Below are 57,671 nucleotides of genomic sequence, written 5' to 3' on the forward strand. Positions count from 1 at the left end.
CACGTCGCCAAGCTGTATTAATGCGTTGCTCAAACTCACTTTTTTCTTTAAATTCGGTGATATAACCACCATCGTTGTGAGCTGTGTCCATTTGTGCGGGAGTATCCAAAGTATTCATACTAAATTCCAATAACAATCTCTAGAACATATTGAGTAGAGAGGTTTAGATAATTTATGATTACAGAATAAAACCCGAGTAACTCACTATATTTAGTCCATTTTTTAGAGGAAAATTCAGTTGAATGGCCCTATTTCTACATTAGATCGAACAGATCTAAAAATTCTGGATATTCTTCAAACAGATGGAAGAATTTCTAACAGCAAATTAGCTGAATTAGTGAACCTATCTCCTACAGCCGTCATGGCTCGTGTGCAGAAGCTTACAAAGGATGAATTTATTCTAGGCTATGAAGCAAAGCTTAATCCAGCGAAGCTTAATGCGAATTTTTTAGTGTTTGTTGAGGTACTGTTGGATAAAACGACTCCAAACGTACTTGATGATTTTATTGATGCAGTAACGCAATACCCTGAAATCGTGGAATGCCATATGGTGAGTGGAGGCTTTGATTTTCTAATCAAATTGCGCAGTGCCGGGATGGAGGAGTTTCGTCGCATTGCAGGGCAGATTTTGTGGCAGTTACCTGGTGTCAAAGAAACACGGAGTTATCCCGTGATGCAGGTTGTGAAGGATAGCTCGAAGATAAAAATCAAATCGAGGACAAAATTTTGAATCAAAAAAAGGGGCTTTAAAGCCCCTTAAATTTTTGAAGAATTATTTCATGTCTCTAGCATAGATTTCTTCAGCTTGTTCAAAGCGGCTAGTAACATTTGCATTTGGTGCTTTACCAAGCAAACTTACAACCACGATGCTGACAAATGCGAATGCGAAACCTGGAATAATCTCGTAGATGCCTGTTTCACCAAAGAAGTTTTTCCAAACAATCACGGTAACTGCACCGACAACCATACCCACAAGTGCACCGTTCAATGTCATACGCTTCCAGAACAATGAAAGAATAATCAAAGGACCGAATGCTGCACCGAAACCAGCCCAAGCATAAGCAACCAAACCTAAAACTTTACTGTCAGGGTTTTGAGCTAACACCAGCGCAAGTAATGCAACTGCAAGTACCATTGCACGACCAATCCAAACGAGTTCTTTTTGAGACGCATTTTTACGGATAAAGCCTTTGTATAAATCTTCAGTCAAAGCACTTGAACATACCAGTAACTGACAACTTAGCGTACTCATAATTGCAGATAGAATTGCAGCTAAGATGACACCTACAACCCAAGGGTTGAATAAGATTTTTGTGAGTTCCATGAATACTGTTTCATGGTTACCTGCTACCGCGGCAGCAAGTTCTGGGTGTTGCTGGAAGTAAGCGATACCAACGAAACCTGAACCAACAGCACCAGCTAAACATAGAATCATCCAAGTCATGCCGATGCGACGAGCTGCTGGAATAGATTTTACTGAGTCAGCTGCCATGAAGCGTACAAGAATGTGAGGTTGACCAAAATAGCCTAAGCCCCATGCTGCTGCTGAGAGGATCGCAACAAAACTTAGATTCGAGACAAAGTCGTAAGCATGTGGGCGAGCAGTTTCTACCAAAGCAGTAAATTCTTCTGCGCCAATTCCTAATGACATGTATGTCACAATTGGAAGAAGCAATAAAGCGAAGATCATTAAACCTGCTTGGAAAGTATCCGTCCAGCTGATTGCTAAGAAGCCACCAACACACACATAGCCAATTGTTGCAAAAGCACCTAACCATAAGGCAGTTTCATAAGGCATATGGAATAGTGTTTCAAACAATCGAGCACCAGCAACCATGCCTGAAGCACAGTAAATTGCAAAGAAAACCAGAATGATCAACGCAGATGTGACACGCAAAATTTTCTTCTGATCATCAAAACGACCAGTGAAATAATCTGGTAATGTCAGTGCATTATTCTGTACTTCGGTATGAACGCGTAGACGTCCAGCAACCAAATACCAATTAAGCCATGCACCGATGATTAGCCCGATCGCAATCCATGATTCTGATAATCCAGTCAAGTAAATGGCACCAGGTAAACCCATGAGTAACCAACCACTCATATCCGATGCACCAGCAGATAAAGCGGTGACAAAACTACCTAGACTACGTCCTCCGAGAATATAATCATCTAGGTTTTTGGTGGAGAAATAGGCGTATAAACCTATACCGAGCATGGCAAGAATATATACCACGAACACAACAACGGTGGGATTAGAAAAATTCATAATGGATGCCTGTCCTTACATATCCATAATTTTGCAATCACATCTGAATAGCCAAAAATGATTTACTATTCTAATAAGACTGATAAGGTCACAGATTCAATCACGAATGATTTTTAAAAAACTGTTATAATTATGTATCTAAATTGTATTGTTTGTGTAATTTAAATTAAGTGTATGAATCTTAATTTCTTTATTAAATAAATTAGACTTTTTTATCATAACAAATGTATTTTATTTGGGTGAAAAATATTCAAAATATTCATATCTGTTACAAATCTGAAACATTTACTTTTAAAATTAAAAAAATATACGAGAAGCATCGGCTTTAGTGGCTAATTTGAGTCCAAGTTTCGTAGTTTATTATCTCAAAATGCTTATATTTTGAACTGAAAATTAAGGTTTATGACTAATATTCTGAGTTTTTAAGATAATCAAAATGCTTATGCATAAGTTTTTATAAAGTTTTAGATGCTAAACATCATGGTTTTGCTTGCGATAGCTTAGCTATTTATAGTTGTTTTAGAACAATACTTGTTCACCAGTTGTTAGCTTTAGTAAATGGGCTTAACCTCATCAAACTTTTTATAACTATCTAATAAAAAACCCAGTGATCAAACACTGGGTTTTTTTAAATAGAATCGAAAATTACAAACCTGATTCATACTCTGTATTTGAAAGTAATTTTTCAACATCAGCCATATTGTCTGGTTTGATTTTGTAAATCCAACCTTTTCCATATGGCTCTTCATTGACAAAGTCAGGATCATCTTCAAGTGCAGTATTTACTTCAACCACAGTTCCTGAAATAGGAGCATGGATGTCAGAAGCTGTTTTTACAGATTCAACAATTCCAGCTTGTTCAGTAGCCGTAACTTGGCTGCCAACTTCTGGAGTTTCTACATATACTAAATCACCTAACTCATCTTGAGCGTGATCAGTAATACCTGTAACAACAAGGTCACCCTCGATTCTTACCCATTCATGCGTGCGCGCATATTTCAAATCTTCTGGATGATTCATGACAACTCCTTAAAAATCTGTCTCATCATTTTTGTTTGGCTTTATACAGGTTTTTCAATAAAAACAAAAGCATCAATAAATGATGCACTGAAAATATTACAAATATGGGTCTTTACGCCAGTTACTCGGACTACGACCACTCCAACGTTTGAATGCACGACTGAAGTTGGCGACATCAGAATAACCTAATTCATCTGCAATTTGTTCCAAACTATAATCTGTTCGGGAGAGTAGTGAAGTTGCATGACGATATCGAACTTCATCGACTAGTGTTGAAAAAGATGTTCCTTCAGCAGCTAATTGTCGTTTGAGGGTACGGTCAGACATATGAAGGCGTTCTGCAACACTCTCAATACTTAAATAGTGTTGCTCAGAATTGGTTAAAATATCACGAACACGCATCGCTAGACGACGACGCTCACCCAATGCTGATAATTCAGATTCACATTGGTTAATTGCGATTTGGCTTGCGATTGGATCAGCATTCACCATTTTTAAACCAAGATATTTTTTATCAAAACTCGATATTAAATGTGGCTGGTTAAAACGGATCGTACTATTCAACTTGTCTTTATATTTATCAAAACCTTCGGGTTCTGGAAAATCTAGATCCACTTCACTTTGAAGATCTTCAATACCAGTTAATGCCTTTGCCATGGTCATGATGCCAATCGTCAGCCCTAGAATAATCTCCGTTCTGAGTGGCTCTACATCAATATCACATTGCAGTTGTAGGGTGGCTTTGGGACCAAAAGTCGAGAAATAAAGTTGTAAAAAAGGTAAGCGTAATTGGATGAAACGACTCGCAAGGGCTATCGCATCAGTAATTTCATGTGCGGTCATAATGGCATAGCCAATAAAACCGTGAATTGAAATACGCATCTGTGTGCCTAAGTGAAAGCCAAGTGTACTTTCACCTGTCAGGCGTAATGCATGTTTTACTAATTCGTTTGCTACAGGTGTTGGAATTCTATAGTTAGGATCTGCTAGAAGTTCGCTAGTCAAATGAAATGGAGCAAATAAAGTTTCATCGTTGTATCCCCAACGTGAAATGACATCTAATAGCAATAAGCCGTAAACGCCTGGTATTCCTTGATCTTGACGAGTTGAGGTTGTTTTCATGTGCTTTCCGTGGCGCTCATCAATTTTTGCCCATATCTTTTAAACATCTAGGTCTCGAACATATTTGCATGAAATAAAAGATTGAATCATAAAAATTGTTGGACAAGAGAGTCACCAAATGTTCAAAAATCAAGAAGGTTTTCTAAAAACCATAATTTTGGTATTAGATATTAATAACACATCACCGTGTTGGTTCAAAGCCTGTGTTACGTAGCTGACGATACCACGATCATTTTTAGTTTTTGATGGCACAATTGCAGTAATTTCAACTTCCACATGGATTTTATCGCCAACCCGTGTTGGCCTTGGCCAACGTAAACTTGACTCTGAACCCAGTAAACCGCCTGCAATAGGGAAACACTCAGTCCAAAGACGCATCGTTACGGCTGATGTATGCCAACCACTTGCAGCTAAGCCTTGAAAAATTGGATGTTGAGCTGCTGCTTGTTCATTGAGATGAAAGGGTTGAGGGTCGTATTGACTTGCAAACTGTTTAACTTCTTCAAGTGTCATTTCATACTCACGACTGATGAAACGATCTCCAATTTTCAAATCTTCTAAATACAACATTATTCTTTATCCTGCTGAGTTACTCGTTGCTCAACAAGAAAACCGCCTGTTTGACGTTTCCATAGTTGGGCATACAAGCCATCATTTGCAATGAGTTGCTCATGTGTGCCTTGCTCGACAATTTTGCCTTGATCAAGAACAATGAGACGATCCATTTGTGCAATAGTAGATAATCGGTGTGCAATTGCAATAACCGTTTTGCCTACCATCAAGTCATTTAAACTGCTTTGAATTGCGGCTTCAACTTCAGAATCTAACGCGCTGGTTGCTTCATCAAGTATCAAAATAGGGGCATCTTTGAGGAAAACTCTCGATATTGCAATACGTTGGCGTTGTCCACCTGATAGTTTGACACCACGTTCACCCACATATGCATCGAAGCCTACACGACCTTTTTGATCACTTAGTTGAGGAATAAACTCATCAGCCTTTGCTTTTTTAACTGCTTGATATACTTCATCAAGGGTAGCGTTTGGTCGACCATATTTAATATTTTCCGCAACAGTGCGATGTAGTAGAGAGGTGTCTTGGGTGACCAGTGCGATATTTGCACGGAGACTATCTTGAGTCACTTGATGGATATCTTGACCATCGATAAGAATACGACCCTGATGAATCGAATAAAAATGTAGAAGCAGTTGGATTAACGTTGATTTTCCTGCTCCTGATCGACCTACAATGCCAATTTTCTCACCAGGTTTGATGGTTAGATTAAAGTGATCAATAACGTTTTTGTCGTTATAAGCAAAACTGACATTTTCAAAACTAATTTCACCATGAGGGACTTTGAGTTCAGTGGCATCAGGTTTGTCTTGAATCTCGATTGGCTTACCTAAGGTTTTCATACCATCTTGAATCGTACCTACATTCTCAAAAAGCATGGTGACATGCCACATGATAAACTCAGCTAAGCTATCAAGTTTAAGTACCATTGCGGTTGTGGCCGCGATTACGCCTAGTGCAGCTTGACCTTCAGTCCAAAGCCAAACTGATGTACCAATAACACTAATAAAGAGAAATGCGCTAAGAAGACGAATACAGATTTGATATTTGACAGCCAATCGCATTTGCTTATAAACAGTCACCATGAATTCTTTCATGGATTCTTTTGCATATTGGCTTTCACGACCAGCATGTGCAAATAATTTCACTGTTTGAATATTGGTGTATGCATCAGTAACACGTCCTGTCATCACAGCTCGTGCATCGGCTTGCTCTTGAGAGACGCGACCTAGTCGAGGAATAAAGTAGCTCGCGATACCGATAAACAATGCCAACCATAAAAGTAATGGAACAATAAGTACAGGCGAAATTGAGCCAAGTACAAGACTAATCGTAATGAAATAGATAAGTACATAGACCAACATGTCGCCTAAAATCATCCAAAATTCACGCACAGCTAAAGCTGTTTGCATAACTTTGGCAGAGAGTCGACCTGCAAAATCCGTATGGAAGAAATCTAAACTTTGTTGTAAGAGTAAATTGTGAAAGCGCCAACGCATACGCATTGGGAAATTACTAAATAACACCTGATGTTTAATAATTGATTGAATACTTACAAAAAATATATTCGCAAATAAAATGCTAATAAGGATAGTCAGATTCTGTTGATTCGTTGCTATAAAGGTATCAGGTTGACTTTTACTGAGCCAATCAACTAGTTTTCCGATATATGAAAAAAATAAAGCTTCAAAACAAGCAGCAGCTGCAGCACATAAAATCAGTATAAATAAAAAAGGTCGAACGCCCTCAGTGGCTTGCCAAACAAAAGCAAAAAAAGTGGTTGGTAATGGTTTGTTTAAGTCTTTTGTTGGATAAGGATCAACTAATTTCTCAAACCATTGCAACATCTAAACTTTCCCCTTGGCCCAAAGTACTAACTTAACTTCAACCTGTAGCATATCAGAAAAAATGTATAGAAAATCACAAAAGGTAAAAATGATAACCAATGGTAAAAATTGATAAAATTATAGCCCGTAATTAAGTGAAACTAAATTTACCATTGCAAGTGAGGAAAGATAATTTAAAGTCTACTTTAAATTATCTTTTTTGTTTTGATCTAAACTTAAATCTTAACTGACTTTTGAGCGATGGTCTTGTTGCTCAAAGAACTTGACGGCAGGAGATTGAGCCATATATGCCAATGCTTGTTCCGTATTGCCTTCATCGACAGGATTAAACTTTGGCGAAACCCAGCGTAGCGTTGCTTTCCACAAATATTTAATTGTAGGAAGATGGTCTGTCTGAGTTGCAGTTTTTTCAAACTCGCGAATGAAATTAAAGAAACTTTGGCGAACGATCTTTTGCATTTTCTCATACTCTAAATCTTGAGTTGCTAAACCACGGGCAAAATCAGCAAGTAGATAAATGAACAGAGGAAAGATCACCATCATGATCGCTTGACGAGATAGATAGAAGCCAAATTTATTTTTTACAAGATGCTCAAATAAATCATAGGCTACACAACGATGTTCTACTTCTTCAGCTAGATGCCAACGAAACAAATCAGCCATAGCTGGGTCTGCTGAATCCCAAGACTTACTTTCTAGTGTCCAATGACCAATAGTTCCAGTGAAATGTTCAATCGCAGCGATAATACCAACACGGAATAATAACCAATATTCTTCAAGCGCTTTATTTCTAAGTATTGGAAGTCCCAAAGGCTTATCACCTAAAAGTATATTAAATAAGAAGTGGGCGCGATTTAGTTGATCTTGAACGTCGTAGCCATTCTCCCGTAAAAAATCTTGTACATTTTCATGAGCGCGAGCATGGGTAGTTTCTTGGCGAATAAATCCAATAACATCTTCTTTTAATTTTTCATCTGTTATCAGAGGGAGGGTTTTATTAAATACGCGACAAAACCAAAATTCACCAGCAGGTAAAAGCATGTTGATTCCATTTGCCACATGAGAACAAAGTGGATCGTTTTTCATCCAGCACACTGAAGATTCTGAGAAGTCGAAATGCACTTTTCTAGCTTTGATTTGGTGGCTTTCTAAAATCATATATGTCACCCAAATGAAATTACGAATTATTTTGATGCATCATTTTTAGCATTGCATCAAGTTGCATTCCATGTGCTTTGAGGACGAATAAGCATCATTTTCTAGTGTCTAATAATAAAAATAGGCAGCCAAGGAGATGGATCAACTCAAAATCAAGATTTTATTGAATCTAACTTTTGTTTTATTAAAACTATGCGATAAAAACCAAAATTTATTCATCAGAGGGGTATATACTGAGAGTGAAATACAAAAACTGAATAGGATAAAGAATATGTTGTTAAAGTTTACGCTTCGATTTGTCGCTGTTTTATTTTCAGTCTTAATTATTACAGCACTTTCAATTCACTTTTTCTTTTCCGAGAAAATCGTTACGGATTTATGGATTATTGTCGTTCCTGTAATTTTAGGTATACCTATGCTCACAGCAATTACGCTTACTAAAGATGAAGAGTTAAATTTGTCTTAGTTTAAAAGAGCTTAAACTGACTTTAAAATACTTAATAGCCCGAGAGATATAGTTACTACACCTTTCAGGCTATTTTTATATGGGCACCTTAAATTATTTGCTCAACGTTATTAGTATTTTGATGATTCAAAGCTTGAAAATCATGTCCTGATGGAGCTTGATAAATTCTCAGTCCAAACTCTGGGATAATTGCAATTAAGTGATCAAAAATATCAGATTGGATTGCCTCATAAGAAGCCCATGCAATTGTATTGGTGAATGCATAAATTTCTAAAGGTAGTCCTTCGCTTGTAGGTTGTAACTGACGCACCAGAATAGTTTGATGCTGTGCGATACCTTGATGTTGACGTAAGTAAAATTCAACATATGCTCTAAATGTACCAACATTTGTCAAACGTCGCTTGTTGTATTGCGATTGATTGCTGAGTTGTTTGTTAAACTCATCAATTTCAGACTGTTTTGCATCTAAATATTGATCTAATAATAAAAACTCTTTTAACTTCTGTTGTTCTGTATCTGTCATAAAGTGAACAGTGCTTTGATCAAGAAAAATCGAACGCTTTATGCGACGACAACCAGAGTTACTCATTCCGCGCCAGTTTCTAAATGTATCAGTCACAAGTTTGTTGGTTGGGATGGTTGTAAATGTCTTATCAAAGTTTTGTACCGTCACAGTATGTAATGACATATCAATTACGTCACCATCCGCGTTTAGCGATGGCATTTCTATCCAGTCACCAATGCGCACCATGTCATAAGAAGATATTTGAATACTTGCAACTAACGACAGAATCGTGTTTTGGAAAACTAACATTAACACCGCTGCCATCGCACCAAATCCAGCCAATAAAGTAAATACATCTTTTTTAAGGAAGGTGCCTAGGATCATCAGACCACAAACGACAAATAGGATTAACTTGATGAGTTGAAGATAACCTTTGATGGGTTTGTTTCTGGATTTTGGGTTACGTTGATAAAGTAAGTTAAAAATATTGAGTGCTTCACTAACCGTTAAGGCTAGAGTCAGGAAAATAAATGCCTGAGCACCCATTTGTACAAATGTAATCACTTTGGCTGGGAGATGCGGAATGGTCGTAATACCATTCATAATCACAATAGCAGGGACGATATTTGCAAAGCGACGAGTAATACTGTGTTGCGCAAAGATTGATTGATTTGGTGATTTTAATTTGGTGATTAAATGTCTAATACCACGAACGATAATTCTTTTAGCAATAAAGTTTGCCAAAGCGGCAAAGAAAATCAGAATTGATAAAGCGACTAACATTTCTAGCCAAGGGTATTGGCTCAATTCAGTTCGAATATCGCTAATAAAATTAAAATAATTCAAAATAAAAACACCTTAAAATTCTTTAATGCGAGAATTGTAAGGTGTTGAATTGAATTCTGATAATTTGCTGACAGTTTATATACGAACTGTAAGGTGTTATTACATTCAATTACCACATCAGATCATCAGGGATCACATATGCTGCGTAAGGATCTTCTTCATCTGTAGTTTGGTCATTTTTCTCATCTTTATTATTAACCAAAATGAAGCCTTGCATTTTTTGATCAATTTTCTCGGCTAAAGCCTTTGGTAGATATGCGTATTGTTCCTGATCTTTTGCGACAACAAGAGAACCTGATACCAGCGCATTATAAATTTGTTGATTGATGTAAACTTTTTTGATCTTGTTCTCATCAATAAATTGATAAGCAATATCACCCTCTGTATTTTCAACTTTATGTTGTTTGATCATTTGAATGATCGAGGCTTTCAACGCTTTTTCTTCAAGAATTTTTTGCTTTTCTAAATTTAATGCCTGATCTTTTGCTAATTTCTCTTGTTTTGCACGATCAATTTCAGCTTTTAATTCAGCATCATCATTTTGTCCAGTGCGCTGTTCGTGCTGAGCTTGTTTGGTTAGTTTCTTCGCTTTTTTATTATCAACTAAGCCCGCTTTAAGCAATTGAGCTTGTAATGCATTTTTTACCATAATTCAATCCAAATCTGAGTGTGATGAAGAGCGAAAATAAACGATCCAATAAGTCATACTTAATACAAGACTCAGTCCTGCAGGTATGAGAAAAGTTTGTAATTTTAAATAAGGATAAAGCAAACTGCCAATCAATCCACCCACTAAAAAACCCGTAAAAATTAGAAAATGTAAAAAAATACGCCTATTTTCAATTTTTAAACCTCGAACTTTGTAGCCAATTGTCAAACCAATATCTGTCAAAACTCCAGACAGATGTGTGGTGCGAATGATTGCTCCTTTGTAATGGCTAACCATTGCATTTTGAACACCCATTGCAACGCAAGCCCAAAGAAGACCATAACGAGGGAAGTAAGGGAGGAGCAGCCATGTGAGGAATAAAAATATAGCAACAAGGCTGAGCGGAAATCCATAATGGTGACCAAAAGTCACATTACTATTTCCTAAAATCAGTCCACTATAAAAGGAACCAATAACGAAACAAATAACAACTAAAGCTAAGTAAATAAAGTGGTCAGGTTGCCAGTCCAGTAAGCTCATTGCAAGCATACTGACATTTCCAGTCATATGAGAAACAGATTGATGAAGAACGGTAAATAAGCCTAAAACGTTTACCATTCCTGCATTCAATGCCAATAAAAAAGCACCGATTTGAATCCAGTTTGGTAAACGTTGTAAAGGCATAATAACCTACGATTATTGACGGTTACGAAAATCTACTGCAGCAGTGAATAAAACATCAGTTGATGAGTTTAATGCAGTTTCAGTTGAGTCCTGCAAAACACTAATAATCATACCAATAGCAACCACTTGCATTGCGACTTCTGATGATATACCAAATAGGCTACATGCAACAGGGATTAGCAATAAAGAACCACCAGCAACACCAGATGCACCACAAGCGGATACTGTGGCAACAACTGATAAAATAAGCATTGTGCTTAAATCAACGTGAATACCCAACGTATGTACTGCAGCTAATGTTAATACAGTGATGGTTACAGCTGCACCCGCCATATTTACTGTTGCGCCTAGAGGAATCGAAACACTCGCAGTTGCTTCATTGACACCTAAACGATGAGCTAAATCTAAATTCACAGGAATATTCGCTGCTGAGCTGCGCGTGAAAAAAGCAGTAATACCACTTTCTTTCAAACATTTGAAAACTAATGGATAAGGATTCGAGCGCATTGTAACTCCAACAAGAATTGGATTAATTACAAGAGCAACGAAGAACATCGTACCAAGAAGTACCGCAAGTAAATGGGCATAACTTGAAAGAGTAGCCAAACCTGCATCAGCAAAAGTAACAGCGACTAAACCGAAAATACCGATTGGAGCGAATCCAATAACAACATGAATGATTTTATTGACCGCATCTGCAACATCTGTAAGTACTTTTTTGGTTGTATCAGAACTATGACGCAATGCGATGCCTAAACCAATTGCCCAAGCTAAAATTCCAATGAAGTTTGCTTCACTAATTGCTTGTACTGGGTTTGCAATAAAGCTTAAAAGAAGATTTTTTAAGATTTCAGCTAAACTACCAGGTGCTTGTAGTTCTGATTGTGTAGTTAGATGAAGAAACAACTGACTCGGGAAAACAATACTTGCAATCACTGCACTAAATGCAGCGAGTAGCATACCGACTACATAGAGGGTCATGACAGGTTTTAAGTTTGAATGCTGTCCAACTTTAAAATTCGCAATTGAAGATAACACAAGCACGAAAACTAAAATGGGTGCAACAGACTTCAAAGCTTTAATAAACAATTCACCCAATAAACTTAAATAAGGTGTAAAGTTAGGAAACAGCATTGCCACGCCAATTCCTAAAAAAATAGCGATAATAATTTTGGTAACTAAACTTAAGCGAGACAGTACACTAAACATATAAAGGCCTTACAAACCCATGTGCGGTTTAAGGTTAAACAAGCGCCGTATTCTATACCTAACCACCCTGAATAATAAAATTTTTTTTGATGATGAATTAATTAAAAAATTGCGTAAAAATTAACATAATGTTTTTGCAAATGTTTTATCAGAAAGCATTTTATCTTTTTGCATAAAAAAACAGCATTTATTACTGTCCTCTTAATTTTTTTCAATAGGAGATATGCTTTGAACTGCCTGATAATGCGAAAGAAAAATTTCACCTGTTAATTCATCCACGAGCTTTGATTTTCTTAAACGATCCATCACAGGACTCTTCACTTCAGACAGGTGTAGTTTAATATTAAGACGCGCGAGTTCCTTATTTAACTCTTCCAACATTTCTAATGCACTAAGATCGATATTGCTGATGCTTGAACAATTTATAATCACATGTCGGATTTCTGCATTTTGACTAAGTTCAGTAATCACATAGCCTTTTAATACATGTGCATTTAAGAAGCTTAGATTTTCATCAATACGAAAAGAGGCAATAGTCGGAACAGTAATGACATCATAGCGTGATACATTTCTAAAGTGTTGAGTTCCTTCTATCAGACCGATCACAGCTATATGTGGACGGCTGACACGCCATAGCAACATGATAAAAGTAAGACCAATACCAATAATCAGACCTGTAGAAATATCAATAAATGTTACACCGAGGAAGGTTATTAACATCGCAAAACCATCTGCCTTTGAATATTTCCATGTTTCGATAAAGGGAGCGATAGTGATGAGTTTCCAAATGGAGACTAAAATTGTAGCGGCTAATACAGTTAGGGGAAGAGTTTCAAAGATACCTGTAAAATACAAGCAGACTAAAATCATAGTGAGAGAGGAGAGGATGCCTGAAATCGGTGTTTTTGCACCTGCATCACTATTTACCACAGTGCGTGACAAGCTACCTGAAACCGCAAAGCCATTATTAATACTTGCTGCGATGTTTGCGAATCCTAAAGCAATGAGTTCTTGACTACTATTTAAGTCATCACGTTTCTGTAGAGCAGTGGCTTGAGCGATTGCAAGAGATTCTACAAAGCTAATCATGGCAATCATAAACGCGCTAGGTAAGAGCTTAAAAGCAAGCTCAGAATCCCATGACGGAAAATAAAAATGTGGTAAACCACTCGGGATAGTGCCGACGGTTTTTAAACTATTTTGTTCCAGATCAAATATTGCTACGATAATGATTGATGAGATAACAACGATTAATGGGATAATTCGAGCCAGGAAAACTGAGTGCACAAATTTTGGTAAAAGCACTAAAATTAATATGGCGGCACAACTGAAAATTAAACTGATTAAGCTAAGTTCTTGTATATGTTTGACTAAGCTAGAAATAAATTCAGGAATATTATTTGACTGAAGAGGTATATCTAATAAAAACTTAAGTTGCCCGAGAGCAATCAGTAATGCAGAAGCAATGATAAAACTTTGAATAACTGGATGGCTAATCAATTGTATTAAAAAACCAAAGCGCAATAATCCTAGAACTAGCGAGATTACTCCTACCATCATGCTCAATAGATAAGCCGCTTCGATGTATTGCTGACTACCGACAGGGAATAATGGATTTAGTGTTGCAAAGACCATCATCGAAATGATTGCAACAGGACCAATCGATAGCGTAGTGCTGCTGCCAGTGAAAGCATAAACAATCATCGGCAATATGCTTGCATAAATACCCATAACAGGTGGCAAACCAGCAAGCATCGCATAAGCCATACCTTGAGGTACTAACATTGCGAGAACGATAAAAGCAGCAATCAAATCGGATTTAAAGCTCGATATTTGATACGTTTTTAGCCATTTAAAAGCTGGAAAAAGAGTGCTTATACTCAAATCTATTTTTTTCATGCATATCAAAGTTTATATCGTTATAACGATATTATGCAGGAAAAGCCAATAGCTTAAAATTTAAATCTAACTTTATGAACGTTAAATATTTGGACAGTAGTTCTCATACAATGTTGTTAACACAACTTGTAACTTAGGATCACTAATGGAGTAGAAAATTTGCTTTCCTTCACGACGTGTTGAGACAACTTTGCTTTTTCTTAGCATCATCAGCTGCTGAGATAAGGTCGGCTGGAAAATCTGAGTTTGTTCTTCAATCTGAGATACATTTAACTCTTGTTTAGCTAAATGGCACAAAATAATTAGACGATCTGTGTTTGCTAGAGATTTAAGCACATTTACTATTGAACTTGCTGATTCTCTCATTGCTTCAATCTCAAGACTTGTTTGCATATTCACCTCATCTAACTGTACTAAAGTTTAGTATAAAATGACTAAAAGGTAAAAATGTAGTAAAAGTGGATAAATGCAATGGTTTTTAGTGAAGATGCATATAAGAAAAAATGATAAGTTAACTCAATTTTAATCGTGAGTTGGCAATTTTGGATTAAAAGGAGATTTGGTTTGCTTTTCTTGTTTTTGATTCTGATTCTAAAAACTGATTTTCTTTTAAATAAACTAAACAATAAAAATATGTAATTAATTTAAATAAAGAATATAAAAAAATTTAAAAAAAGATTGCGAAAGTTACTTATAGGTGTATACTTTTAAACAAGACAGAATGATCTGTCTGCATAAAAAGGATCGGGATGTGCAATTTGTACGACCGCCAGAGGGTAATAATATTTATTATTCTTTCCGACTCAGACGCAAGCGTGAGATATTCTAATAACTATAAATCACGCTTTACTTTTTTCTTCTCTTTTACTCATTTTTTATGAAAAACGCTGACTTAAGGCAACGCTTTTTCGAAAGCAATTAAATGCTCAACTCGCATCCAATATTCATCCATATCAACAGAATGTCTATTAATATGTGCTTGAATGGTCATCCCATCCAAGATACTTACGATTAATGTCGCAAGATGAGATGGGTTTCGGATACCAATATTGGTCAGCAAACCTTGAATAAGTGTGGTTAACCAAATTTTGTATTTTGTTGCCGGTTCTAATGTTGATGGGTAAATCTTAATCACTTCTTCCAAAGCTTTCTGAAACATACAGCCATTAAAATCTTCACTGTTGAACCAAGCTTCATACCATTTAAAAATAGTTTTGAGTTGACTCATGTAATCATTTGGAACACAAGCGGATAGTGAGGCATTTAATGATGTTTGCAAATTGATATTACGTTGCTGTAGGCATTCTTCGATTAATTTTTCCTTTGATGGGAAGTATTTATAGAATGTCATTTTGGCTACGCCAGATTCACTAATAATACGATCAACCCCAATCGAATTATAGCTATGCGAATTAAAGAGTTTTAAAGCAGTGTTAATAATATCTTCTTTTTTTGACATACATAGCCTCAAGTTTGCTCATTGCCACACAGAGCATTGTTTTTGCATCCTGTTATGCAATTTTGGCAGGAATTTTACATGGTATTGGTCAATTATCATAGGGAAAAATGGCTTTATTTATTTAACTGTTTTTTTAATTAACAACTGTAAATATATGATAAAAATAAGGAGTTGAAAATATGGAAATATTTATAATAATCAAATTATTACATATATTTCTTTTTTTAATTTTTATATATTAGACTTCTTGCAAAAATCAAAAAACGATCAACGTTTTGTTTGTTTTTTATCCACATTAAAAAGTCATGTTCTACTATCATGAGTACATGAAATATGAAAAAGTAAAGATGCTATCAAATAGTCAGTTTAAACGACTGATTGGAATACAACCCTCAACCTTTTTAGAAATGCTTGAAGTATTAGAGTCAAGCCAAGTCAATACTCAACGAGGTAGACCTTCGAGTCTTTCACTTGAAGACCAACTGTTAATGACGCTAAGTTATTGGCGTGAATATCGCACGCTCTTTCATGTTGCTATGAGTTATGGAATCCACGAATTAACTGCGTCCAGAATTATTCATAAAATAGAAAATATTTTAATAAAATCTGATAAATTTCATTTGCCTAAGAAACTACCGCATGGTGCAGGGATAGATTGGAATGTTGTTATTGTCGATGCAACTGAAATGACAATTGAGCGTCCAAAAAAAACAGAAAAGATTCTACAGCGGTAAGAAAAAACGACATACGATCAAAGCTCAACTCATCATTCATTATGAAACGATGCAGATTATTTCATTAGGTCTTACACATGGGAGTACACATGATTTCCAGTTGTTTAAGGCTCAACGTAAAAAGCAGAGATATCAAGCCTTTATGCTGATTGATAAAGGTTATTTAGGTTTAAATCGTTTGGGGATAAAATACCTGATGCCATTCAAGGCAAGTAAAAAGAAGCCGTTAACTTTATTACAGAAGCAAATAAATCGGGAAATTAGTAAACGTCGTATTCGAATTGAACACGTCAATGGAAAATTAAAGACCTTTAGAATTCTGGCTACACGTTATCGAAATAGGCGTAAACGCATGGGTTTACGTCTGAATTTAATTGCTGCAATTTACAACATGGAGTTGGTTAAAAAATGATTTTGCAAGAGGTCTAATAATTTTTACCTTCTAGAAGAAATTATATGATCGTAATCAAGTGTTTAAACTTTTGGAATTTTTCCGATCAATATAATCTCATCTAGAGGCGCTGATAGATTAATTTGGAGGGAGCAACATCACAACAGCATTATTTAAAAGTTCAGCAATATCTTCTAAATATTCTGGTTGATTTAGATTTTCATCAAATGCAATGCTTTGCCCATCAGCAATTTGTTTTAGCTGGTTTTCAAATGACTTGGAAATACAAACATTTTCACCATTTGCCCAAAAATCTAAACCATCCGCTTGAGTTCTGTAGAGTAGCTTTGAAGCTGGTTCAAGCATGAGTTGATAACCTGTACCGATAATTTCAATTAAATCTTCTGCTGCGATTTCATCAGGCTCAGGAATGCTATTTGGATAATTTGATTGACTCATATACGACATAATCGCCGCATCAAACTCAGGTGCTTGAGAGAGGAAGTTCAATAATTCAGCTTTTAAATAAGAAAATTCAGTCGAATTTATTTCACCGATATTCGCGGTTTGTTGGCGAGCTATATCCTCTAAAGGATTTTTTAATAGTGCATTTTCAGCAAATTTATCACTCACCTGATCAATCATTTCTGAAAGATTTGGCATGCGAAAGCCAAAAGAATACGTTAAACAGTCATCTTCTGCGACACCGTAGTGTGCGAGACCAGGTGGAACGTAAAGTAAGTCACCAGGAGATAGGATTTCATCAAACTGAACATCCATGTCAGCCAACAACTTTAAAGGTTGATCAGGAATAAATTGAGTTGATTCATCACACATTTGACCAAGCTGCCAACGACGATGTCCATAACCTTGAACGAGAAAAACATCATAAAAATCGAAATGTTTACCGACAGATCCACCTTTGGGTGCATAAGACACCATGATGTCATCGCGGCGCCATTGTGGAATAAATGGAAATTTTTTCCATAATTCAGCAACATCAAAAGAATAGTGATCTACAGCTTGCACTAAGATCGTCCAAAGATTAGGTAGCTTTTGAAAATCACCTTTGGTTAGGGGAGATGATTTGACATGCCATTCATTTGGATCTTTATTTTTTTGTCGAATGAGTCGAGCACTTACATCTTCTTCAAGCGCTAACTCTTTAACATCATCTGGTTCTAATAATCCTATGATTTCTGGTAAGGCATTACGTACCAATAACGGTTTTTTTTGCCAATATTCAGTTAAAAATTGTTCTGCGGTGATACCACCTAAAACATCTAAAGCGTGTGACATAGGATTAAAAGCCAAATCTACAAAAGATGTATATTGTCCTTTGAGTTGATTTTGGTTGCAAGCTTTGATGCGCAAGATTGTTTTAACTCTGTAAGAAGTAGTGCATGATCAAACTATTTAATCTTGATCAAACAGTTTTGTATTCATTCACAGCGTTTCAAAAACAAAGTATGCTAAAGACGCAATAAGGAGCATACATGTATCAAGTACTGGCAAGAAAATACCGTCCACGTAATTTCAATGAGTTAGTGGGACAAAACCATGTTTCTCGCGCTTTAACAAGTGCATTAGAACGTGGACGTTTGCATCATGCTTATTTATTTACAGGTACTCGTGGTGTCGGTAAAACCACGATTGCACGTATTTTAGCCAAGTGTTTGAATTGTGAGACAGGTGTGACTTCAACCCCTTGTGAAGTTTGCGCAACATGTCGAGCTGTGAACGAGGGCCGTTTTATTGATTTAATTGAAATTGATGCGGCATCAAGAACGAAAGTTGAAGATACACGTGAGTTGCTTGATAACGTTCCTTATGCACCAACACAAGGTCGTTTTAAAGTTTATCTTATCGATGAAGTGCATATGCTTTCGACGCATTCGTTTAATGCATTGTTAAAAACATTAGAAGAGCCGCCAGAACATGTAAAATTTCTTTTTGCGACAACTGATCCGCAAAAATTACCAATTACCGTTATTTCTCGTTGTCTTCAGTTTACGCTCAGACCTTTGGCTGTTGATGAGATCACAACGCATTTAACAACAATTTTAGATAAAGAAAGCATCAATGCTGATCGTGATGCAATTTGGCAAATTGCTGAGTCTGCTCAAGGTTCTTTACGTGACGCATTATCTTTGACAGATCAAGCGATTGCGTATGGTCAGGGTGCTGTCCATCATCAAGATGTTAAAGAAATGCTTGGTCTAATTGATCGTACGATTATCTATGATCTGATTTTAGCCATTCATCAGAATCAACAAGCTCGTGTTAGTCAGCTATTATTGCAATTTAGACAGCAAGCTTTAGATGTATCATTGGTCTTAGATCAATTGGTTTCTACCTTGCATGAGTTGGCTTTATTACAATATCTGCCTGATTTGGCTCTGAAATATAGTGAAGAAATCAATCGAAAGATTTTGCAACTTTCAAAATTAATTTCGGCGCAAGATTTACAACTTTATTATCAAATTGCATGTAAAGGTCGTTCAGATATTCAACTTGCTGTTACACAAGAGCAAGGTTTCGAAATGATTGTTCTACGGTTGCTCGCATTTAGACCGATGCAGTTAAACGAAGTGACAGTCAAGACAACCTCTGTCACGCCAATTTCGATAAATGAAACTCAACAGTTCTCAGAAAATGTAAAAGTAGAGAACCTGCTTGCTGTTCGGTCAGAAGTGGTTAATGTTGAACCTGAACCTGAACCTGAACCTGAACCTGAACCTGAACCTGAACCTGAACCTGAACCTGAACCTGAACCTGAATCTGAACCAGTTGCAGAGAGTGGTGTCATGGTATTTGATGCTGCTGAAGGTCAGTTGATAGGGTTAGAAACGACATCGCCTTTAGAAAAACCTGTATCAAATTCAGGCTTAAGTGAAGCTGAAGATTTTCTTGTATTTCCAGTATCACCAGATGAAGCAGCACAAGATTCTTCAGTTTCAGATTTGGATATAAATACTCAAATAACTCATGATTTAGAATTGTTTGAAAATACACCGGTTGTTGAAGATGTTGAGCCTTACAACACAGTAATTGCCACAACAAAGCAGTCCCATGAAAATGAGCCAATATCTAATTTATCTCCTCAAGACATTTTAAAACTTAAAGAACAATCTCTAGAGGGAGAATGGAATTTAGAAAAGTGGGAATATTGGTTTAGAAATAGTGAATTGTCACCTGCTGTCCAAGAACTTGCACAGCATGGATTAATGACTGGTGAGATTAATGGCAAGTCTGTATTTCATATTCCTCAAGAATACGAGGGAATGCTAACTCAGCTTCAACATGCACTAGAAGATGCTTTGAAATCGCAATGGATCAATACGCAATTTTCTGTGCAATATAGGAAGATGGATTCCGTGACACCTTTCGTTATGCAAGCGACACGGAAACAAAAAGCATTTGATCGGGCCGTGGAACTACTTAATCAAGAGCCTACAATTAAAAGTTTGATAGAAACTTTTGATGCAGAGTTGGCCAATGTTCAGCTCAAGCCCTAATTCAGAAAGTAATAACTAAAGTAAAAATCGCTTTAGTTATTAACTAATAAGTTGATATTGTTCAAGTACATTTCTCATTTCTACTGAAATAGCCGTACTTTTTCTGCTTTTACGGTCAACGAATACATGCATAAAATGTCCTTGGGCTGCTGCTTCATCCTGATTTTGTTTAAAAATTGCGAGTTCATATCTGAGCGATGAATTACCGATTTTGCCAATCGCAACACCGACTTCAATCATTTCTGGGAAAGAAAGTTCCTGTTGAAAGCTACAGGCTGAATCCACCACTAAACCTATGATTTCACTGTTATGGATATCGAAACCTGTTTTTTGAATCAGTAATGAATTAGCAGCGGTGTCAAAATAACTGTAATAAGTCACGTTATTGACGTGTCCATAAATATCATTGTCCGCCCAACGGGTTTGTATTGGGAAAAAGAACTTGAATTGGTCACGTCGTTTTAAAGTCGGTTTGCTCATGCATAAATCGCCTGATAAATATTGAGTGCATCTTGTTCGGTCATTTCTCTTGGATTGTTCTGCAAGAGTCTTGTTTGAAGCATCGCATCCTTGGCAAGTTGTGGAAGTTTAGCTTCTGGAATGTTCAATTCATTAAGTTTTAAAGTTAAACCGCTTTGGTCAAGATGGTTTTGCATATGATCGATAAACAGATCACATAGGCCATCCGTACAACCTGTACTGCGAGGGTCGAGCAATTGCATTAATTCAGCATAGTGTTGCTTCGCATTAGGTGCATTGAATTTAAGTACTTCAACTAAAACTAAAGCATTTGTATGCCCATGTGATAAATGAAAATGTCCACCCAATGGGTAGGCAAGTGCATGAACTGCACCGACTGGTGCGTTTGCAAATGCTTGTCCAGCAAGCATTGAGCCAACCAACATGTTTTGGCGTGCTTCCATATCTGAACCATCTTTTAGAACTTTGGCTAAATTTTGATTGAGGAGTTTTAATGCGTTCTTTGCCAGCATATCTGCGTAGAAGTTTTTCTTGATATTTGATGTATAAGCCTCTATCGCATGTACCATTGCATCGATACCCGTCGCCGCTGTGATGTGTGCAGGTAGACCTTGAGTGAATGTTGCATCCAGGATAGCAACATCTGCGTATAGGATTGGGGAAACAACGCCCATTTTTGTAGTAGCGCCAGTGGTCACAATAGAAATAGGTGTGACTTCAGAACCTGTTCCAGCAGTGGTAGGTACAAGAATAAGTGATAAACGTGGTGATTTTGCTTGGTTAATACCATATATCTCACCTAAATTTTGTTGTTGATTCGGATGTGCAAGTAAAGCGATGATTTTTGCGACATCCATGGAGCTACCGCCACCAAATCCGATTACAACATCTACTTTTTCTTGTCGAGCAAAATCCACAGCTTCTAACACGATATGTTCAGGGGGATCTGCTTGAATATCTGAATAGATGACAAAGTCCAGACCAAGTTGATCTAAAATGGTTAATATCGGTAAATGAAGTTTATGCTGTAACATGCCAGCATCAGTAACCAATAAAACTTTATGGTACTGATGTTGAGATAGAACATTTTTTAGCTCTTGTATTGAACCTAGCCCTGCAATGATGTTTGGGACAGTTTGAAATTGGAAATGGTTCATACATATATCCTTATTTTTTCATAATAAATACAACATTTTTATATGTGGTGGCTATAGGTTTCAGGACTTAAATAAATTAACATAAGACGCTTGTTAAAGTGTACAAATGAGGTGATTATGCCATCCAAAACGCCATATAAGGTGTTGTGTGTCTGTTTAGGAAATATTTGCCGTTCTCCAACAGCAGAAGCGATTCTCAGACATTATTGTGATGTGCATGGTTTAGATGTGATTGTCGATTCTGCTGGAACTAGCAATTACCATCCAAATAAAGCGCCAGATTTACGCAGCCAACAGCATGCAAGTAAACGCGGTTACGATCTATCGACTATACGTGCTAGACAAATTACATTGAATGATTTTCTTGATTTCGATTTGATCTTGGTAATGGATCATGAGAATTTCAAAGATGTGCAACATTTGAAGACTCAGGCAATTTATCAGTTTGGTTCTAATCAAGTACGTTCAAAAATTGCATTAATGAGTGAGCATGATCCTGAATTTACACGGCAAGCTATACCTGATCCTTATTATGGGGGAGCGGAAGGCTTTGATCGCGTACTTAATCAGTGCGAATCAAGTAGTTTGGCTTGGGTCAATATTTTAAAAAATCAAATCAGTGCAGGGTAATAGGATTCAACACAATATGCATATACAAGAGCACATACAGCTTAAATCATTGAATACCCTGAACTTAGATTCTACAGCATCACACTATGTGCAAATCAATCATGCCAACGAAGTCGTTGAAGCTTTAGATTTTGCTAAACAGAATAATCTCAATGTTTTAGTGTTATCTGGAGGGAGCAACATGTTGTTACCTCAGTATATTCAGGCTCTTGTACTGCACTTAAATATTCAAGGTGTTGAGGTTGTTCGTGAAGATAATCACACAGTTACTGTAAATGTTGGTGCAGGGCAGTCTTGGCATGATTTCGTTTTATATACAACAAAGCAGCAATGGTTTGGTTTACAAAATCTTGCGTTAATTCCTGGGTTAGTTGGGGCCTCACCTGTACAAAATATTGGTGCTTATGGTGTTGAAGTTGGTGAATTTATTGAGTCTGTTCAAGTCTATGATCGTGAGTTAGAGCAATTCACCTCTATTTCCTCTGAAGATTGTAAATTCGCATATCGACATAGTATTTTTAAAGATTTTCCGAATCGTTATATCATCGTTGCTGTCACCTTTAAGCTATTGAAGCAAGCTGATTTAAAACTAAATTATGGTGATCTAAAACAAGCTGTTGGTGATAAACAAAGCGCTGAAAACTTGCAAAAGCAAGTTATTTTGATTCGACAAAGTAAGTTGCCTGATCCTAAAGAGTATCCAAATGTTGGGAGCTTTTTTAAGAATCCTGTTCTCAGTCAAATGAGCTTTGACAAAATTGCACAACAATTTCCAAACATTCCTCATTATCCACAAGCAAATGGTAGTGTTAAAGTTGCCGCTGGATGGTTGATCGATCAAACAGGTTGGAAAGGTAAACAATTAGGTTCTGTAGGAATGTTTCACAAACAAGCCTTAGTTTTAGTCAATTATGCTGATGCAACTTTGACTGATGTGAAAAATACATATAAAGCCGTGCAACATGACGTAAAGCAAAAATTCAGTATCAGTTTAGAACCTGAACCAGTGCTGTATGACGAGCAAGGTTTGATCCAACCACACGGTGAATGAGGAGAATATGGCGAAAGTACATTGGATGGTGAGTTTAGTACGAGTATTTACAATACTTTTTGTACTATTAGGCTGTTTTGTACTTTTTTTATATTCACCATTTTATTCTCAGTTAATTGTCAAAGGATTAAATTACTTTGTTCCTGTAGAAGTTAATCAAGTTGCAGCACAAAGCCAAAAATCTGCTGCGTTGAGTGAGCATGAAACTTTAGAGCCTGGTTCAGATCTATGGATTGCAAGACAAGCTTATTTAAAGCTTATGGAAAAGACCTTTCAATCAGAAAAACCTGAGGATTTGGGTCTAATTCAAGCGCGTTATAAAGTGTTGCAACAGTTAATATTAGAAGAGCAAGAAAAAGAAAATGCTGAAGAACCCAAGCAGGAAATTCCTCTGTTAGCTCAGGCAGCATCATCGGTTCAAGAACAAGAAAGTTCTGCAAGTGCAGCAAGTACACCTTTCGATTTTTTGCAATCGGATACAGCCAATACCAAAATACAAATGGAAAAGTATTTAGACTTTTTACAAAGCTATCCTATTGATTTATCTGCTTCTGAGGATTCAGCTGAGCAAACAAATACAGATTTTCTCGAGTTGAAAAAAAATAAGGTTGAGACAAAGACTTCAAGAAATAGCTCTGAGCCTTATGCGATTGTTGTATTGGGTGGTGGATTGACACTAGGCGCAAATGGTAAAGATATTGTGGTAAATAATTACACACGTTTGCGCTTGGAAAAGACATTAGAAATAGAGAAAAAATATGATTTGCCGATTGTGCTGAGTGGTGTTGAAGCACCGTATATGCAAGCTTGGTTAAATGAACGAGGCATTGAAGCAAAATTACTTGAAAAAAGAAGTATGAATACCTGCGAAAACTCTCGGTTTAGTTCTTTGTTATTACAAAAAAAAGGCGGGGCACCAACGGTACTTTTGATCACGGATGAATACCACATGCCTCGCACACGTCGTTTATTTGCATTAAATGGTATTGAGACTGTTCCAGTGATTGCGCCTATGCCGACGCAATTAACGAAATGGCGTCCTAGTGAGCAAAATTATGATCATAGTCGACGAGCAAACTATGAGATGTTAGCTACAATTCGTGATATGTTGTTTGGCTCTAGTGATTGTCGGGAGATACCATAATGTCAAATATTCCATTTCTAAATCCCACGATCTTAAAGCAACTTGATTTACCTATTCCAAATCGAGAAACCACTCCTCAAGTTCTTGAACCACTAGATTTGACAGTAAGTTTTGAACCAACTAAGCCATTACAAGCATATCGTAAGCTGTATGGTTTGCATTTGTTGGAATGTGAGCATTGGCAAGGTTATGTAGAAATGCCATTGTTTCGTTTACATGTACAGGTCTTTCAACCCAAAATAGAAAAAATTCAGGGTACTGTGTGTTTATTACATGGTTATCTGGAACATAGCGGGATTTACCAACCGATTATCAAAGAAATCTTGGATCAAGGATTTAGTGTAATTACCTATGATCTTCCTGGTCACGGTTTAAGTAATGGTTCACCTGCTAGTATTCAGAACTTTGATCATTACCAACAGGTTCTTAATGCTGTTTATGATGCTGTTCATCATGCAAAACAATTGCCACGTCCGTGGTTGGGAATCGGGCAAAGTACTGGCGGTGCAATATGGATGCATCATCTATTAGAATTTGCCGAGCGACGTGAAGATCCAATAGTTGATCGTGTATTGTTATTATCACCATTAATACGTCCAGCGAAAACGGCCTGGTGGCATAACTCTGTCGGGTTAGGGATTATACGCCGTATAAAAAGCCAAGTCCCTCGACACTTCCGTCGCAATAATCATAATCCTGAATTTTTGCGATTTGTGCGTTTAAAAGATCCATTGCAACCAAGAATGATGGGAATGGATTGGATTCTTGCGATGTCGAAATGGATGTTGGAAATGGAACAACGTCCAGCTTGTCGTATTCCTGTTTGGTTAGCACAGGGTGCGCTCGATCAAACTGTAGATTGGCGCTATAACATTGAATATATACGTCGTAAATTTAGACTACAAACCTTGTTGATGCTAGAAGAAGGTTCACATCAATTAATCAATGAACGTGCAGATATTCGTGCTGCACTAACAGGTTTAATTCCAGCTTTTTTACATGCTAAGCCAAATCATTATTATTACTAATATTTCTTTTTTACCAATGATTTAGATGATACAATTTTTAACAATATAAAAAAATGAAAATTTAAATCATAGGGGTATGCATGATAAGGGGTGCATCTTGGAGCTTCTTTAGCTCTATTCTTTTATGTTTTTCTACATCTGTTTTTGCTCAAGATCTATACAAGTGTGTTTCTCCACAGGGCACAACTTATCAAAATCATCCTTGTGCTGCGAAAACTGCTCAAAAAACTGCGTGTATGGGCACTGCTGTCCCACAAATATCACAAGAAGAACCTCAATTGAGGTTCTTCTTGTTTTCGCCATTTTTTATCAGGCACAAAGAGTGACCTTAAAAGTTTCCTTTCAAATAAATTGACCTGAATAATTCTCAGTAAACGCTGAACACTCCATCCTTCTTGTGCCATGTGTTTAGCGAAGTTCACCAGCAAATAGGCAATTAATGCAATCCATATTTGCGTTTGTATCGCATTGCGGCTTCGACCTAGAAATGACTTCAGTTTTAAATTCTGCTTGATGGCTTTAAAGAATAACTCAATCTTCCAGCGGTCTTTATAAATTGCAGCAATGGTGGATGCTGCCAGATGAAAGTTGTTGCTCAGAAATTCGAATGTTCTTTTCTTATCTGTATCATAAAACTCTATACGTCTTAATAATTCAGGTGCGCCTCTTTTCTTGGCATACGCACTGCTCAATTCAATACATTCATCCGCAATAATCCCTTTAGTCGCTAATACGCTGCGGCTTGATTTAACTTGATAAACCATCTTTGGGCGTAGCCGGGTTACAAAGCTGACGTTCTGAAGTGTCAACTGAGCAAACCATTGATAATCAACATATCCTTTATCAAAGACGATAATGCTGCCAGCAGGAAATTTAAATGCTCTGCCTTGCACCATATCATTTTCAATACCATCCCCAAGCGCTACAAATTCAGGAATGGTATTGCTGTGATTTAAGCCAACACTGAGTTTAATACTGGCTTTGGATTCATGCACTTTTGCCCATGCGCACAATGACAGTGAAAGATCAATATGACTGGCATCTAGTGAATACAGCGGATTCTTGAATCTAAATTTATGTGCAGTTTTAGAGTTTTCACAGCGCTGAAGCAGCTGTGTGAACAATTGCTGATACAAGCTGGCGGGCTGTTCTTCGTTGAGTCTTGCTAAGGTGCTTCGCGCAATTCTCTTCGCGCCAAGATGATAGAGCTTTTCCTGCTGGGATTCGAGATTGGATTGAATGTCTCTTAAGCTTTGCCGACAAGAAAGTTGGGACATCAATATGGCAACAAACTGATCCCAGCGGGTGGCTGATCTTAATTTTTGCCCAGAGTGGTGCAGTTTAGCCAGACGTTCAAAATCTTGTCTTAAAATGGGTTTGAGTAATTGATGAAATACGGTATTCTGATGTGACAAAACCTGAGTCCTTTATAGTTAAAGTGTTTGTTTGCACTCATATTTTAACTATTTAGACTCAGTTTTTTTATTTAGAGCAAACTATGGGACAGTAGTGCGTGTATGGGCTCTATTTCAAATGGCTTTGAGCATGATTGTAGGAAGAGCGAGCTTCAGCGGCAACGCACAACTGAGAATGAAAGAAATGCCTACACTCAAGATTCTGCACTAAATAAAACTAAGGTAGCTATAGATCAGTCTTCTGAGTTTCAACGAGGCATTGTGCAATTTCCTGAATGTAAACAGCGAATAGATACCTTACGTTTAGCGCGTTATGCTGGTAGACAGATGCAGATCATCGAGAATAGTCGGCAGATGTATGCAGCAAGAATATGTACGGCTGAAGGTAGTATCTATATGAGTTGTAATGCAATCACAGACACATTACTCACCCAAAAAAGTTCAACGTGTCCATTCAAGCGAACTTAAATATTTAGCAACAAATTTTTTGATACTAAGAATATGGGGATATGCAATGAAAGTTGTTTTTATTGTTATAGGGTTTATTTTTATAATTTTTTTTATGCTTAATCGTTGCTCTCATCAGGAGCTACCTGCAAATACTCAAGATGCAAATAATCCAATTGCGCAACGACAGAATATTCTAGACCAAATCGTTTTGTTGCAACCACTCAAACAATATGCCAGCAAAGATTATGAATCTATACAACAAACGGCAAATGGTGTCGTAAATGTAAATGAGATTGAAACAAGCGTGAGCAGTACATTGTGGTGGAAGCTTAGAGAAATAATAGAGAAAAAAGCAGATGATGAGGGGCAACGTTTATGGGCGAATGCTTATCTTCAACAACTGTATGATGCCAAACGGAAAGGTGATTGTTTCCCAATTTCATTCCCTTTATATAGTAAAACTTCACCGCAACAACGCAGAGCTTTATTAAGTCAGAACACTCAGCAGCAGTCTAGTGAAGCATTAACTTATATATTGACTCATAATGGAAAGCGTTCAGTTGTTGATCGTATGCAAGCGCCAGAGGCATGGTCTCAGGTTGCTGATAAACTTAGACAAGACTACGGTGCTGAAGCAGATTTAATCAATTCAGGTGAAACTGCTGAGGATAAGAATAAACAATGTGAAGTTGTGGTGAGGACTTTTGAATACATTCTTTCACTACCGCAAGAACAACAAGGTCCTGTGATACGCTGGTTTTTAGATAAGCATATTTCTGTAGGCATTTTTTAATAAGATTGTAGATAAAAATGATTAAAAATTTATTTCTTAAACAGACAAGTTTAAAGTTTCTAGTTGTTGTATTTATTCTTGTAGGATTGGTGGCATGTGGTAAAACAACGCATGAACCAAAGGTTGGGGAATATGGAGAAGCATTGGTCAATTCAGTGCGTCTGACATCTAGTGAACTAGAGCAACTGAATCAAGCTGTTATTAATAAACCCAAAGATACGTTTGATCGTCCAAGTGTTGCTATTGGTTTTCTTGGGGAATCGAATAAGAATCCTTATCGGTTTGTGATAGTTGCTAAAGGTATTGCACCAAATGAAGGTAAGGTCAATTTAAAGTGGATAGGAGGAGTCCAGAGTGAAGCCTCCAATGGATATCAACCCCAAATCTTTCAATCAGATGATAAACATAAGTATGAGATGAATGAACCTGTACTGTTAATTGCCAGTTCAGATCCATTTTCCATCAGTGAACAGAGTAATGGTGTTCACTACGATGTTCATGCTGAATTGATGGAGGCATCGAATATTCAGTTTCAATCTGTAGAAGTTCAAATTTGGCAGGGTAAGGGTAGTCTTTATAGTTGGACGTATTATTTAAAATTCCTTGTAATTTTGATGATTCCAATTTTTGCCATATATCGATTAGTTAGCCGCTAAACCATATTTTTTAAACTTGGGCCACTCGAAGAGTGGCTCAATTTCGTTAGAAACTTTTTGCATTAGCCAATTTCCACATACGATAATAGAAATTCTCATCATCGTTTAAATCAGCTTGTAGTAATTCATTTTCTTTTAAGAAAAAATGAATCTGGGCATAATTTTTGATTTCACGATCATTCATACGCTGAGCGAGATGATGTGTTTTGATATCTGATGGATGTTTGAGTCCTGCCGCAGCGATCATTTCTGATAATGCATGCAATGTATTTTTGTGGAAGTTAAACACTCGTTCAGCTTTACTTGGAACATCAATTGCCTTCTGGCGATCTTTATCTTGCGTTGCAACTCCGACTGGACATTGGTTGGTATGGCAACTTTGAGCTTGAATACAACCAACAGCGAACATAAAACCGCGTGCAGAATTGACCCAGTCTGCACCTAAAGCAAATGTACTTGCAATGTCAAAAGCACTAATGATTTTTCCACTCGCACCAACTTTAACTTGGCTGCGTAGACCTACGCCTACAAGTGTATTATGAACAAATCGCAATCCTTCTCTTAAGGGGGTGCCAATATAATCACTAAATTCAATCGGTGCTGCACCTGTTCCGCCTTCTGAACCATCAACTACTATAAAATCAGGAACAATTTTAGTTTCCAACATGGCCTTAACAATACCCATGAACTGCCATGGTTGACCGATACAAAGTTTAAAACCGACAGGTTTACCACCTGATAAATCTCTTAACTTTTGTATGAAATGCATCATCTCAATAGGCGTATTAAAACTAGGATGCTTTGCAGGCGAGATACAATCATGTTCTCTTGAAACTCCACGTATTTGTGCAATTTCTTCTGTAATTTTATGTTTGGGTAATATCCCACCATGCCCAGGCTTAGCACCTTGAGATAGTTTCAACTTGATCATTTTGATTTTAGGATTTTTAGCTTGTTGAGCAAATTTTTCAGGATCGAAAAGTCCTTCCGCTGTTCTACAACCGAAATAACCGCTAGCAATTTGCCAAACGATATCACCACCATGTTCTAGATGATAAGGGCTGAGACTGCCTTCACCTGTATCATGATAAAAGTTACCCAATTTGGCACCTTTGTTTAAAGCTCTAATGGCATTTGCGCTTAAGCTACCAAAACTCATGGCGGAAATATTCATGATGGAAGCACTATATGGCTGTTTACATTGGTGGTTTCCAATCAGTACACGAAATGTTTTTGTATCTGCAGGTGGGCACGGCGCAATCGAATGCACAATAAATCTATAGTTTGGCTCATATACATCGATAATTGAACCAAATGGCTTATCAGCATTTTCATTTTTTGCACGTTGATAAACCAAACTTCGCTGCATACGAGAAAAAGGTAAGGCATCCTGATCCGCTTCTATAAAATATTGGCGAATTTCAGGACGGACATCTTCGAAAAAGAAACGGAAATGACCAATGATTGGGTAGTTTCTTAAAATAGCATGTTTTTTTTGAAGTAAATCATACAATCCAACCATACTTAACAGGCTCGTAAGCAGCCATAAGCCATTTAATAAAGTGTCAGAAATGAAGTAGTAAATACTATGTGGCGTGTAGATTGTTTTAAACCACGTAATGCTAAGTGCAATAAATATGCAAAGAAACCAAATTGAATGTCTAGAGAAGAATGTATTGAGTAATTTATGTCTTATCGCTTGGGCTGGGCTAGCCATAAACAATCATGCCTTTTAATCATTTTTGATAATAGCACCATGCCAAGAACTGATTATGACCTCAAGTAATGAATTGTTAGATATGAGAATTGTTCTCTAGAATGTTTTAATATTCCATCAACTTTTACGCTTTGAAACTTCTTAAGGATGTTTTGATGTGAAAAAAAGTATCACTACATTGTCGCGTTTTAATAGGATTAATAATGGTTTTAATCACTAATTAGAGGTGAAAAAAGCAATTTAATTACACATAACATAATTTAATTATGTATTGCATAAATTTTAGCTTTCTTGTAGCATTAATTCATCGTAGAAAACCAAAACAATTTTGTGTTGTTCTGGCTAGTTTTAGGACCGTGAAAAGAACATGGATGATTGAAAAGAATTCTATCTATCCAACTCTTTGATCGATAGTTCACATGATTTGTTAAAGGTAGTTATTGCAACCGAAAATTAACAAAACATGTTGTACAGTATTAAAAACGGATGAATTTATCTAAATAAGGGAAACTAGATGGACATTTTAGATAACCCATTAGAGCTATGTGGATTTGCTTTTATTGAGTTTGTTTCGACGGAAAATGGATTAGATCAAATCTTTGAAACAATAGGCTTTTCCAAAGTCGCAAAGCATAAATCTAAAAAAGTTTATTTATGGCGCCAAGGTAATATCAATATTATTTTGAATTATCAGCCTGAATCTTATGCTTCGTTCTTTTATAAAGAGCATGGACCATCAGCATGTGCGATGGGTTTCAGAACTCGTGATGCAGCGAAAGCTTTCAAGAAAGCAATCGAACTTGGTGCAGAACCGATGTATTCACAAGCTGGTCCAATGGAACTCAATATTCCTGCGATTAAAGGAATTGGTGGTATGCCAATCTTTCTTGTAGATCGTGATATTTACGAAAACGATTTTGTATTCTTTGATGATGTTGAGAAAAATCCAAAGGGTGCGGGTCTAAATGAAATCGACCATTTAACTCATAATGTTTATAAAGGACGTATGGAGTATTGGGCGAATTTCTATGAAAAGATTTTCAACTTCCAAGAGATTCGTTATTTTGATATTAAAGGCGAATACACAGGTCTTACTTCTAAAGCATTGACAGCACCAGATGGTATGATTCGTATCCCTTTAAATGAAGATTCAGATAAAGGTAATGGTCAAATCGCTGAATTCCTCGCTGATTTTAATGGTGAAGGCATTCAACACATCGCATTTATTACAGATGATTTACTTTCTACGTGGGATAAGTTGAAAGGGCTTGGTCTTGAGTTCATGACTCCTCCACCTGAAACGTATTACGAGATGTTGAAAGAGCGTTTACCAGAGCATGGTGAGCCAACTGAAGAGTTGAAAAAGCGTGGTATTTTGCTCGATGGCAATACCAAAGACGGTCAGAAGAAACTACTTCTTCAGATTTTCTCGCAAAATATGCTTGGGCCAGTATTCTTTGAATTTATTCAACGTAAAGATGATGATGGCTTTGGTGAGGGTAACTTCAAGGCTTTATTTGAATCGATTGAGCGTGATCAAATTCGCCGTGGTGTATTAGAAGCGAAGTAATTTGCTGCTATGAACAAAAAAGCCAAGAATCAAATTCTTGGCTTTTTTTTTACTATCTAGTTTGAATGAATTGATTAATTGCTGCGACTTCATTCTTAAACAGTTCAAGTTTTTCACTGCCTTCGTGTAGCGGTAGAAACATTTCACTGTCTAGTGCCACAATACAAAATTCCATCGCTCGTTGAGCATTGAAAATAGGTAAGCCAACGGCATTAATCCCAACAAGTAGATCTCCTTGAGCGATCGCCATTCCATGATGTAAAATCTTGTCTTTCAAAACTAAAAAATCATCCCATGTTTGTGGTTTGATTGCATAGTGGTTGAGTGCAGCTTTAGTCCACTCTGCATCCATTAATGGTTTCACCACGGCTTCAGGTAAATAAGAAGCAAAAACTCGACCCGCTGCCGAATTGACTAATGGCATGATTGAACCGACTTTGGTTACGATTGAAATGGGATGATTAGATTCAATTGACTGTACTACCAGTGGTCCTTGAGGCGACCATTTGCTGATTTGGATACCACAACCAATTTTACTTTGAAGGTTATAGATCAAGTGCTGAACTAATTGCAAAACATCAGTATGTTGAATGCAACTCAAACCTAAACGCCATGCTTGATCGCCTAGAGCGTATTGACCATCTTCAAGCTGTTTCGCATAATTCATACGAATTAAGCTTACTAAATAGCGGTGAACTTTAGCAGGATGCATATCAAGCTTAGTTGATAAATCCTTTAAAATAATCGGTTTATTATGTTCTAACAGCGCGTTTAATACGGATAAACCGACTTCAAGCGATTGAACCCCACCAGATAATTTTTCTTCAATCATTCAACAACCCTTCATTTAAATTTTATCTAGCAGTAATGGTCAAATCTGTATAAATACATCAGAATTTCGATTAAATAATGCCTGAGCATGATGCAAAATTGAAATCATCTTTTTAAATGACTCAAATTAAAGAATTGTATAAGCATACAATGGTTTGAGCGTAGATCATATTTGATTTTCAAGATGATAGCATGACATTAAATGAATTAAGTTTACTCATTTTTTTGCATTAAAAATCGGTATTGAGCTCTTCTCTCAATACCGATTAGATGTCTATTTAAGTCATTCAGAGTTTGATCAGAATATACCTATCAAATTTTTATGCGCCTAATTCTTCCTCATGTAAGAAATGTGTATGGTGTGGCGCACGTTTGGTACGACTCCATTCCTCAAGCATCTCGACTTTCATTTCTTCTGTGATACGGGCAATTTTTGCATCGGCGTGTACATCGTTATAAGTTAACTCTAAACGATGTCCGTTTGGATCAAAGAAATAAATCGAATGGAAAATACCATGATTCGTTACGCCTAAAACTTTGACACCATTTGCTTCTAAATGCTCTTTTGCACGTAATAGAGTTGCTTGGTCCTCAACTTCGAATGCGATATGTTGAACCCATTGTGGCGTGTTTTCATCACGTCCCATTTCAGGTTGAGTAGGCAATTCAAAAAATGCTAATACATTGCCTTGTCCTGCATCCAAAAATAAATGCATATAAGGATCAAAAGCTTTAGTCGAAGGGACGTGGTCTTCTGCGAATGCTAGGATAAAGTCCATATTGAGCATCTGTTTATACCAATTCACGGTTTCTTTTGCGTCTTTACAACGATAAGCAACGTGATGAATTTTTTTAATTTGGAATGTCATCATTAAACTCCTTTTATCCTTATTCCCAATCTGCTTGTTGTTCTGGCGCAGCATGAAGAAAAGCTGGTAGTGTCAGGCAATATTGATAAATTGATTCGATTTTTGGAAATGCCGTAAGATCAACTTTAAAACGCTTGGCATTGTAAACTTGTGGTATTAAGCAGCAATCTGCAAAGCTAGGACGCTCACCAAAGCAGAACTTTCCATTGGAAGCTTGCAACTGTGCTTCGAGACTATGGAAGCCTTCTAAAATCCAGTGCTTATACCAATGACTTTTTTGTTCATCGTTTAAATCAAGCTCATTTTGTAAATATTTCAAAACCTTTAAGTTATTCAATGGGTGAATATCCGATGCAATGGCTTGTGAAAAAGCACGAACTTTTGCGCGTTCAATTAATTTTTTTGGAAGTAAGCTAGTATCTGGATAGCGCTCTTCCAAATATTCCAAAATACTCAAAGATTGTAAAAATGCTTGGTCTTCGTCTATGAGTGTGGGTACAAGACAGCTTGGATTTAAAGCTTGATATTCAGCACTGCGTTGTTCATTTTTAACTAAATGAATCGCTTCAGTCTCGTAGCTCAAACCTTTTAGGTTCAACGCAATACGAACTCTGAATGCTGCTGAACTACGAAAATAACTATACAGTTTCATACTGTTCAGCCTCATGCTCAGCGAACGCAAATGTATGTGCGGCTAATATTGTATTTTCAACTTGACCAAAACCAACGCGAATGCCGTCTTTCTCACAGTAACCTTTCATGATGACGCGATCACCATCTTCAAGGAATCCGCGTTTTTCTCCGTTTGAAAGCGTTAGAGGTTTAGTTGTATTCCATGTTAATTCGAGCAAACTGCCATATGAATTTTCAGTCGGTCCAGAGATTGTGCCAGAACCCATCAAATCACCAACTTGGACATTACATCCTGCAATAGTGTGATGTGTAAGTTGTTGAGCCATCGACCAATACATGTATTTAAAGTTAGTCTCACAGATGAGGTCTGTTTCTTTTGAGCGGGGACTTTGAACTTCTACACTGAGTTTGATGTCAAAACTATTTGCAACATTCTCTTGTAAATAGCAAAGCGGTTTTGGTTCTTGAACAGGTCCTTTGACTTTAAACGGTTCAAGTGCTTCCATCGTCACAACCCATGGTGAAATCGCACTTGCAAAGGTCTTTGCATTAAAAGGTCCTAATGGCACATATTCCCATTGTTGGATATCTCGTGCAGACCAGTCATTGAGTAAAACCATACCAAAGATATGATCCCAAGCATTTTCAATTGCAATCGGTTGACCGAGCTGTGTAGGTTTTCCGACGATAAATGCCGTTTCTAATTCGAAATCAAGTTTACGAGTCGCAGAAAAAATAGGGCGTTCGTCATTAGGTAACTTGATTTGTCCTGAAGGGCGAACGATATCCGTACCACTCACAATCACTGAGCTTGCACGGCCATTGTAACCGACTGGAAGCTCGCTCCAATTAGGTAGTAGTGCATTTTTAGGATCACGGAACATGGTACCTACATTGGTTGCATGTTCTTTAGATGAGTAGAAATCTGTATAACCTGGTACATGAATAGGTAAATGTAAAATAACGTTATCTTGTTTGATTAAGACACGTTCTTTAAGTTCAGCATTATCTCGTAATAATGGATTCGCAGCAGATAAAAGAGCTTGTAAAGCTTTACGTACGGATTGCCACGAACTTTTACCTGATTCGATAAACTTATTCAAAGTTGGTTGATTAAAATAATTTTCTTTTCCATTAATTTCTAATAGCCCTTGTTCAGCAAGCTCTGCCAAATCAAGTACCCAATCACCGATTGCTACACCGACATGCTTTTCACCCTCAGGTGTTTTACTAAAAATACCGTAAGGTAAATTATGAATTGTGAAATCTGATTGAGGGTCAATTTCAATAAATGAAGTAAGTTTTTGAGCCATCATCTACTTTCCTTGTCTTTAATTTTGCTATGTCGTCGCTAAAAAATGCATTTGAGTTTGATTAATATTATTAAAAACATAGGTATAGAAGTGTTTTTAATGAATTTTGAGTCTTAATCAAACCACTAAAGTTTGCTGAATATCTTCCATCATACTCAAAAAATATAATTACGCAATACATAATTTAATTACATATAGCATAATTATTGTTATTTCTTTGATTTTCTGCTTAGATGCGCACTTACGAGAAAAGTGGATTAAATATTTTTCGATTTCATATAGGCAATAGTGAGTAATTTATGATATACGTAATTTAACACAAGAAAATTACGTTACAAGGATGAGAATAATCATATGTCAAAACTTGAGCAAGGAAACCTGAAACACGGTTTAAGCAATCGGCATATCCAACTTATTGCACTTGGTGGTGCAATTGGTACAGGATTGTTTCTTGGGATCTCACAATCAATCAAGCTAGCAGGACCATCAGTCATCCTGGGGTATGCAATTGCTGGATTTATCGCTTTTTTGATGATGCGACAATTAGGTGAAATGGTTGTACAAGAACCTGTAAGTGGTTCATTCAGTCATTTTGCTTATAAGTACTGGGGGGCATTTGCTGGCTTTATGTCAGGATGGAACTATTGGGTACTCAATATTTTAGTTTGTATGGCTGAATTAAGTGCGATTGGACTTTATATCCAATATTGGTGGCCAGAAATTCCGACATGGGCATCCGCACTGGTGTTTTTCCTTTTAATTAACGGTATCAATTTATTGCATGTTAAGCTTTTTGGTGAAATGGAGTTCTGGTTCTCTATCGTCAAAATTCTAGCTATTTTAGCAATGATTGGCTTTGGATCTTATTTATTAGCCACAGGTACAGCAGGACCTCAAGCTAGCATTAGTAACCTTTGGGCTCTGGGTGGATTTTTCCCATTTGGTGTTGAAGGTTTAGTAATGGCAATGGCTGTGATTATCTTCGCTTTCGGTGGAATTGAATTGTTTGGTATTACAGCTGCTGAAGCTCGTGATCCAGATAAAACATTGCCAAAAGCAGTGAATCAAATTATCTATCGAATTCTGATTTTCTATATTGCGACGCTTTTTGTACTTTTTGCATTATTCCCTTGGAACCAAATGGCAGAAGGCGGTAGCCCATTCGTCATGGTATTTGCGTCATTGGATAGTCAAGGCGTAGCTACGATGCTCAATTTCGTTATTTTGACTGCAGCAGTGTCTGTTTATAACGGTACAAGCTATTGCAGCAGCCGTATGTTATTGGGTTTGGCTCAGCAAGGTAATGCACCGAAGTTCTTAAAGAAAATCAATAAAAATGGTATTCCAACAAATGCCGTATTGGTTTCAGCATTCGTAACAGTATTATGCGTGATCTTGAATTATATTTTCCCTGAAAAAGCATTTGGTTTATTGATGATGCTTGTGGTTGCAGCGATTGTGATCAACTGGATTGTTATTTCATGGACACATTTAAAATTCCGTAAAGCTATGCTGGCGCAAGGTGAAACAACTAAATTCCCAAGTATTGCATATCCATTCAGTAACTATTTGTGCATCGTATTTATGTTGGGTATCTTGGTGGTCATGTCACTGACAGCAGATATGCGTATTGCAGTGATGATGATACCTGCATGGATTTTATGTCTAATGCTTGCGTATGCAGTGAAGTTGCGTAAATTGCGCAATGCTGAACCAAATGTGGTTTTGAATCCAGATGTTTAAATAGCACATTTCATAATGCATCTAAAAGGACTGAATGAATTTTCGGTCCTTTTTTATTTGTGTATTTTTCAGTTGGAGTTGTTATATCTATTGAGCAGAAATACGTTAAAATTTGAGCATTATAAAATGAACATGCTAGTTGTTCATTTCAATCGTTAAATAGCAAAAGGCATTTGCATTGTTCCAGTCTTTAAACATCCAAACCCGACTGGGTGGTTTCTATCTGTTTTACTATTCGATAGTTGGAACATTCATGCCGTATTGGAACTTGTATTTACAAGACCAAGGCTTTAATTATCAAGAAATTGGGATTTTGTCTTCTATCGCAATTATTACGCGTTTTTTTGCGCCATTAATCTGGGGATGGATTGCTGATAAGTCTGGTAAGCGAATGCTATTGGTTCGCATTGCAACTTGGATGGAAGCTTGTATTTGGTTTGCAATTTTTGTGATTCCAAACAGTTTTCAATCCGTTGCTTTGCTGATGTTGATCTTTAGTTTTTTTCAAAATGCGATCTTGGCTCAATTTGAGGGTGTCACTTTATTTTGGTTGGGTGAAAAAAGAGCGGAACTATATGGAAAAGTAAGGAAGTGGGGCTCTGTCGGTTTTATTGTAGGTGTTTTTGTGATTGGTGCGTTGTTGGAAATTATTCCAATTTCTATGTTGCCGATTTTACTTTTAGCTGTTTCATTTCTTGCATTTTTATGGTCTTTTAGTATTAAAGAGCCTATACATGCGCCGAGCTCACAAAAGAAATTAGAGTCACTCATTCCTGTATTAAAAAAGCCGACTGTTGCAGCATTTTTTACGATTGAGTTTATATTACTGTTTTCTCAAGCACCTTTTTATAGCTTTTACAGTAATTTCTTAAAGGAAATAGGATTTAGCACGACTCAAATTGGCAGTTTATGGGCAGCAGGTGTGATCGCTGAGATTGTGATGTTTGCTGTAGCGCAAAAGTTGTTTTTCACACGGTTTTCATGGCGTTCATTAGTGGCACTGTGTCTAATTTTGACTAGTTTGCGCTGGTTTTTGGTTGGAATTCTCACAACCAATTATTTCGGGCAGTTTCTAGCTCAATGTCTTCATGCATTTAGTTTTGGTTTATTCCATTTAATTGCTATGAAAGTGATTTTCCAAAACTTTTCACCTGAGCAACAAGGTCGCGGGCAGGCACTATACAGTACGATGTGGGGACTTGGAGTAGCTTCAGGAAGTTTACTGGCAGGGCATTATTGGCAACAATTAACTGGCGCAACAATTTTTTTATATGCAAGTGTAGTGGTGTTATTCGGATTATTGCTGATCTATTGGCTGCCGAATCGGGTGGAAACAGCAGCCAAAAGTTAATTTAAATTTTAATATTTTGATACTGAGGCATCCAAGGCTGTGCTTGTTCTAATTGTGCTGCAAGTTGCAGTAATTGATCTTCACGTCCGAAAGGCGCAATAAATTGACTCCCTAAAGGCAAACCATTTTTATTCCAATATAGCGGTACGGACATAGCAGGTAAGCCCGTGACATTTGCTAATTGAGTAAATGGAACCCAGCTCAAATTATCCTGAACCATTTTATCGACGAGTTTTCCTTGAGCTAAATAATGTGCTTTCCCGACTTTGAGCAAAGCTTTTAAAATCGGCTTCTGCCAAGCAGGAGTAACAATTTCTCCATTTTTAGGAGCAACAGATGCTGTTGAGGGGGTTAGATACAGATCATATTGCTCAAAGAACAAGTTCATCTGTGTACTGTAGCTTCCCCAATTATTTAAAGTATGAATATATTCGGTTGCACTCGTTTTTGCTCCAAACGCTGCCAAAGCCACCGAATCAAGTTCGAAATCATCATCGGTCGTATCTGACATTAATTTGATCTGTGCCTGCATATATGAGAACTGGCTGAACCAAGTCGTTACAAAGTCTTTTCCTAATGCTAAACCATCTATTTTTGGACGATCTTCTACAACAATATGCCCTAAAGATTCCAGTAATTGAGCGGTTTGTTGAACAGCTTGAATCGCGTCTTTAGAAACTTTTGTTCCAATCGGTGATTGAGTATTAAAAGCTATTTTGAGTTTTCTTGGAGCCTGTTGAATGACATCTAAATATTTATTTTCAGGTGCTTCTATTCTAAAAAGTGAAGTTTGTTCTGGACCTTGAACTGCATCGAGCATGGCAGCACTATCGCGAACTGTTTTGCAGAGAACATGTTGCATGGCAGCACCATGCATTGCTTCACTGTATTGTGGCCCCCAAGGTGTACGACCACGACTCGGTTTTAATCCAAATAAACCACAATAAGAAGCGGGGATACGAATTGATCCGCCACCGTCACCTGCGCCTGCAACCGGGACGATTCCACCTGCAACTGCAGAGCCTGATCCACCAGAAGAACCACCACTATTGTGTTTTAAGTTCCATGGATTTCGGCATGCACCCCAAGCTTCAGGTTCAGTAATTCCTTTGATTCCGAACTCTGGGGTATTCGTGCGACCAAAAGTGATAATCCCCGCATTTTCCCAACGATTCACAATTTCTGCATTAAAGTCAGGCGTATAGTTGAACTTCTTTAGTGAATTGCTTCCATATGACGTTGGAACACCTTGGTATTCTTGAAATAAGTCTTTAACTAAAAAGGGAACACCAGCAAACGCCCCATGACGCTCTTGCTGAGCGCGTTGTTTGGCTTGTTCATACATTGGAATGATGATGGCATTAAGTTTAGGATTTACCTTTTCATTACGCTCTAATGCAATCTTCAAAAGTTCAGAAGCATGGATCTCTTTATTTTTAACTAATGCGGCTAGTCCGAGACCATCATATTGTACATATTCAGAAAAATTCATGGCTTTTATCCCTAAAGCTAACTCTTTATAAAGCAAACAATATCTATTTTTTAAATATCTAGAATACCCGAAATAAATCGGATAACAATCAAATAAAATCCATATAAAAAATATTGTGTTTATATGGTTATGATTGGGTGATTTTAAATAAAAATATGCTAAGTTAAGCCTATGCGACGTTAAGATGACGACTTTATTAAATCTATGAAAAATATTTATATTATTGGATTATTATTGGCTTGCTCGACATGGACTATGGCGGATACAGTCGTAACTGATAAAGCAACAACGGTACAACAAGCAGCGAAAGCAAATGCGATCCGTGTAACTACACGCCCTGAAATTATGGGGTTGTGGGGAATGGAAATTCCAAATAATAAGAAGTGTACCGAATACTACAATTTTCGAGGAATGAGCGATGTTGTGATTAAAAGCGGTAATGAGTGGTCATATGGCTTATATGATTATCAACCTTCAGAAGATCACAAAGAACGATTACCTGCTTTAATTTTGCAAATTAAATATGACAATAACGAAACTGATTGCTCAGGACAAAAACAGGATCAGACAGGTGAGGTTTCTCAATACTTCGTGAAATGGTCAAACGAACATACGATTGATTTCTGTGCTAATGAGAAAGGTGAGAAGTGTTTTGCGACCTTGCGTCGTGTGTTGCCATAATTTGTAGTTGATATAAAAAAGCCTCTTAATTTCCTAAGAGGCTTTTTTATTATGCTTTCTCAGCTTGCGGTTCAAGCTGCTTTAACAAATGTTTTTCTAAATAGTGAATATCCATTGCTTGTTCACAAAAGTTTTTATCTTTTAAGATTAAATCTTTGTGTAATGGAATATTGGTTTTGATGCCTGTCAAAATCATTTCATCAAGTGCTTGACGCATACGAGCTAAAGATGTTTCACGGTCTTTGCCATATGAAATTAGTTTTGCAATCATCGAGTCATAGTATGGTGGAATGCTATAACCCTGATAAATATGAGAATCTAAGCGAATTCCTGCGCCGCCTGGTGCATAAAAACTTTCAATTTTACCTGGTGATGGTAAGAATGTCGTTGGATCCTCTGCATTGATACGGCATTCGATCGCATGACCTTTCACTTCAACTTCATGCTGTTCGATATCTAGGCCAAGACCTGCAGCAATTCGAAGTTGTTGTTCAATGATATCAATTCCAGTCACCATTTCAGTAACAGGATGTTCCACTTGAACACGTGTATTCATCTCGATAAAGAAGAACTCACCATCTTCAAACAAGAACTCAAATGTCCCAGCACCACGATATTGCATTAACTTACAAGCATTTACGCAAGCTTCAAGAATATCCGCACGCGCTTGTTCAGGTAAGTTTGGAGCAGGTGCTTCTTCTAGAACCTTCTGATGGCGACGTTGCAATGAACAGTCACGATCATATAGATGAATCGCATGACCATTACCATCACCTAGTACTTGTACTTCAACATGACGAGGCTTTTGCAGGAAACGTTCCATATAAACTGTATCGTCGCCAAACCACATCTCAGCATCACGTTGAGCGGCTTGAACAGACTCAAGTAATGTGTCTACACGTTCAACAATACGCATACCACGACCACCACCGCCAGCTGCCGCTTTCACGATCAATGGGAAACCGATCTCGCGTGCTTCAGCCAATGCATTGTGAATGGTAACAGCGTGATCACAGCCAGGAACAGTGGGTACGCCAGCTTTTTTCATTGCAATAATCGCGGAGACTTTATTCCCCATCAAACGAATATGCTCAGGTCGAGGACCAATGAAAATGAAGCCTGAGTTTTCAACAATTTCTGCGAATTCAGCATTTTCTGATAAGAAGCCATAACCAGGGTGAATCGCATCAGCACCTGTAATTTCTGCGGCAGTAATAATTGCAGGAATATTCAGATAGCTTTCGCTACTTGTACCTGGTCCAATACATACCGCTTCATCGACAAAGCGTAAATGCATTAAATCTTTATCTGCGTCTGAATAGATACCGACAGTTTTAATACCAAGTGTTTTACAAGCCCGAGTTATTCGTAAGGCGATTTCACCACGGTTTGCAATTAATACTTTCTGCAACATAGAAATCCCCAACTTATTAAGCGCGGTAGCGGAAAAGCGGTTGGCCGAATTGGATGACTTCACCATTTTTTACAAGAATTTCTTCAATCACACCGCTCTTGGTTGCTTCGATCGGGTTCATGATTTTCATTGCTTCGATGATTCCGAGTGTTTCACCAGCAGAAACGGTTTGACCGACATTAACAAATGGTGCCTCACCAGGGCTTGCAGCGGCATAGAACACACCAACCATTGGTGATGTTTCAACAGCACCACGAGGAGTTTTTGCTGCTGGAGCCGCTGGAGCTGCCGTTGTAGGCGCAGCCGCCACAGGTGCAGCAGCATACACTGGAGTAGGGCGAGTCAATGAAATAGATTGATCTCCTTCCTTAACTTCAATGGCTTGTAAGTCAGATTCAATCATCAAATCGATGAGTTTCTTGATTTTACGGATATCCATGAGTGCATGTTCCTACAATGTCTAAATTAGTTAGAAGATTGAATTTTTTCAATAGCGTAATCGAGTGCGAAGGAATAACCCTTAGCACCTAGGCCACAAATTACACCAATGGCTTTATCGGATAGAAAAGAGTGATGTCTGAATGCTTCACGAGCGTGAACATTGGACAAATGAACTTCAACAAAAGGGATTGCAACACCCAATAATGCATCTCGCAAAGCGACAGAAGTGTGGGTGAGTGCAGCTGGGTTAATGATGATAAACTTTACACCTTCAGTTTGTGCTTGATGAATACGATCAACAATTGCACCTTCCCAGTTGCTTTGGAATGTTTCTAATGTAAGAGATGAATCTTTGGCTTGAGCAATTAATTGTTGGTTAATATCGTCTAGCGTGAGATAACCATATACTTCTGGTTCTCGCTTACCTAGCAAGTTCAAATTCGGTCCGTGAATCACCAAAATGGTTGAGCTCATTTAGCCTGCTCCAATTTTAAAATTGCAAATTTAATTTGCAAGATGTCTGCAAAGTTTGCTTATTATGGCACAAAATTCCGCAATTTTTTTATAATTTCTTTTACTGAGTGAAGAAAGTTGCATGCCAAGCATGGTGCATATAATGAAAACTTTGCAAGGAAATCGCAATGTTAAAATATGACAAAAAAATAGGTTTATTTATTTTTAAAACATTTTAAACCGAACTCACCCGAATCGTTCATGAGATTTGTGTAACTGATGAGTCAATCACTTATAAGTCTTATTTTGATCATAACTTAAGTGAGTGTAAGTGTTGGTTTTTTAAACATGATTGAGGCAAGAGTTAAACATCTCTTAAGATTAAAGCATTGTTTTAATGGGATTTGTATTGTGCTTTTGTCTACTGCAATCGAGTATGAGAAAAATGCTTTTTGATATTAGAAAATTATGAAAGTTTATAAAGTGTTCACTTTGAAAATAGTATTTCTCTTAGACAATTAAGCAGATTCGTATAAATTGTAAGTTGGCAAAAATGATGAATTTTCACATTTGTTATGGCAGTTAATGACATGAAAATGTCCGAAAAAGATATCTATTGCTTCGATAATATACTTCGTACTTAAGAGACAACTTTCGATTGGCGTAGTATCTCTTATGGGTCTTTCAAAGCTGTCTTTCAATTGAAGACAGCTTTTTTTTTTGTCTTTAATTTACTGATGCTGTTTTATAAATCTGAGGCAGTAGACAATTTTGAGCGAGTTCAGTAGATATTTCGGATGATGATTCTAAGGCATTCCATTGCTGCATTTGCTCAAACAACCATTCAAAGTCAGTCACTTTGGGTTGTGCATCATTTTCAATCAGATGGCGAACTATATTTTGTATAGCATGGTATTTCTCCACATGCACTTCTTCAGAACATTCAAACTGAATAATATCGAATTCGACTAAAAGGTCCCAAACTGGCGCAAAGTCTTCAATCGATTTAAGTTCTTGCTGTGCTTTGATTAAAGCTCGAGTGAGTGAGATTAATGTATTCGGATGCTGTTCTGCCCAATCATGTGTCACAGCAAGCACTTTATCTGCGACATTTGGGATAATTTGCTGACTTGAACATACAATTTGTCCTAATCCTGCTAGTTCAGCTTGAGTATTCCAAGGCTCACCCACACAGAAACCATCGACTAAATGAGTGCTTAGTGCTTCTACCATATACGATGGCGGTAAGGTTTTTACTTGAATGTTTTTTGCAAGTTCCCTATCTGCCAAAGCAAGCCATTCTTTTAAACAATAATGATGGATAGAATGTTGAAACACATGCGCGAGTGAAACAGGATGATTTTGTTTAAGATAATCTACTAACTTTTGAGCAGATTGTTCAGCAGTATCGTCATTTTGAATTTGTAATTGATAACATAGTTTCTGACTCAGGCTAATAAAAGCACGACTCTCGCTTAAGACCAATGGTGTTTGTAAGGGAATACCAATCTGATCATTGCCAATTGCAGCAGCAGGTAACATAGCAGATAAGCAATGTGCAGCATCGAGTAAACCAAATGCCAGTCGATCGCGTAAACTTGCCCAAGAAGCCTCTTTGATTAGGCGAACATTTAATCCTTCTTCATCAAAAAAACCGCGTTGTTTAGCCCAAAGTAGTGCTACGCAATCAAGTAAAGGAATATAACCAAGTTGCAATTCTGTTTTTTCTAAACTGCTCATTTATTCATCCTTTAGTTGATTGTTTAAAAGCTCTTGTGCATCGAGTAGACGACGTGCCATTTCACCGATGGTCATACGATGACTCATCGCATTTTTTCTTAATAATTGGAATGCTGTATCTTCAGTGAGACCGTGAAGTTGCATAAGCAAAACTTTCGCTTTTTCAATATCTTTTCGATCTGCGAGTTTTGTTTTTGCATCTTTTAGATCACATTCAAGTTTTTTATGCTTTTTATATTGCTCAATCGAAATATCCAGAATGGTATGTAAACGACTTGGATCGATACCATCAACAATATAGGCAGTGATGCCTGCATCAATTGCTTGTTTGATGGTGTCTTTGTCAGTGTTTTTAGTAAAGAGTACAGTGGGTAGGTCAAAGTTACTTACACAGCTTTCAATAACGTCACGATGTGGATGATCCATATCGAGCAAAATGACATCTGCTTGAAGGTGTTCCAATTTGAAAATATTCAGGTGATCAAGAGTAAAGCAAGCAACAACATCAAAATCATGTTCAATTAAACAAGTTTTGATGTATTCAGCTCGGGCTTGATCATCATCAATAAGTGCGATTCTGAGTTTCGGCATAAGTATAAAGATCAAACGATAAGTGTGTGTGCATTTAAGACGATGCACGATGAATGTTGTTTTAAAAGCAAAATTGGTGCCATTGGAGTTATTCTTATTCGGTGCAATCGCTCCTTTAGCATCTACATTATGCGCTTTATTGTATCGTTCATTGATTTCAGAACCAAAGAAAATTTAGAACTACGTTTTAAAACTATAAAATGTATTGTTTTGGTGCGTAAAAAGAGTTCTTTTGAAGCAGAAAGAATTGTGCTTTAAAACAGGTCATTCTCATAAAGCCCTATTTTGTATAGGGGTAAAATGTAGTGCTTAAGCTATTTTTATTCATAAAAATCATTAAAAAACAATTATTAATATAATATCTTGCTTTGATTTATTAAAGTTGGCATAGCATTTGCTAAATATTTATTGAGTCAAAGACGACTTTCCAAAAAATTGTAAGACGGCCAACGATGTCCGATCTGATCTGTTTGTTCACACAGAGTGCTGTGTCAACAAAGCAATATACGTTCAGTATGGGAGATGGCAATGTCTTTAGATTTATCGGCAAAAAAAGCCACATCAATAAAGTTATTTAACTTTTCTGCACCAGCGATGCGGGCATTCCACATGAGTTGGCTTGCTTTCTTCGTTTGTTTCTTTGCTTGGTTTGCATGTGCACCTTTAATGCCAGTCATTGCAGGTGAATTTCATCTGACTAAAGATCAAATTGCAAATATCAATATCGCAGCAGTCGCAATCACCATCTTAGTCCGTTTGATCGTTGGTCCTTTATGTGACAAGTACGGACCACGTAAAACATATACCGCTTTGTTGATTATCGGCAGTATCCCCGTTTTTGGTGTCGCTTCTGCAAATAGTTATGAATCATTTCTGTTCTTTCGCTTATTAATTGGTGCAATTGGTGCGAGTTTTGTGATTACGCAATACCACACTAGCATCATGTTTGCTCCAAATGTCGTGGGAACTGCAAACGCAGCCTCAGCTGGTTGGGGTAATGCTGGTGGTGGGGCAACACAAGCACTCATGCCGTTATTACTATCTGCATTGGTGATGTTTGGTGTTGAGCAAGCATTGGGTTGGAGACTCGCACTAATCGTTCCGGGTGTCATGATGGTGATCGTAGGTTTCCTTTACTGGAAGTTTACTCAAGATTGTCCTCAAGGTGATTTCAAAGAGTTACGTGCTCAAGGTGTGGTTGTTGGTAGCGATAAAAAAGGTGGTCTAGCAATCTTAATGCATGCTGCACGTAACTACCGCGTATGGATTCTCTTCTTCTCATATGCAGCTTGTTTCGGTATCGAAATCTTTATCCATAACATCATTGCGATGTACTACGTCGAACACTTTAGTTTCGGATTAAAAGAAGCTGGTTTAGCAGCAGGTATCTTTGGTTTGCTCGCATTATTTGCCCGTGCATTGGGTGGGATTCTTTCAGACAAAGTTGCACTCAAAAAAGGCTTGGATGGTCGTACTAAAGTACTGTTTGGATTGATCCTTGGCGAAGGGCTTTTCTTAATGTTGTTTTCGCAAATGAATGGACCTGTACTCGCTATTCTCGTAATGACGGTATTTGCATTATTCACACACATGGCATGTGGTGCGACTTATGCGCTTGTTCCATTTATTGATCGTGAAGCGCTAGGTGGTGTTGCAGGCATCATCGGTGCAGGTGGAAACGTTGGTGCAGTGGCAGCAGGTTTCTTACTGAAAGGTATGTTGGATATTCAAACTTGTTTAATGGTTTTAGGTGGCTTAGTGGTCATTGCTGCGAGTTCGGTCATGCTTATCCGATTTTCGGTAGAGCATAAAGAAAAAGAACAACGTTTATTTGAACAAGCAATTTTAGAACGTGGCTCAGAACAAAACAGCGCAGCTTAATCTCAGATTAGATTTTAGGAGAAACACAATGAAATTAGTGATGATTGGTCACGGTATGGTGGGTCATAAATTCATCGAAGCCATCTTAGAGAAAGCTGATGATGAATTAGAGATAACAATTCTTGCTGAAGAACCACGTATTGCATATGATCGCGTACATTTGACTGAATATTTTTCAGGTAAATCAGCGAAAGATTTATCACTTGCTCGTTTTGATTTTGCCGATGCTCATGGTATCGATTTAAGACTAAATACCAAAGCCATTGCAATTGATACAAAACAACAAACTGTGACTACTAGTATGGGTGATGTCATCAGTTACGACAAACTTGTACTGGCAACTGGTTCATATGCTTTCGTTCCGCCAATTGCAGGTAATGATCGTGAAAATTGCTTTGTATATCGTACCATCGAAGATTTAGATGCGATCCGTGCTGCAAGCCTAAACGCGACATCAGGGGTGGTGATCGGTGGTGGTTTACTCGGTTTGGAAGCGGCTAAAGCTTTACGTGATTTAAATCTTGAAACACATGTAGTTGAGTTTGCACCACGTTTGATGGCGGTTCAAATTGATGATTTAGGCGGTAAAGTATTACGCCGTAAAATTGAAAACTTAGGTGTAAAAGTTCACACGCAAAAAGCGACACAATGTATCGAAGCTGGCAATAATGCTAAGCATGTAATGAAATTTGCTGATGGTAGTGAGCTTGAAACGGATGTGATTTTGTTCTCTGCGGGGATTCGTCCACGTGATGAGTTAGCACGTTCAAGCGGTTTAGCACTTGGGGAGCGTGGTGGTATCAAGATCAATGATTACTGCCAAACATCTGATGAAAACATTTACGCAATTGGTGAATGTGCGCTTTGGGACAATAAAATCTATGGTCTCGTTGCGCCGGGCTATGATATGGCGCGTATTGCAGCCAAGCATATCTTAGCTGAAGAAACACATTGTTTCGCTGGTGCTGATATGAGCACTAAGTTGAAATTGATGGGTGTAGATGTGGCATCGGTTGGTGATGCTCATGGCATGACACCGAATTCGCTTAGCTATTTCTATGCTGATGAAGATGCATTGGTATATAAGAAAATCGTCGTAGATGCAGATAAAACCAAATTACTGGGCGCAGTACTTGTTGGTGATGCAAAAGAATATAACGATCTTTTACAAATGATGTTGAATGGTATCGCATTGCCAGAAACACCTGAAAGCTTAATCATGCCAGGATTTGCTGATTCTGGTGCGAAAGCGGGTGGTAGTGGTGTTGATTTACTTCCAGACAGCGCAACGATTTGTTCATGTAACAACGTATCGAAAGCAGATATCTGCCAAGCCATTTGCGATGGTTCCACCTCTTTAGGTGCTTTAAAGAAATGTACTAAAGCAGCAACAGCATGTGGTGGTTGTGCGCCATTAGTTACTCAAGTTTTAAAGTCTGAGTTACAACGTCAAGGTGTAACGGTTAATAACCATGTATGCGAACACTTCCCATACTCACGTCAAGAGATCTATCACTTGGTGCGTGTCAATGAAATCAAAACATTTGATGATTTGATTCAACAACATGGTCATGGTTTAGGTTGTGATATCTGTAAACCAATGACAGCAAACATTTTGGCATCGTGCTGGAATGACTTTGTATTGGAACCAACGCACGCAGGTCTACAAGACAGTAATGACTACTACTTAGGAAATATCCAAAAGGATGGTTCATACTCAGTTGTACCACGAATGGCAGGTGGTGAAGTCACACCAGATGGTTTGATTGCGGTAGGTCAAATTGCTAAAAAATATAACCTGTATACCAAAATTACAGGTGGTCAACGCGTTGATTTATTTGGTGCACAACTGCACGAGCTACCATTTATTTGGGAAGAGTTGAATGCAGCAGGCTTCGAGTCAGGTCATGCTTACGGTAAATCATTGCGTACAGTGAAATCATGCGTAGGTAGCACGTGGTGCCGTTATGGCGTAGATGATTCTGTTGGTTTAGCGATTGAATTAGAAAATCGCTACAAAGGCTTACGCTCACCGCACAAACTAAAAATGGCTGTCTCGGGTTGTACGCGTGAGTGTGCTGAAGCACAAGGTAAAGATGTTGGTGTCATTGCGACAGAAAAAGGCTGGAACTTGTATGTGTGTGGTAATGGTGGAATGAAACCACGCCATGCAGAGCTTTTAGCTTCTGATCTAGATACTGAAACTTTGATTCGTTATATCGATCGCTTCTTTATGTTCTATATCCAAACTGCTGATCGTTTACAACGTACCAGTGTATGGCGTGACAACATGGAAGGTGGTTTAGATTATCTCAAAGCTGTGATTGTCGATGATTCGCTTGGTCTTGCAGAAGAACTTGAAAATCGCATGGCGCATGTCATTGGAACGTATCAAGACGAATGGCGTACTGCGGTAGAGAATCCTGAGATTCGTAAACGCTTCCAAACTTACATTAATGCAAGCGCTGAAGAGCAAGCTGATCCATATATTCAATTTACTGAAGTGCGTGATCAGATCCGTCCATTAAATGAAGCTGAGCGTTCAGTTGATCGTATCCCGATGGTAGAAGCATAAGGAGAATCAAAATGACAAATCTAAAAGACATGAATATGCTTCCAGAAAATCAATGGATTGATGTGTGTCATCTTGATGACATCACGCCAAATACAGGTGTAGGTGCACTTATTGCGGGTCAATCCGTTGCTTTATTCCGCGTAGGGAACGAAAAACGTATTTATGCATTAAGTAATAAAGATCCGTTTAGCCAAGCAAATGTAATGGCGCGCGGTATTATTGGTGATTTGCAAGGTGAGCGTGTTATTGCCTCACCGATTTACAAACAACACTTCAGTTTAGCAACAGGTCGATGCCTAGAAGATAAAGATCAAAAGCTTTCTGTTTTTCCAACCAAAATCGAAAATGGTCGAGTTTGGGTAGGTACTGTTCCGCAAAAAACTTATATTACCAATAATGGTGTTTCTCAAGAAAAACTGAAGCTCGTTTTGATCGGTAATGGTTTGGCTGGAATGCGCTGTCTAGAGGATTTACTCGACATGGCACCTGATCGTTATGATGTGACGGTGATTGGTGAAGAGCCTTGGGGTAACTATAACCGTATCATGCTTTCACCCGTGCTTTCTGGTGAGAAAACTATTGATGACATTATGTTGCATCCACATGCATGGTACAGCGATAAGGGCATCAAATTTATTGCTGACGATCCTGCTATTAAAATCGATCGTACTCGTAAAGTAGTGCATACACAAAAAGGCGAAAGTGTCGATTACGATCGTTTGATTATTGCAACAGGTTCATCTCCATTTATCCCACCTGTACAAGGTGTAGATTTGAAAGGTGTGATCAGCTTCCGTGATATTTATGATGTCAATACCATGATTAAATATTGCGAAACGAAGAAAAATGCTGTGGTGATTGGTGGTGGTTTGCTTGGCTTAGAAGCAGCTTACGGTCTCAAGCAACGTGGCATGAATGTCACTGTTCTTCATTTGATGGATCGCATTATGGAGCGTCAGCTTGATGGACGTGCGAGTCGTATGTTGCGTCAAAGTATTGAAGAAAAAGGGATTAATATTATCACTGAGGCAAATACTGAAGCATTGATTGGTAAAGATGGTCATGTTAACCAAGTACGTCTGAAAGATGGCACAGTGTTGGATGCTGATCTTGTCGTATTTGCTGTAGGTATTCGTCCAAATATCACTTTGGCGCAAAGCGCTGGATTACGTTGTAATCGCGGCATTTTAGTGAATGACACCATGCAAACCTTTGATCCAAGTATTTATGCTGTGGGTGAATGTATTGAACATCGTAACCAAACCTTTGGATTGGTGGAGCCACTTTGGGGGCAAGCATTTATTTGTGCAACCCATTTGGCTGAACATGGTAGCTTAACGTTCAAGTCTCCAACGGTACCAACTCAGCTTAAAGTGAGTGGTGTTGATGTATTCTCGGCTGGAAATTTTGAACCGAAAGAAGATTACGAAGACATTATCCTGAATGATGAAAAACGACAAATTTACAAGCGTATCATTATTCAGAAAGATAAAGTCATTGGTGCGGTACTGTTCGGTGATACTGAAGATGGCATGTGGTATGCGGAATTGATTGCAGATCAAACACCAATTTCAACATTTAGAAATAAATTGTTATTTGGTAAGGATTTTGCAATGAAGAAAGCAGGATGAAAGCTAATCCTTTCGTAAAGATTAGGTTAAGCGTTAAAGGCATTGCCACATATGTTGTGTAGGAGCAGATGTTTTTTGCAAATGCATTGCCTTACTTTTCAGGGATGAAAAGTAACAAAAATCCTTTGTTGAGCTGACGGTACGTCCTTGCTACCGCAGCCCAACAAGGCGGCATCCATGCCGCCTGTCACGGTAGTGTTTGAGGAGAAAATTCCAGTATTAGAATTGTGGTCTAAGCTAAAACTGGGGAAGAACTCAGAATGATTTTTTAGTTAAGTGTAGAGTTCAGCGGATTAACTAGGTAAAAGGGGCAGTCATGAACAGTATTCAAAATTTAGAACACAGTCGCTCCGATCAAGCAGAAACAATCATTACAAAAACAACGTGTCCCTATTGTGGGGTTGGATGTGGTGTTGATGTCACGGTAAATCATAAAGCACAAGGAACAACGGTTCAGGTTGCTGGTGATTTTGAACATCCATCTAATTTTGGACGCCTTTGTATTAAAGGCAGTAATTTGGGGGATACTCTAGGATTAGAGACTCGCGTTTTGCATCCGATGTTTGGTCGTAAGAACCATCGTAAGGTAACGACATGGGATGCAGCCATAGAAAAAATCGCAGATCAATTCCAAGCTTGTATCGATCAACACGGTCGTGACAGTGTGGCATTTTATGTATCAGGGCAGCTATTGACTGAGGATTATTACGTCGTCAATAAGTTTGTGAAAGGCTATCTAGGTACAGCCAATATCGACACCAATTCACGTCTGTGCATGTCTTCAGCAGTTGCAGCGCATAAGCGTGCTTTTGGTGAGGATATCGTGCCAGCAAGTTACGAAGACTTTGAATTTACCGATATGGTGGTGTTGGTGGGTTCAAATACTGCATGGTGTCATCCTGTACTTTACCAACGCATCATGCAGGCTAAAAATAAAAATCCAGATTTATTCGTTGTTGTGGTTGATCCCCGTTTTACCAGTACATGTGAACAAGCAGATTTGCACCTTCCAATTTTACCTGGACAAGATGTCGCTTTGTTCAATGGTTTATTACAGTATTTATATAAGAATAACTTTATTGATCAACATTTTGTCGATACACATACAGAAGGTTTAGACACTTTACTAGAATCTAGTCAGACTGAAGCTAATTTTGACTCAGTCGTGAAACGTACGGGAATTTCAGCAGAAAAGCTAAAATTCTTCTTCGAAAAATTTGCAACCACTGAAAAAGTTGTGAGCTTATTTTCAATGGGGGTGAATCAATCTTCTCAAGGGGTGAATAAAGCCAACAGCATTATCAATTGCCATCTTTTGACAGGGAAAATTGGTAAGTTAGGTGCTGCGCCATTCTCAATGACAGGTCAGCCGAATGCCATGGGTGGTCGTGAAGTGGGTGGCTTAGCCAATATGTTGGCAGCACATATGGATATTGATAATCCATCACACCAAACACTTGTACAAAGCTTTTGGAACAGTCCTGTGATTGCCAATCAAGCGGGACTGAAAGCCGTTGATTTATTCCAAGCCGTCGAATCGGGGAAAATCAAAGCCATATGGATTATGGCAACCAATCCAGTGGTGAGTTTACCTGATGCCGATCAAGTAAAACGTGCATTGAGTAAATGTGAATTTGTCGTGGTTTCAGATATTTGTGCTGATACAGATACCACCGCTTATGCGGATGTGTTGCTTCCTGCGTTAGGTTGGGGTGAAAAAGATGGAACGGTGACCAACTCAGAGCGCCGTATTTCACGTCAAAGAGCTTTTTTACCTGCTCCAAAGCAAGCAAAAGCTGACTGGTGGGCCGTTGCTGAAGTTGCGAAAAAATTAGGTTTTTCTGGTTTTGATTTTAACAATGCATGTGACATCTTTAATGAACATGCAGCCTTATCTGCGTATCAAAATGCAAGTTTGGATCAACGTGATCAAGTTGAAAACTTTCGTTATTTCAACCTAAAAGGACTAATGAATTTGTCTTTGGATGAATATGATCGTTTACGTCCGATCCAATGGCCCGTTTGGGAAAAAGGTCAAAGTACTGCGGTTGAGCAGTTATTTGATCAAGGCTTGTTTAGCCATAAAAGCAAAAAAGCAAAACTGATCCCGACAGTGGCAATTGATCCTGTGCATGCAATTTCTGAAGATTATCCATTGGTGTTGAATACAGGACGTATTCGTGATCAATGGCACACTATGACGCGAACAGGTTTATCAGCAAATCTGACCACTCACCGAGCTGAACCTTTCTGTGAAATTCACCCGAATGATGCTTTAAAATTTGGTATTCGTGATAAAGCATTGGTTGAAGTGAAGTCGCAATGGGGCAGTTGTGTTCTGCGTGTCACTTTGGCTCAAGGTGTTCGCCGTGGTCAAATTTTTGCACCGATTCATTGGACTGAGCAAGTTGCCTCTGATGCTCGTGTCGGAAAAGTAGTTAATCCAGTTGTAGATGCAATATCAGGCGAACCTGAGTTTAAACATACACCTGTTGCAATTCAGCCATTCCATACGACATGGCAAGGTGTTTTGTATGTCCGAGATGGGTTTGAACAACAAATCAAAACCTCATTGCAAACATGTGCATGGTGGGCAAAAGTTAAAATAGCCAAAGCTGTTCGTTTCGAAATTGCAGATCGTCACAACTTTGATCAAACGCAGAAGAATTTAAAAAGTTTCTTGCCTTTTGTAGATGAAACTTATGAATGGTTGAGTATTGAAGATGTTTCAGCGCAAATGAGTCATAGCATCATTCTGAAAGATGGGATTTTGATTGCCAGTCTTTATATTGCACCATCGGATATGTTGCCTGACCGTGATTGGGTTGCGAGTTTATTCAAACGTGAGCGTTTAAGTGCATTACATCGTAAAGCACTGCTTGCTGGTATGCCGATGTCAGCCGCAAATAATGATGGACCATTGGTTTGTAGCTGCTTTAAAGTAGGTAAAAATAAGATCATTGAAGCGATTAAGACGCAGAATATTACTCATGAAAAACAAGTGACAGCTTGTCTAAAAGCGGGTGGTAATTGTGGTTCTTGTTTACCTGAGATCAGAGGTTTGATTAAAACCTGCCAGTTGGAGGCGGAAGCATGAATACAGATTTTCCCGCTACAGATCTCGTGATCTTGGCGGGAGGACAGGCACGACGAATGAATGGGATGAACAAACTATTGCAACAGTTTGATGATCAGATTCAATTGTCAAAAATTTTTCAACGCTTTAAATCGGAAGTTCAGCAGATATGGGTCAATAGTCATCGTGATAGCTCGATCTATAAAAGTATAGAGCCGACTGTTGAATGTTTTTCTGATGATCAAAACGGCTTTTTAGGGCCGTTGATGGGAATGAAAAGTGCATGGTCGCGTGTAGAAGCAGAATATGCATTATTTATTCCTTGTGATGTGACTTATATCCCAAATCAAGTGCTTGCAAAGCTGCATAGAGCTTTAGAGAAAAATCCGCAAGCATCCGTGGCGTATGTAAATATCAATGGTGATGCGTTGTATCCATTTTGCTTGTTAAAAAGAGCCAGTTTGTCGATATTAGAACACCAGCTCGCTGCAAATAAATTAAGTTTAAGAGAAACTTTTAGGCAACTACACGCTCAACACGTTGTCTTTCAAAAGCAAAGCCTGTTTTGTCATAGCATCAATTCATTGGATGAGCTTCAACAATACAAGCAGATGAAAGCTTTTAAACAGATGTTTGTTTCAAACTGATCGGTTAAAAAGCTTTCTTATTTAGATGTTGATATGGATGTTTAGATTATGGATTTTTGCAGATAAATTTCCATTTCTTCAACTGGAACCATACCACCACCAGTTGCCCAAACAATGTGATTAGCATTATTCATTTGTTGTGCAGTCAGTTGATGCATAGCAGCATATTCTTGGTGCTGACTGATTAAGATTGGACCTAACATTCCAGCTAAGGCAGATGGTTCCAGTTTTAAATCTTCTGATTGATTGAGTAGCCCCAATAATTTATACATGCTTTGATCATCCAGTGTGTAGAAAGCATCGAGTAGTCTCTGCATCGCTCGACCCACAAATCCTGATGCACGTCCTACTGCTAAGCCATCTGCTGCGGTAATGTTATCAATGCCTAGGTCTTGTACTGAGATTTGATCATGTAAGCCTGTTGCTACACCTAGCAACATGCATGGTGAATGAGTTGGCTCTGCAAAAATGCAATGTACGTGATCACCCAAAGCCATTTTTAGTCCAAATGCAACGCCACCAGGGCCACCACCAACCCCAGAAGGTAAATAAACAAATAAAGGATGGTCTTGACCAACCGTAATATTTTGAGATTCTAATTGTGCTTTTAAGCGTTCACCTGCAACGGCATATCCTAAAAATAAAGTTTTTGAATTTTCGTCATCAATAAAAAAGCAATTTGGATTTCTTAATGCTGCTTTACGACCTTCTTCAACTGCAACACCATAATCCTGTGCGTATTCAATAACGGTAACACCATGTGATCTTAATTTATCTTTTTTCCATTGGCGTGCATCTGCCGACATATGCACAGTGACATCAAAGCCAAGTTTTGCACTGATGATACCAATCGAAAGTCCTAAATTTCCTGTAGAGCCAACGGAAATACTGTATTGACTAAAAAAATCTCTAAATTCTGCACTATCTAATTTTGAATAATCATCTTCAACTGTTAATAAGCCTGCTTGAATGGCAAGTTTTTCAGCCTGATAGAGCACCTCGTAAATACCGCCACGTGCTTTGATCGATCCTGAGATTGGCAAATGACTGTCTTTTTTGAGCCATAATTTTCCAGTGATATCTTGTTTGAAATGAGCTTCAAGCGTTTGCTGCATCTTTGGAATAGAAACGAGTTCAGACTCAATAATTCCTTTGCTTATCTTAGTCTCAGGAAATACAGACATCAGATAAGGAGCGAAGCGAGTTAAACGATCACGGGCATCATCAATATCATTTTGATAAAGACCAACAAAAGGTAGCGCCATTTCAAGGGTCGTAAAATTTGGATTCAACCAAATTGTTTCTTTAAGCTGAATGAGATTATCAACAACAGGATGTTGTGCAACAAGGGCTTCAATTTGTTTCGAGTTCATTGGATTATTCATAAGATCTTTCTATTATGGTGAGGAATCGTTAAAGAAATTCCATTCTTTTTAGATATTCATGTATTAAAGGGATTGGATCAATAAAAATTATATTTTTATGGCAATAATCTTATTCATTTATCAGAACTCTGCTAAGTCAAGTCTTAGCTTTATTTCGATTGATTGTACTTGATCTTTTATCAAATAAGTTCTATTTTAGAACTTATAAGATTTTAAGTAGTTGTCCAAATAATTTATTGGGATTTAAGATCATGTTTGGGCAATTAAAATTCAGAAAAATAATCGAGACAACTGCTTGTCTTGCTTATTTCATCATTTGTAATTTGAGCCTTATTCGCTTTTAAAAATCAAAAGACCTTTAGTGAATGAGACTGCAAATCATAGGGAGAATAAAATGCCAATGTCGACTAGCGCTGCAAGACAGGATGTGACTGCTTGTATTTTATATTCGAGAAACTGTGGTTTAAGTGTTGAAGTTGAAAAC

52 protein-coding genes and 1 pseudogene (2 of these 53 only partly in view) are annotated in these 57,671 nt (G+C 37.8%); 23 read left to right on the plus strand and 30 right to left on the minus strand.

What is annotated here, in order from left to right:
• On the minus strand, positions 1-118 hold the beginning of the coding sequence (gene putA, locus F948_RS06025; RefSeq protein ID WP_004961542.1) for a trifunctional transcriptional regulator/proline dehydrogenase/L-glutamate gamma-semialdehyde dehydrogenase. It extends 3,647 nt beyond the left edge of the window; the window shows 118 of its 3,765 coding nt (coding positions 1-118); its start codon is at positions 116-118; its stop codon lies beyond the left edge, outside the window.
• Positions 119-238: 120 nt separating this feature from the next.
• Here putA and F948_RS06030 point away from each other — a divergent pair, with 120 nt between their 5' ends.
• Positions 239-730: an Lrp/AsnC ligand binding domain-containing protein gene (locus F948_RS06030; protein WP_004915403.1), complete on the plus strand. Its 492-nt coding sequence runs from the start codon at positions 239-241 to the stop codon at positions 728-730.
• A 42-nt stretch (positions 731-772) separates the two neighbouring features.
• Here the strand turns inward: F948_RS06030 and putP are convergent, their stop codons facing one another.
• The 6 genes from putP to F948_RS06060 all read right to left on the minus strand — a co-directional run bounded on the left by putP (position 773) and on the right by F948_RS06060 (position 7,989).
• A complete protein-coding gene (gene putP / locus F948_RS06035; protein WP_004954704.1) occupies positions 773-2,269 on the minus strand; it encodes a sodium/proline symporter PutP in 1,497 nt (498 codons plus the stop codon).
• 645 nt (positions 2,270-2,914) lie between these two features.
• Positions 2,915-3,289, minus strand: coding sequence for a glycine cleavage system protein GcvH (gene gcvH / locus F948_RS06040; RefSeq protein ID WP_004915409.1), 375 nt, complete (start codon positions 3,287-3,289; stop codon positions 2,915-2,917).
• A 96-nt stretch (positions 3,290-3,385) separates the two neighbouring features.
• On the minus strand, positions 3,386-4,411 hold the full coding sequence (locus F948_RS06045) for an AraC family transcriptional regulator (RefSeq protein WP_004961546.1): 1,026 nt from the start codon (positions 4,409-4,411) through the stop codon (positions 3,386-3,388).
• 129 nt (positions 4,412-4,540) lie between these two features.
• Positions 4,541-4,981, minus strand: a complete 441-nt coding sequence (locus tag F948_RS06050; protein WP_004961550.1) for a MaoC family dehydratase — start codon at positions 4,979-4,981, stop codon at positions 4,541-4,543.
• Positions 4,981-6,831 carry an ABC transporter ATP-binding protein gene (locus F948_RS06055; RefSeq protein ID WP_004961553.1) on the minus strand — a complete coding sequence of 617 codons (1,851 nt, stop codon included), beginning with the start codon at positions 6,829-6,831 and terminating at the stop codon, positions 4,981-4,983. Before F948_RS06055 ends, F948_RS06050 begins: the two co-directional genes overlap by 1 nt.
• A 222-nt stretch (positions 6,832-7,053) precedes the next feature.
• Positions 7,054-7,989: a metal-dependent hydrolase gene (locus F948_RS06060; RefSeq protein ID WP_017397512.1), complete on the minus strand. Its 936-nt coding sequence runs from the start codon at positions 7,987-7,989 to the stop codon at positions 7,054-7,056.
• A gap of 271 nt (positions 7,990-8,260) precedes the next feature.
• On the opposite strand from F948_RS06060, the gene F948_RS06065 reads away from it, so the two are divergent.
• A complete protein-coding gene (locus F948_RS06065) occupies positions 8,261-8,455 on the plus strand; it encodes a hypothetical protein (RefSeq protein ID WP_004915424.1) in 195 nt (64 codons plus the stop codon).
• Between the two features lie 88 nt (positions 8,456-8,543).
• Here the strand turns inward: F948_RS06065 and F948_RS06070 are convergent, their stop codons facing one another.
• The 7 genes from F948_RS06070 to F948_RS06100 all read right to left on the minus strand — a co-directional run bounded on the left by F948_RS06070 (position 8,544) and on the right by F948_RS06100 (position 15,706).
• Entirely contained in the window at positions 8,544-9,806 is a 1,263-nt protein-coding gene (locus tag F948_RS06070; RefSeq protein WP_004961559.1) for a mechanosensitive ion channel family protein, read from the minus strand.
• A 109-nt stretch (positions 9,807-9,915) separates the two neighbouring features.
• Positions 9,916-10,455, minus strand: a complete 540-nt coding sequence (locus tag F948_RS06075; RefSeq protein WP_004915432.1) for a DUF2058 domain-containing protein — start codon at positions 10,453-10,455, stop codon at positions 9,916-9,918.
• Positions 10,456-10,458: 3 nt separating this feature from the next.
• Positions 10,459-11,139, minus strand: coding sequence for a YoaK family protein (locus F948_RS06080; protein WP_004961562.1), 681 nt, complete (start codon positions 11,137-11,139; stop codon positions 10,459-10,461).
• Positions 11,140-11,151: 12 nt separating this feature from the next.
• Complete coding sequence (gene sstT, locus F948_RS06085; RefSeq protein WP_004915436.1) at positions 11,152-12,348, minus strand: serine/threonine transporter SstT; 1,197 nt, start codon at positions 12,346-12,348, stop codon at positions 11,152-11,154.
• Between the two features lie 201 nt (positions 12,349-12,549).
• The gene (locus F948_RS06090) at positions 12,550-14,247 is read right to left on the minus strand and encodes a SulP family inorganic anion transporter (protein ID WP_004961565.1); all 1,698 of its coding nucleotides are present in this window, start codon (positions 14,245-14,247) and stop codon (positions 12,550-12,552) included.
• A gap of 81 nt (positions 14,248-14,328) precedes the next feature.
• A complete protein-coding gene (locus tag F948_RS06095; RefSeq protein WP_004915442.1) occupies positions 14,329-14,640 on the minus strand; it encodes an ArsR/SmtB family transcription factor in 312 nt (103 codons plus the stop codon).
• A gap of 499 nt (positions 14,641-15,139) precedes the next feature.
• Positions 15,140-15,706 (minus strand): TetR/AcrR family transcriptional regulator, encoded by a 567-nt coding sequence (locus F948_RS06100; protein WP_004961569.1) that lies wholly within the window; start codon positions 15,704-15,706, stop codon positions 15,140-15,142.
• Between the two features lie 326 nt (positions 15,707-16,032).
• Here F948_RS06100 and F948_RS16865 point away from each other — a divergent pair.
• A protein-coding gene (locus F948_RS16865) for an IS5 family transposase (RefSeq protein WP_409360448.1) occupies positions 16,033-16,852 on the plus strand; the annotation gives its coding sequence in 2 pieces (ribosomal slippage) (positions 16,033-16,418 and positions 16,417-16,852; 822 coding nt in all).
• Between the two features lie 117 nt (positions 16,853-16,969).
• On the opposite strand, the gene F948_RS06115 is transcribed toward F948_RS16865, so the two are convergent.
• A complete protein-coding gene (locus F948_RS06115) occupies positions 16,970-18,130 on the minus strand; it encodes a ribosomal protein uL16 3-hydroxylase (protein WP_026057444.1) in 1,161 nt (386 codons plus the stop codon).
• A gap of 197 nt (positions 18,131-18,327) precedes the next feature.
• On the opposite strand from F948_RS06115, the gene dnaX reads away from it, so the two are divergent.
• Positions 18,328-20,349 carry a DNA polymerase III subunit gamma/tau gene (gene dnaX / locus F948_RS06120; RefSeq protein ID WP_004961579.1) on the plus strand — a complete coding sequence of 674 codons (2,022 nt, stop codon included), beginning with the start codon at positions 18,328-18,330 and terminating at the stop codon, positions 20,347-20,349.
• A gap of 39 nt (positions 20,350-20,388) precedes the next feature.
• Here dnaX and F948_RS06125 read toward each other — a convergent pair whose 3' ends face one another.
• Positions 20,389-20,829 (minus strand): acyl-CoA thioesterase, encoded by a 441-nt coding sequence (locus F948_RS06125; protein ID WP_004961583.1) that lies wholly within the window; start codon positions 20,827-20,829, stop codon positions 20,389-20,391.
• Positions 20,826-21,986: an iron-containing alcohol dehydrogenase gene (locus F948_RS06130; protein ID WP_004961585.1), complete on the minus strand. Its 1,161-nt coding sequence runs from the start codon at positions 21,984-21,986 to the stop codon at positions 20,826-20,828. The genes F948_RS06125 and F948_RS06130 overlap by 4 nt, the downstream gene beginning before the upstream one ends.
• Positions 21,987-22,103: 117 nt before the next feature.
• Here F948_RS06130 and F948_RS06135 point away from each other — a divergent pair, with 117 nt between their 5' ends.
• From F948_RS06135 to F948_RS16005, 5 genes are all read left to right on the plus strand, one after another.
• Positions 22,104-22,616, plus strand: coding sequence for a low molecular weight protein-tyrosine-phosphatase (locus tag F948_RS06135; protein ID WP_004961588.1), 513 nt, complete (start codon positions 22,104-22,106; stop codon positions 22,614-22,616).
• Positions 22,617-22,620: 4 nt separating this feature from the next.
• Complete coding sequence (gene murB, locus F948_RS06140) at positions 22,621-23,667, plus strand: UDP-N-acetylmuramate dehydrogenase (protein ID WP_265596875.1); 1,047 nt, start codon at positions 22,621-22,623, stop codon at positions 23,665-23,667.
• Between the two features lie 7 nt (positions 23,668-23,674).
• Positions 23,675-24,811: a YdcF family protein gene (locus tag F948_RS06145; protein ID WP_004961593.1), complete on the plus strand. Its 1,137-nt coding sequence runs from the start codon at positions 23,675-23,677 to the stop codon at positions 24,809-24,811.
• Positions 24,811-25,839: an alpha/beta hydrolase gene (locus F948_RS06150; RefSeq protein ID WP_004954660.1), complete on the plus strand. Its 1,029-nt coding sequence runs from the start codon at positions 24,811-24,813 to the stop codon at positions 25,837-25,839. The genes F948_RS06145 and F948_RS06150 overlap by 1 nt, the downstream gene beginning before the upstream one ends.
• A gap of 80 nt (positions 25,840-25,919) precedes the next feature.
• Complete coding sequence (locus F948_RS16005) at positions 25,920-26,165, plus strand: DUF4124 domain-containing protein (RefSeq protein WP_004961596.1); 246 nt, start codon at positions 25,920-25,922, stop codon at positions 26,163-26,165.
• Here F948_RS16005 and F948_RS06155 read toward each other — a convergent pair.
• On the minus strand, positions 26,100-27,254 hold the full coding sequence (locus F948_RS06155) for an IS4 family transposase (RefSeq protein ID WP_004961600.1): 1,155 nt from the start codon (positions 27,252-27,254) through the stop codon (positions 26,100-26,102). The two genes, F948_RS16005 and F948_RS06155, sit on opposite strands and share 66 nt — an antisense overlap.
• Positions 27,255-27,356: 102 nt before the next feature.
• On the opposite strand from F948_RS06155, the gene F948_RS06160 reads away from it, so the two are divergent.
• Genes F948_RS06160 through F948_RS06170 form a run of 3 tightly spaced genes read left to right on the plus strand, consistent with a single transcriptional unit; the run spans position 27,357 to position 29,153 of the window.
• A complete protein-coding gene (locus F948_RS06160; RefSeq protein ID WP_004961602.1) occupies positions 27,357-27,722 on the plus strand; it encodes a hypothetical protein in 366 nt (121 codons plus the stop codon).
• Positions 27,723-27,768: 46 nt separating this feature from the next.
• Positions 27,769-28,497, plus strand: a complete 729-nt coding sequence (locus F948_RS06165; protein WP_017397306.1) for a hypothetical protein — start codon at positions 27,769-27,771, stop codon at positions 28,495-28,497.
• Between the two features lie 17 nt (positions 28,498-28,514).
• Entirely contained in the window at positions 28,515-29,153 is a 639-nt protein-coding gene (locus tag F948_RS06170) for a hypothetical protein (protein WP_004961608.1), read from the plus strand.
• Positions 29,154-29,199: 46 nt separating this feature from the next.
• Here the strand turns inward: F948_RS06170 and F948_RS06175 are convergent, their stop codons facing one another.
• Positions 29,200-30,870 (minus strand): FMN-binding glutamate synthase family protein, encoded by a 1,671-nt coding sequence (locus tag F948_RS06175; protein WP_004961611.1) that lies wholly within the window; start codon positions 30,868-30,870, stop codon positions 29,200-29,202.
• A gap of 514 nt (positions 30,871-31,384) precedes the next feature.
• On the opposite strand from F948_RS06175, the gene hppD reads away from it, so the two are divergent.
• On the plus strand, positions 31,385-32,440 hold the full coding sequence (gene hppD, locus F948_RS06180) for a 4-hydroxyphenylpyruvate dioxygenase (RefSeq protein WP_004954650.1): 1,056 nt from the start codon (positions 31,385-31,387) through the stop codon (positions 32,438-32,440).
• 52 nt (positions 32,441-32,492) lie between these two features.
• Here the strand turns inward: hppD and F948_RS06185 are convergent, their stop codons facing one another.
• The 4 genes from F948_RS06185 to fahA form a co-directional block, all read right to left on the minus strand.
• Complete coding sequence (locus F948_RS06185; RefSeq protein ID WP_004954644.1) at positions 32,493-33,272, minus strand: IclR family transcriptional regulator; 780 nt, start codon at positions 33,270-33,272, stop codon at positions 32,493-32,495.
• A gap of 319 nt (positions 33,273-33,591) precedes the next feature.
• Positions 33,592-34,140: a VOC family protein gene (locus F948_RS06190; RefSeq protein WP_004915503.1), complete on the minus strand. Its 549-nt coding sequence runs from the start codon at positions 34,138-34,140 to the stop codon at positions 33,592-33,594.
• A 19-nt stretch (positions 34,141-34,159) separates the two neighbouring features.
• Entirely contained in the window at positions 34,160-34,792 is a 633-nt protein-coding gene (gene maiA / locus F948_RS06195) for a maleylacetoacetate isomerase (RefSeq protein ID WP_004915506.1), read from the minus strand.
• Positions 34,779-36,086: a fumarylacetoacetase gene (gene fahA / locus F948_RS06200; RefSeq protein WP_017397304.1), complete on the minus strand. Its 1,308-nt coding sequence runs from the start codon at positions 36,084-36,086 to the stop codon at positions 34,779-34,781. Before fahA ends, maiA begins: the two co-directional genes overlap by 14 nt.
• Positions 36,087-36,440: 354 nt before the next feature.
• Between fahA and F948_RS06205 the strand changes: the two genes are divergently transcribed.
• Together F948_RS06205 and F948_RS06210 are read left to right on the plus strand one after the other, a co-directional pair.
• The gene (locus F948_RS06205) at positions 36,441-37,829 is read left to right on the plus strand and encodes an amino acid permease (RefSeq protein ID WP_004915513.1); all 1,389 of its coding nucleotides are present in this window, start codon (positions 36,441-36,443) and stop codon (positions 37,827-37,829) included.
• A gap of 178 nt (positions 37,830-38,007) precedes the next feature.
• Positions 38,008-39,180, plus strand: coding sequence for an MFS transporter (locus tag F948_RS06210; protein WP_026057360.1), 1,173 nt, complete (start codon positions 38,008-38,010; stop codon positions 39,178-39,180).
• Position 39,181: 1 nt separating this feature from the next.
• On the opposite strand, the gene F948_RS06215 is transcribed toward F948_RS06210, so the two are convergent.
• Positions 39,182-40,672: an amidase gene (locus F948_RS06215; RefSeq protein ID WP_004961623.1), complete on the minus strand. Its 1,491-nt coding sequence runs from the start codon at positions 40,670-40,672 to the stop codon at positions 39,182-39,184.
• 204 nt (positions 40,673-40,876) lie between these two features.
• Here F948_RS06215 and F948_RS06220 point away from each other — a divergent pair, with 204 nt between their 5' ends.
• The gene (locus tag F948_RS06220; RefSeq protein WP_004961627.1) at positions 40,877-41,353 is read left to right on the plus strand and encodes a hypothetical protein; all 477 of its coding nucleotides are present in this window, start codon (positions 40,877-40,879) and stop codon (positions 41,351-41,353) included.
• A gap of 49 nt (positions 41,354-41,402) precedes the next feature.
• Here F948_RS06220 and accC read toward each other — a convergent pair whose 3' ends face one another.
• The 5 genes from accC to F948_RS06245 all read right to left on the minus strand — a co-directional run bounded on the left by accC (position 41,403) and on the right by F948_RS06245 (position 45,992).
• Entirely contained in the window at positions 41,403-42,767 is a 1,365-nt protein-coding gene (gene accC, locus F948_RS06225; protein WP_004915529.1) for an acetyl-CoA carboxylase biotin carboxylase subunit, read from the minus strand.
• Positions 42,768-42,783: 16 nt separating this feature from the next.
• Positions 42,784-43,206, minus strand: coding sequence for an acetyl-CoA carboxylase biotin carboxyl carrier protein (gene accB, locus F948_RS06230; RefSeq protein ID WP_004915532.1), 423 nt, complete (start codon positions 43,204-43,206; stop codon positions 42,784-42,786).
• A 26-nt stretch (positions 43,207-43,232) separates the two neighbouring features.
• Positions 43,233-43,682 (minus strand): type II 3-dehydroquinate dehydratase, encoded by a 450-nt coding sequence (gene aroQ, locus F948_RS06235; protein WP_004954622.1) that lies wholly within the window; start codon positions 43,680-43,682, stop codon positions 43,233-43,235.
• Between the two features lie 705 nt (positions 43,683-44,387).
• On the minus strand, positions 44,388-45,401 hold the full coding sequence (locus tag F948_RS06240) for an ABC transporter substrate-binding protein (protein ID WP_004961630.1): 1,014 nt from the start codon (positions 45,399-45,401) through the stop codon (positions 44,388-44,390).
• The gene (locus F948_RS06245; RefSeq protein ID WP_004915545.1) at positions 45,402-45,992 is read right to left on the minus strand and encodes an ANTAR domain-containing response regulator; all 591 of its coding nucleotides are present in this window, start codon (positions 45,990-45,992) and stop codon (positions 45,402-45,404) included.
• Between the two features lie 49 nt (positions 45,993-46,041).
• Here F948_RS06245 and F948_RS16780 point away from each other — a divergent pair, with 49 nt between their 5' ends.
• The 6 genes from F948_RS16780 to F948_RS06270 all read left to right on the plus strand — a co-directional run bounded on the left by F948_RS16780 (position 46,042) and on the right by F948_RS06270 (position 55,802).
• Positions 46,042-46,170, plus strand: coding sequence for a hypothetical protein (locus F948_RS16780; RefSeq protein WP_017397303.1), 129 nt, complete (start codon positions 46,042-46,044; stop codon positions 46,168-46,170).
• 350 nt (positions 46,171-46,520) lie between these two features.
• A complete protein-coding gene (locus tag F948_RS06250; protein WP_004961634.1) occupies positions 46,521-47,873 on the plus strand; it encodes an MFS transporter in 1,353 nt (450 codons plus the stop codon).
• A 28-nt stretch (positions 47,874-47,901) separates the two neighbouring features.
• Entirely contained in the window at positions 47,902-50,448 is a 2,547-nt protein-coding gene (gene nirB, locus F948_RS06255; protein WP_004961636.1) for a nitrite reductase large subunit NirB, read from the plus strand.
• Between the two features lie 11 nt (positions 50,449-50,459).
• Entirely contained in the window at positions 50,460-52,079 is a 1,620-nt protein-coding gene (nirD, locus tag F948_RS06260; RefSeq protein ID WP_004961640.1) for a nitrite reductase small subunit NirD, read from the plus strand.
• A gap of 316 nt (positions 52,080-52,395) precedes the next feature.
• On the plus strand, positions 52,396-55,176 hold the full coding sequence (locus F948_RS06265) for a nitrate reductase (RefSeq protein WP_004961644.1): 2,781 nt from the start codon (positions 52,396-52,398) through the stop codon (positions 55,174-55,176).
• The gene (locus tag F948_RS06270; RefSeq protein ID WP_004915562.1) at positions 55,173-55,802 is read left to right on the plus strand and encodes an NTP transferase domain-containing protein; all 630 of its coding nucleotides are present in this window, start codon (positions 55,173-55,175) and stop codon (positions 55,800-55,802) included. The genes F948_RS06265 and F948_RS06270 overlap by 4 nt, the downstream gene beginning before the upstream one ends.
• A 41-nt stretch (positions 55,803-55,843) precedes the next feature.
• Here the strand turns inward: F948_RS06270 and dsdA are convergent, their stop codons facing one another.
• A complete protein-coding gene (gene dsdA, locus F948_RS06275) occupies positions 55,844-57,175 on the minus strand; it encodes a D-serine ammonia-lyase (protein ID WP_026057359.1) in 1,332 nt (443 codons plus the stop codon).
• A gap of 406 nt (positions 57,176-57,581) precedes the next feature.
• Between dsdA and F948_RS06280 the strand changes: the two are divergent.
• A pseudogene (locus F948_RS06280) lies at positions 57,582-57,671 on the plus strand (molybdopterin-dependent oxidoreductase); it runs 2,193 nt beyond the window's last position.

Source organism: Acinetobacter junii CIP 64.5, from assembly GCF_000368765.1.
Taxonomy (GTDB): Bacteria; Pseudomonadota; Gammaproteobacteria; order Pseudomonadales; family Moraxellaceae; genus Acinetobacter; species Acinetobacter junii.

What these genes read in the sequence shown, in the direction of transcription:
- F948_RS06130 (WP_004961585.1), bottom strand. Translation starts at nt 21,986, where the DNA reads ATGAACCATTTCCAATTTCAAACTGTCCCAAACATCATTGCAGGGCTA.
- F948_RS06135 (WP_004961588.1), top strand. Translation starts at nt 22,104, where the DNA reads ATGCCATCCAAAACGCCATATAAGGTGTTGTGTGTCTGTTTAGGAAAT.
- F948_RS06170 (WP_004961608.1), top strand. Translation starts at nt 28,515, where the DNA reads ATGATTAAAAATTTATTTCTTAAACAGACAAGTTTAAAGTTTCTAGTT.
- F948_RS06050 (WP_004961550.1), bottom strand. Translation starts at nt 4,981, where the DNA reads ATGTTGTATTTAGAAGATTTGAAAATTGGAGATCGTTTCATCAGTCGT.
- aroQ (WP_004954622.1), bottom strand. Translation starts at nt 43,682, where the DNA reads ATGAGCTCAACCATTTTGGTGATTCACGGACCGAATTTGAACTTGCTA.
- F948_RS16005 (WP_004961596.1), top strand. Translation starts at nt 25,920, where the DNA reads ATGATAAGGGGTGCATCTTGGAGCTTCTTTAGCTCTATTCTTTTATGT.
- F948_RS06175 (WP_004961611.1), bottom strand. Translation starts at nt 30,870, where the DNA reads ATGGCTAGCCCAGCCCAAGCGATAAGACATAAATTACTCAATACATTC.
- F948_RS06240 (WP_004961630.1), bottom strand. Translation starts at nt 45,401, where the DNA reads ATGAGCAGTTTAGAAAAAACAGAATTGCAACTTGGTTATATTCCTTTA.
- hppD (WP_004954650.1), top strand. Translation starts at nt 31,385, where the DNA reads ATGGACATTTTAGATAACCCATTAGAGCTATGTGGATTTGCTTTTATT.
- F948_RS06215 (WP_004961623.1), bottom strand. Translation starts at nt 40,672, where the DNA reads ATGAATTTTTCTGAATATGTACAATATGATGGTCTCGGACTAGCCGCA.
- nirD (WP_004961640.1), top strand. Translation starts at nt 50,460, where the DNA reads ATGACAAATCTAAAAGACATGAATATGCTTCCAGAAAATCAATGGATT.
- F948_RS06065 (WP_004915424.1), top strand. Translation starts at nt 8,261, where the DNA reads ATGTTGTTAAAGTTTACGCTTCGATTTGTCGCTGTTTTATTTTCAGTC.
- accB (WP_004915532.1), bottom strand. Translation starts at nt 43,206, where the DNA reads ATGGATATCCGTAAAATCAAGAAACTCATCGATTTGATGATTGAATCT.
- F948_RS06220 (WP_004961627.1), top strand. Translation starts at nt 40,877, where the DNA reads ATGAAAAATATTTATATTATTGGATTATTATTGGCTTGCTCGACATGG.
- F948_RS06270 (WP_004915562.1), top strand. Translation starts at nt 55,173, where the DNA reads ATGAATACAGATTTTCCCGCTACAGATCTCGTGATCTTGGCGGGAGGA.
- F948_RS06090 (WP_004961565.1), bottom strand. Translation starts at nt 14,247, where the DNA reads ATGAAAAAAATAGATTTGAGTATAAGCACTCTTTTTCCAGCTTTTAAA.
- nirB (WP_004961636.1), top strand. Translation starts at nt 47,902, where the DNA reads ATGAAATTAGTGATGATTGGTCACGGTATGGTGGGTCATAAATTCATC.
- F948_RS06145 (WP_004961593.1), top strand. Translation starts at nt 23,675, where the DNA reads ATGGCGAAAGTACATTGGATGGTGAGTTTAGTACGAGTATTTACAATA.
- dsdA (WP_026057359.1), bottom strand. Translation starts at nt 57,175, where the DNA reads ATGAACTCGAAACAAATTGAAGCCCTTGTTGCACAACATCCTGTTGTT.
- F948_RS06165 (WP_017397306.1), top strand. Translation starts at nt 27,769, where the DNA reads ATGAAAGTTGTTTTTATTGTTATAGGGTTTATTTTTATAATTTTTTTT.
- F948_RS06060 (WP_017397512.1), bottom strand. Translation starts at nt 7,989, where the DNA reads ATGATTTTAGAAAGCCACCAAATCAAAGCTAGAAAAGTGCATTTCGAC.
- F948_RS06190 (WP_004915503.1), bottom strand. Translation starts at nt 34,140, where the DNA reads ATGACATTCCAAATTAAAAAAATTCATCACGTTGCTTATCGTTGTAAA.
- F948_RS06185 (WP_004954644.1), bottom strand. Translation starts at nt 33,272, where the DNA reads ATGATTGAAGAAAAATTATCTGGTGGGGTTCAATCGCTTGAAGTCGGT.
- sstT (WP_004915436.1), bottom strand. Translation starts at nt 12,348, where the DNA reads ATGTTTAGTGTACTGTCTCGCTTAAGTTTAGTTACCAAAATTATTATC.
- putP (WP_004954704.1), bottom strand. Translation starts at nt 2,269, where the DNA reads ATGAATTTTTCTAATCCCACCGTTGTTGTGTTCGTGGTATATATTCTT.
- F948_RS06045 (WP_004961546.1), bottom strand. Translation starts at nt 4,411, where the DNA reads ATGAAAACAACCTCAACTCGTCAAGATCAAGGAATACCAGGCGTTTAC.
- maiA (WP_004915506.1), bottom strand. Translation starts at nt 34,792, where the DNA reads ATGAAACTGTATAGTTATTTTCGTAGTTCAGCAGCATTCAGAGTTCGT.
- accC (WP_004915529.1), bottom strand. Translation starts at nt 42,767, where the DNA reads ATGTTGCAGAAAGTATTAATTGCAAACCGTGGTGAAATCGCCTTACGA.
- F948_RS06160 (WP_004961602.1), top strand. Translation starts at nt 27,357, where the DNA reads ATGGGCTCTATTTCAAATGGCTTTGAGCATGATTGTAGGAAGAGCGAG.
- fahA (WP_017397304.1), bottom strand. Translation starts at nt 36,086, where the DNA reads ATGGCTCAAAAACTTACTTCATTTATTGAAATTGACCCTCAATCAGAT.
- F948_RS06100 (WP_004961569.1), bottom strand. Translation starts at nt 15,706, where the DNA reads ATGTCAAAAAAAGAAGATATTATTAACACTGCTTTAAAACTCTTTAAT.
- F948_RS06075 (WP_004915432.1), bottom strand. Translation starts at nt 10,455, where the DNA reads ATGGTAAAAAATGCATTACAAGCTCAATTGCTTAAAGCGGGCTTAGTT.
- F948_RS06245 (WP_004915545.1), bottom strand. Translation starts at nt 45,992, where the DNA reads ATGCCGAAACTCAGAATCGCACTTATTGATGATGATCAAGCCCGAGCT.
- F948_RS06205 (WP_004915513.1), top strand. Translation starts at nt 36,441, where the DNA reads ATGTCAAAACTTGAGCAAGGAAACCTGAAACACGGTTTAAGCAATCGG.
- dnaX (WP_004961579.1), top strand. Translation starts at nt 18,328, where the DNA reads ATGTATCAAGTACTGGCAAGAAAATACCGTCCACGTAATTTCAATGAG.
- F948_RS16780 (WP_017397303.1), top strand. Translation starts at nt 46,042, where the DNA reads ATGAATGTTGTTTTAAAAGCAAAATTGGTGCCATTGGAGTTATTCTTA.
- F948_RS06115 (WP_026057444.1), bottom strand. Translation starts at nt 18,130, where the DNA reads ATGTCACACGCTTTAGATGTTTTAGGTGGTATCACCGCAGAACAATTT.
- F948_RS06095 (WP_004915442.1), bottom strand. Translation starts at nt 14,640, where the DNA reads ATGCAAACAAGTCTTGAGATTGAAGCAATGAGAGAATCAGCAAGTTCA.
- gcvH (WP_004915409.1), bottom strand. Translation starts at nt 3,289, where the DNA reads ATGAATCATCCAGAAGATTTGAAATATGCGCGCACGCATGAATGGGTA.
- F948_RS06055 (WP_004961553.1), bottom strand. Translation starts at nt 6,831, where the DNA reads ATGTTGCAATGGTTTGAGAAATTAGTTGATCCTTATCCAACAAAAGAC.
- F948_RS06250 (WP_004961634.1), top strand. Translation starts at nt 46,521, where the DNA reads ATGTCTTTAGATTTATCGGCAAAAAAAGCCACATCAATAAAGTTATTT.
- F948_RS06150 (WP_004954660.1), top strand. Translation starts at nt 24,811, where the DNA reads ATGTCAAATATTCCATTTCTAAATCCCACGATCTTAAAGCAACTTGAT.
- F948_RS06080 (WP_004961562.1), bottom strand. Translation starts at nt 11,139, where the DNA reads ATGCCTTTACAACGTTTACCAAACTGGATTCAAATCGGTGCTTTTTTA.
- F948_RS06125 (WP_004961583.1), bottom strand. Translation starts at nt 20,829, where the DNA reads ATGAGCAAACCGACTTTAAAACGACGTGACCAATTCAAGTTCTTTTTC.
- F948_RS06265 (WP_004961644.1), top strand. Translation starts at nt 52,396, where the DNA reads ATGAACAGTATTCAAAATTTAGAACACAGTCGCTCCGATCAAGCAGAA.